Annotated in this window: 49 protein-coding genes and 1 pseudogene; 17 read left to right on the top strand and 33 right to left on the bottom strand. The window is 61.1% G+C overall.

The window, feature by feature from the left end; all coding sequences use genetic code 11:
- From MPJ51_RS07850 to MPJ51_RS07840, 3 genes are all read right to left on the bottom strand, one after another.
- On the bottom strand, positions 1–565 hold a 565-nt coding region (locus MPJ51_RS07850), incomplete at its 3' end, for a site-specific DNA-methyltransferase (protein ID WP_298384266.1).
- 105 nt (positions 566–670) lie between these two features.
- Positions 671–1,288, bottom strand: a complete 618-nt coding sequence (locus tag MPJ51_RS07845) for a ribonuclease HII (RefSeq protein WP_298384263.1) — start codon at positions 1,286–1,288, stop codon at positions 671–673.
- Positions 1,289–1,406: 118 nt separating this feature from the next.
- Positions 1,407–1,910: a hypothetical protein gene (locus MPJ51_RS07840; protein ID WP_298384260.1), complete on the bottom strand. Its 504-nt coding sequence runs from the start codon at positions 1,908–1,910 to the stop codon at positions 1,407–1,409.
- Positions 1,911–2,086: 176 nt separating this feature from the next.
- On the opposite strand from MPJ51_RS07840, the gene MPJ51_RS07835 reads away from it, so the two are divergent.
- The 3 genes from MPJ51_RS07835 to MPJ51_RS07825 all read left to right on the top strand — a co-directional run bounded on the left by MPJ51_RS07835 (position 2,087) and on the right by MPJ51_RS07825 (position 4,712).
- Positions 2,087–2,374, top strand: a complete 288-nt coding sequence (locus tag MPJ51_RS07835; protein WP_298384257.1) for a hypothetical protein — start codon at positions 2,087–2,089, stop codon at positions 2,372–2,374.
- Positions 2,346–3,047 (top strand): helix-turn-helix domain-containing protein, encoded by a 702-nt coding sequence (locus MPJ51_RS07830; protein ID WP_298384255.1) that lies wholly within the window; start codon positions 2,346–2,348, stop codon positions 3,045–3,047. Before MPJ51_RS07835 ends, MPJ51_RS07830 begins: the two co-directional genes overlap by 29 nt.
- 93 nt (positions 3,048–3,140) lie before the next feature.
- Positions 3,141–4,712, top strand: a complete 1,572-nt coding sequence (locus MPJ51_RS07825) for a DUF427 domain-containing protein (protein WP_298384252.1) — start codon at positions 3,141–3,143, stop codon at positions 4,710–4,712.
- A gap of 119 nt (positions 4,713–4,831) precedes the next feature.
- Here the strand turns inward: MPJ51_RS07825 and MPJ51_RS07820 are convergent, their stop codons facing one another.
- The 6 genes from MPJ51_RS07820 to MPJ51_RS07795 form a co-directional block, all read right to left on the bottom strand.
- Positions 4,832–5,623 (bottom strand): DUF1217 domain-containing protein, encoded by a 792-nt coding sequence (locus tag MPJ51_RS07820; RefSeq protein WP_298384249.1) that lies wholly within the window; start codon positions 5,621–5,623, stop codon positions 4,832–4,834.
- On the bottom strand, positions 5,620–6,021 hold the full coding sequence (flbT, locus tag MPJ51_RS07815; RefSeq protein ID WP_298384244.1) for a flagellar biosynthesis repressor FlbT: 402 nt from the start codon (positions 6,019–6,021) through the stop codon (positions 5,620–5,622). Before flbT ends, MPJ51_RS07820 begins: the two co-directional genes overlap by 4 nt.
- The gene (gene flaF / locus MPJ51_RS07810; protein WP_298384241.1) at positions 6,021–6,395 is read right to left on the bottom strand and encodes a flagellar biosynthesis regulator FlaF; all 375 of its coding nucleotides are present in this window, start codon (positions 6,393–6,395) and stop codon (positions 6,021–6,023) included. Before flaF ends, flbT begins: the two co-directional genes overlap by 1 nt.
- A gap of 75 nt (positions 6,396–6,470) precedes the next feature.
- Positions 6,471–7,688, bottom strand: coding sequence for a flagellin (locus MPJ51_RS07805; protein ID WP_298384237.1), 1,218 nt, complete (start codon positions 7,686–7,688; stop codon positions 6,471–6,473).
- A gap of 210 nt (positions 7,689–7,898) precedes the next feature.
- Positions 7,899–8,246, bottom strand: a complete 348-nt coding sequence (locus MPJ51_RS07800) for a flagellar biosynthesis protein FlgN (protein WP_298384234.1) — start codon at positions 8,244–8,246, stop codon at positions 7,899–7,901.
- Positions 8,236–8,511 (bottom strand): rod-binding protein, encoded by a 276-nt coding sequence (locus MPJ51_RS07795; protein ID WP_298384231.1) that lies wholly within the window; start codon positions 8,509–8,511, stop codon positions 8,236–8,238. Before MPJ51_RS07795 ends, MPJ51_RS07800 begins: the two co-directional genes overlap by 11 nt.
- 111 nt (positions 8,512–8,622) lie before the next feature.
- Between MPJ51_RS07795 and MPJ51_RS07790 the strand changes: the two genes are divergently transcribed.
- Genes MPJ51_RS07790 through MPJ51_RS07780 form a run of 3 tightly spaced genes read left to right on the top strand, consistent with a single transcriptional unit; the run spans position 8,623 to position 11,426 of the window.
- On the top strand, positions 8,623–9,834 hold the full coding sequence (locus MPJ51_RS07790) for a flagellar hook-length control protein FliK (RefSeq protein ID WP_298384228.1): 1,212 nt from the start codon (positions 8,623–8,625) through the stop codon (positions 9,832–9,834).
- A 3-nt stretch (positions 9,835–9,837) separates the two neighbouring features.
- On the top strand, positions 9,838–10,503 hold the full coding sequence (locus tag MPJ51_RS07785) for a flagellar hook capping FlgD N-terminal domain-containing protein (RefSeq protein ID WP_298384226.1): 666 nt from the start codon (positions 9,838–9,840) through the stop codon (positions 10,501–10,503).
- A gap of 38 nt (positions 10,504–10,541) precedes the next feature.
- On the top strand, positions 10,542–11,426 hold the full coding sequence (locus MPJ51_RS07780) for an aminoglycoside phosphotransferase family protein (protein WP_337959810.1): 885 nt from the start codon (positions 10,542–10,544) through the stop codon (positions 11,424–11,426).
- Positions 11,427–11,440: 14 nt separating this feature from the next.
- On the opposite strand, the gene MPJ51_RS07775 is transcribed toward MPJ51_RS07780, so the two are convergent.
- The 5 genes from MPJ51_RS07775 to MPJ51_RS07755 form a co-directional block, all read right to left on the bottom strand.
- Entirely contained in the window at positions 11,441–12,742 is a 1,302-nt protein-coding gene (locus MPJ51_RS07775) for an FAD-binding oxidoreductase (protein ID WP_298384223.1), read from the bottom strand.
- Positions 12,739–13,557: an ABC transporter permease gene (locus MPJ51_RS07770; protein WP_298384219.1), complete on the bottom strand. Its 819-nt coding sequence runs from the start codon at positions 13,555–13,557 to the stop codon at positions 12,739–12,741. The genes MPJ51_RS07775 and MPJ51_RS07770 overlap by 4 nt, the downstream gene beginning before the upstream one ends.
- Positions 13,554–14,444, bottom strand: coding sequence for an ABC transporter permease subunit (locus MPJ51_RS07765; RefSeq protein ID WP_298384216.1), 891 nt, complete (start codon positions 14,442–14,444; stop codon positions 13,554–13,556). Before MPJ51_RS07765 ends, MPJ51_RS07770 begins: the two co-directional genes overlap by 4 nt.
- A complete protein-coding gene (locus tag MPJ51_RS07760) occupies positions 14,444–15,571 on the bottom strand; it encodes an ABC transporter ATP-binding protein (protein WP_298384213.1) in 1,128 nt (375 codons plus the stop codon). The genes MPJ51_RS07765 and MPJ51_RS07760 overlap by 1 nt, the downstream gene beginning before the upstream one ends.
- A gap of 69 nt (positions 15,572–15,640) precedes the next feature.
- Positions 15,641–16,726, bottom strand: coding sequence for a polyamine ABC transporter substrate-binding protein (locus MPJ51_RS07755; protein ID WP_298384210.1), 1,086 nt, complete (start codon positions 16,724–16,726; stop codon positions 15,641–15,643).
- Between the two features lie 152 nt (positions 16,727–16,878).
- On the opposite strand from MPJ51_RS07755, the gene MPJ51_RS07750 reads away from it, so the two are divergent.
- A complete protein-coding gene (locus MPJ51_RS07750) occupies positions 16,879–17,550 on the top strand; it encodes a GntR family transcriptional regulator (protein ID WP_298384207.1) in 672 nt (223 codons plus the stop codon).
- 75 nt (positions 17,551–17,625) lie between these two features.
- On the top strand, positions 17,626–19,023 hold the full coding sequence (locus MPJ51_RS07745) for an aspartate aminotransferase family protein (RefSeq protein ID WP_298384204.1): 1,398 nt from the start codon (positions 17,626–17,628) through the stop codon (positions 19,021–19,023).
- A gap of 68 nt (positions 19,024–19,091) precedes the next feature.
- Here MPJ51_RS07745 and MPJ51_RS07740 read toward each other — a convergent pair whose 3' ends face one another.
- Both MPJ51_RS07740 and MPJ51_RS07735 read right to left on the bottom strand, forming a co-directional pair.
- Entirely contained in the window at positions 19,092–20,390 is a 1,299-nt protein-coding gene (locus tag MPJ51_RS07740) for a lytic murein transglycosylase (RefSeq protein ID WP_298384200.1), read from the bottom strand.
- A 62-nt stretch (positions 20,391–20,452) separates the two neighbouring features.
- The gene (locus MPJ51_RS07735; protein ID WP_298384197.1) at positions 20,453–21,166 is read right to left on the bottom strand and encodes a YafY family protein; all 714 of its coding nucleotides are present in this window, start codon (positions 21,164–21,166) and stop codon (positions 20,453–20,455) included.
- 84 nt (positions 21,167–21,250) lie between these two features.
- Between MPJ51_RS07735 and MPJ51_RS07730 the strand changes: the two genes are divergently transcribed.
- Complete coding sequence (locus MPJ51_RS07730) at positions 21,251–21,949, top strand: glutathione S-transferase family protein (RefSeq protein ID WP_298384194.1); 699 nt, start codon at positions 21,251–21,253, stop codon at positions 21,947–21,949.
- Entirely contained in the window at positions 21,946–22,332 is a 387-nt protein-coding gene (locus MPJ51_RS07725) for a DUF1801 domain-containing protein (RefSeq protein ID WP_298384191.1), read from the top strand. The genes MPJ51_RS07730 and MPJ51_RS07725 overlap by 4 nt, the downstream gene beginning before the upstream one ends.
- Here MPJ51_RS07725 and rnr read toward each other — a convergent pair.
- From rnr to dapE, 3 genes are read right to left on the bottom strand one after another with little or no spacing between them, the layout of a single operon-like run.
- Entirely contained in the window at positions 22,323–24,581 is a 2,259-nt protein-coding gene (gene rnr / locus MPJ51_RS07720) for a ribonuclease R (RefSeq protein ID WP_298384188.1), read from the bottom strand. The genes MPJ51_RS07725 and rnr overlap by 10 nt on opposite strands.
- Positions 24,582–24,629: 48 nt before the next feature.
- Positions 24,630–25,205, bottom strand: a complete 576-nt coding sequence (locus tag MPJ51_RS07715) for a TIGR04282 family arsenosugar biosynthesis glycosyltransferase (RefSeq protein WP_298384186.1) — start codon at positions 25,203–25,205, stop codon at positions 24,630–24,632.
- 4 nt (positions 25,206–25,209) lie between these two features.
- Complete coding sequence (gene dapE / locus MPJ51_RS07710) at positions 25,210–26,349, bottom strand: succinyl-diaminopimelate desuccinylase (protein WP_298384183.1); 1,140 nt, start codon at positions 26,347–26,349, stop codon at positions 25,210–25,212.
- Between the two features lie 208 nt (positions 26,350–26,557).
- On the opposite strand from dapE, the gene MPJ51_RS07705 reads away from it, so the two are divergent.
- Positions 26,558–27,616: a transporter substrate-binding domain-containing protein gene (locus MPJ51_RS07705; RefSeq protein WP_298384181.1), complete on the top strand. Its 1,059-nt coding sequence runs from the start codon at positions 26,558–26,560 to the stop codon at positions 27,614–27,616.
- Here the strand turns inward: MPJ51_RS07705 and MPJ51_RS07700 are convergent.
- Entirely contained in the window at positions 27,613–27,957 is a 345-nt protein-coding gene (locus MPJ51_RS07700) for a hypothetical protein (RefSeq protein ID WP_170388822.1), read from the bottom strand. The genes MPJ51_RS07705 and MPJ51_RS07700 overlap by 4 nt on opposite strands.
- Before the next feature lie 265 nt (positions 27,958–28,222).
- Here MPJ51_RS07700 and MPJ51_RS07695 point away from each other — a divergent pair, with 265 nt between their 5' ends.
- Positions 28,223–28,711 (top strand): hypothetical protein, encoded by a 489-nt coding sequence (locus MPJ51_RS07695; protein ID WP_298384169.1) that lies wholly within the window; start codon positions 28,223–28,225, stop codon positions 28,709–28,711.
- Between the two features lie 129 nt (positions 28,712–28,840).
- On the opposite strand, the gene dapD is transcribed toward MPJ51_RS07695, so the two are convergent.
- The 3 genes from dapD to MPJ51_RS07680 all read right to left on the bottom strand — a co-directional run bounded on the left by dapD (position 28,841) and on the right by MPJ51_RS07680 (position 31,360).
- A complete protein-coding gene (gene dapD, locus MPJ51_RS07690; RefSeq protein WP_298384166.1) occupies positions 28,841–29,668 on the bottom strand; it encodes a 2,3,4,5-tetrahydropyridine-2,6-dicarboxylate N-succinyltransferase in 828 nt (275 codons plus the stop codon).
- 130 nt (positions 29,669–29,798) lie between these two features.
- Positions 29,799–30,398: a GntR family transcriptional regulator gene (locus MPJ51_RS07685; protein WP_298384164.1), complete on the bottom strand. Its 600-nt coding sequence runs from the start codon at positions 30,396–30,398 to the stop codon at positions 29,799–29,801.
- A gap of 44 nt (positions 30,399–30,442) precedes the next feature.
- Positions 30,443–31,360, bottom strand: coding sequence for a serine/threonine dehydratase (locus MPJ51_RS07680; RefSeq protein WP_298384161.1), 918 nt, complete (start codon positions 31,358–31,360; stop codon positions 30,443–30,445).
- An 80-nt stretch (positions 31,361–31,440) separates the two neighbouring features.
- Here MPJ51_RS07680 and MPJ51_RS07675 point away from each other — a divergent pair, with 80 nt between their 5' ends.
- Together MPJ51_RS07675 and MPJ51_RS07670 are read left to right on the top strand one after the other, a co-directional pair.
- Positions 31,441–32,283 carry a TIGR00730 family Rossman fold protein gene (locus MPJ51_RS07675; protein ID WP_298384158.1) on the top strand — a complete coding sequence of 281 codons (843 nt, stop codon included), beginning with the start codon at positions 31,441–31,443 and terminating at the stop codon, positions 32,281–32,283.
- A gap of 3 nt (positions 32,284–32,286) precedes the next feature.
- Entirely contained in the window at positions 32,287–33,384 is a 1,098-nt protein-coding gene (locus tag MPJ51_RS07670) for a cystathionine gamma-lyase (RefSeq protein ID WP_298384155.1), read from the top strand.
- On the opposite strand, the gene MPJ51_RS07665 is transcribed toward MPJ51_RS07670, so the two are convergent.
- Positions 33,385–33,768, bottom strand: coding sequence for a hypothetical protein (locus MPJ51_RS07665; RefSeq protein ID WP_298384153.1), 384 nt, complete (start codon positions 33,766–33,768; stop codon positions 33,385–33,387).
- A 157-nt stretch (positions 33,769–33,925) separates the two neighbouring features.
- Between MPJ51_RS07665 and MPJ51_RS07660 the strand changes: the two genes are divergently transcribed.
- Together MPJ51_RS07660 and MPJ51_RS07655 are read left to right on the top strand one after the other, a co-directional pair.
- Entirely contained in the window at positions 33,926–34,843 is a 918-nt protein-coding gene (locus MPJ51_RS07660) for a DnaJ C-terminal domain-containing protein (RefSeq protein WP_298384149.1), read from the top strand.
- Positions 34,840–35,178, top strand: coding sequence for a hypothetical protein (locus MPJ51_RS07655; protein ID WP_298384146.1), 339 nt, complete (start codon positions 34,840–34,842; stop codon positions 35,176–35,178). Before MPJ51_RS07660 ends, MPJ51_RS07655 begins: the two co-directional genes overlap by 4 nt.
- Positions 35,179–35,190: 12 nt before the next feature.
- On the opposite strand, the gene MPJ51_RS07650 is transcribed toward MPJ51_RS07655, so the two are convergent.
- The 4 genes from MPJ51_RS07650 to MPJ51_RS07635 all read right to left on the bottom strand — a co-directional run bounded on the left by MPJ51_RS07650 (position 35,191) and on the right by MPJ51_RS07635 (position 38,262).
- Positions 35,191–35,805 carry a cytochrome P460 family protein gene (locus MPJ51_RS07650; protein WP_298384143.1) on the bottom strand — a complete coding sequence of 205 codons (615 nt, stop codon included), beginning with the start codon at positions 35,803–35,805 and terminating at the stop codon, positions 35,191–35,193.
- Between the two features lie 228 nt (positions 35,806–36,033).
- Positions 36,034–37,218, bottom strand: a complete 1,185-nt coding sequence (gene rlmN / locus MPJ51_RS07645; protein WP_298384141.1) for a 23S rRNA (adenine(2503)-C(2))-methyltransferase RlmN — start codon at positions 37,216–37,218, stop codon at positions 36,034–36,036.
- A 72-nt stretch (positions 37,219–37,290) separates the two neighbouring features.
- Entirely contained in the window at positions 37,291–37,668 is a 378-nt protein-coding gene (locus MPJ51_RS07640) for a lysozyme inhibitor LprI family protein (RefSeq protein WP_298384136.1), read from the bottom strand.
- 60 nt (positions 37,669–37,728) lie between these two features.
- A complete protein-coding gene (locus MPJ51_RS07635; protein ID WP_298384133.1) occupies positions 37,729–38,262 on the bottom strand; it encodes an invasion associated locus B family protein in 534 nt (177 codons plus the stop codon).
- A 178-nt stretch (positions 38,263–38,440) separates the two neighbouring features.
- Between MPJ51_RS07635 and MPJ51_RS07630 the strand changes: the two genes are divergently transcribed.
- Positions 38,441–39,439, top strand: a complete 999-nt coding sequence (locus tag MPJ51_RS07630; RefSeq protein ID WP_298384130.1) for an asparaginase — start codon at positions 38,441–38,443, stop codon at positions 39,437–39,439.
- A 1-nt stretch (position 39,440) separates the two neighbouring features.
- On the opposite strand, the gene MPJ51_RS07625 is transcribed toward MPJ51_RS07630, so the two are convergent.
- The 5 genes and pseudogenes from MPJ51_RS07625 to MPJ51_RS07605 all read right to left on the bottom strand — a co-directional run.
- The gene (locus MPJ51_RS07625; protein ID WP_298384127.1) at positions 39,441–39,761 is read right to left on the bottom strand and encodes a YciI family protein; all 321 of its coding nucleotides are present in this window, start codon (positions 39,759–39,761) and stop codon (positions 39,441–39,443) included.
- 22 nt (positions 39,762–39,783) lie between these two features.
- Positions 39,784–40,212 carry an SRPBCC domain-containing protein gene (locus MPJ51_RS07620; RefSeq protein ID WP_298384125.1) on the bottom strand — a complete coding sequence of 143 codons (429 nt, stop codon included), beginning with the start codon at positions 40,210–40,212 and terminating at the stop codon, positions 39,784–39,786.
- Positions 40,200–40,529: a metalloregulator ArsR/SmtB family transcription factor gene (locus MPJ51_RS07615; protein ID WP_298384122.1), complete on the bottom strand. Its 330-nt coding sequence runs from the start codon at positions 40,527–40,529 to the stop codon at positions 40,200–40,202. The genes MPJ51_RS07620 and MPJ51_RS07615 overlap by 13 nt, the downstream gene beginning before the upstream one ends.
- Before the next feature lie 40 nt (positions 40,530–40,569).
- A complete protein-coding gene (serB, locus tag MPJ51_RS07610) occupies positions 40,570–41,448 on the bottom strand; it encodes a phosphoserine phosphatase SerB (RefSeq protein WP_298384119.1) in 879 nt (292 codons plus the stop codon).
- A gap of 67 nt (positions 41,449–41,515) precedes the next feature.
- Positions 41,516–41,860: pseudogene (locus MPJ51_RS07605) on the bottom strand (urocanate hydratase); the annotation flags it as partial.

Raw genomic sequence — 41,860 nt, 5'->3', positions numbered from 1 at the left:
TCAGACGTTCATGGCCGGTACAGATCGGCAGCACCCAGTCGCTGCGCATCTGCACACCTTCGTTCAGCGCCTTCAGAGCCTCATAGTTGAAGGTATATTTCGCCCCTTCGCGTTTGCTGGCCCAGATCATCGTCTCATGCGCGTTGGTAAACCGCTTGCCCCGGAAATTCGGCATCGGGTTCGACTTGCGCCAGACCACATCGTTCAGAATCCAGTATCCCGCATCCTGCAGGGCCGAGCCCACGCGGAAGATGTTATGATAGGACCCAATCACCCAGATCGCACCATTGGGTTTCAACAACCGATGCGCCGCCTTCAGCCAGTCGCGGGTGAACTGGTCATAGGCCCCAAAGCTGGAGAACTGATCCCAATGATCGTTGACCGCATCCACCTGAGAGTTATCCGGGCGATGCAACTGGCCTTTCAGCTGCAAATTATAGGGCGGGTCTGCAAAGATCAGGTCCACGGACGCCTCGGGCAGACTGTTCATCACCTCGATGCAGTCCCCGGACAGGATCGTGTTTAAAGGGAGCGCGGCTGCGCCCTTTGTCTTGATTGTGGTCATTATACTGCCTCAGTTCCACGGCGCTTTTGCGCTCATTTGGTTGAGACAAGGATGAGTCAAAGATGATTCGCCGTCAAATTCTTTTTTGAATCAGCAACTTACGATTTACTCTTGATACAAGATATTGTGGACCGTTTTAAACGAACGTCTATGGTGTGGGGTCACACCGAGATTTTGCAGCGCCTCGCGATGCTGTTTGGTCGGATAACCTGCGTTTCCCTCCCACCCATAGCCGGGATGCTGTTGCGCCAAATCCACCATCAACCGATCGCGCCAGTTTTTGGCAATGATCGAAGCAGCCGCGATTGACACCGAACGCCCGTCGCCCTTGACCACCGCCTGCGCCGGAATTTCCAGACCGCGCGGAATCATGTTCCCGTCGATCAGAAGGTAATCGGGCGCGGGGTCCAGCGCCTGAACCGCGCGGATCATCGCCAGATGCGAGGCGCGCAGGATGTTGTGTTCGTCAATCTCGGCAACCGAAGCCTCGGCCACCGCAATCTCAGCCCGGTCGCGCAAGGCGGCCTCTAACGCGGTGCGCCGTTTCAGCGACAGTTTCTTGGAATCATTCAGCCCCTCGGGGATATCCGCAGGGTTCAGGATCACCGCAGCGGCCACCACAGGCCCGGCCAGCGGCCCGCGCCCGACCTCATCCACGCCTGCGATCCTGACATGACCGCGCGCCATCAAAGCCTGTTCCAGTTCAAAATCCGGTTTTGTCATGCCCATGGCAAACCGCGTTTCGCCCCCTACCGCAAGACAAAAAGAGAGAGGGGGTGGCACACGGCACCCCCTCTCCGGCGCAGCGCTTCTGCTGGCGCTGCTCCTGCTCGACATCCGATTACTGGTAAACCACGCGGTATCCTTGCTGGCGCAGGCAGGCGGGTTCATAGGCCCGCTTGACCTTTTTGCCGTTCCAGAAACCGACCTTGCATTGATGGGGCAGGCTGTTGGCATGTTTGTAATGCTTCTTCAGGCATTTCGGCGCCAGCAGTTGGTGACGCGGGGAATAGGCGTCAAAGGTGCGCAGGCATTTATGCGGCAGGTTGTAGCGCGCCACATGCGGCGGCAGCGGACGGACATGCGGCTTATGACCGTGCGGTTGATACACATGCGGCTTGTGGGGGCGATGGGGTTTGGGCCGCGCATGGATATGATTCTGATGACGGGTCACACGATCCTTGCGCTTTTCCTTGTTATAATGATTGACCGCCGCGCCAATGATCGCAATCGCAGCCAGCCCGCCCAGAATATCCCCGGTATCCGCCGCACGGGCCTGTGTGGTCGAGATGCCGGTTACGGCGACGGCGGTGGCAACGATCAGGGCAATGAATTTCCGGTGCATGAGGTTTGTCCTTTCCTATGGAGCGGCGATCCAGCGAGGAACCGCAAAAGTGATGCCCTCAACCTGGGGCCACCCCCCTCAGACAAGCAATAACGCGCCCTTGTTATCGAATATCAGGTGGCCCGGACCCCTTAAGTTATTGAATATCGGCGCCAGCCATGCGCAGGATGCGGCCTATGAAACAGATCCTCTCTTCTCTGGCCATTGCGGGCCTGATATCGGTCAGCTCGGCCGCGTCGGCAGCGGATTGCTATGCCGATTACAAGGCCAAGCAGGACAACCCGCTGCGCCTGCATTACGGCGTCATGCAGGTGTCGAACTGCAATAAGGGGGCGGCCAGCCAAGAGGTCGCCCAGCGCCTGCGGGCCTCGGGCTGGACCTTGCTGAACGTGATGTCCGTGTTCGGACCGGAAGGGTTGGGTAAAAGGAAGGCCAATGCCGGAAAATTCTATCTCCGTTTCTGAAGCCCGCCGGTCCGGGGTGCGACTGGTCGGTGCGGGGATCGCCGTGATTGTGGCCATTCTGGTCACCGCCGCTGCCTTTCTGTTCTGGACCCTGCCCGACGCCAACGCTTTCAACGCCCGGGTCGAGCGGCTGTTTGTCGAGGCTGACCTGACCTCGCAAACCGAAATCCGCCTGTTGGAGATTCTGGCCCAGTCCGGCACCGCCTTTGCCGACACGCTGTCCAGCTATCGCATGGTCATCTTCGTGCTGCTGGTTTTTGCCAGCGCCATGCTGGTCGCCGCGCTGGTGTTTTTGGTGATGCTGGTGATGTTGAACCGCCGTATGGCGCAGATTGAGCGGACGGGGATTCAGGTGACCTCGCTGCTGATCAGCCGCGAGGAGAATACCGTTTACCTCAACAACATGGATTTCAAACTGACCCCGGCGGCGATTGAAACCCTGTCGATTCTGGCCGAATCCCGTCTGGATGACGAGGTGCTGTCGGGCGCGCAGATCGAGGCGATGATTTCCGGCCGCGACGCCGCCGATTGTGACGAGGCCGCCGGAGCAACGCGGATCAAACGCCTGCGGGACGCTTTGGGCAACCAGATGGTCAGCGAGCTGTTGGTCAAGAACATCGCCAAAAAGGGTTATATGCTGTCCATCGAAAAAGACGTGATTCAGATGATCTGACCCGCACCCTCGCGCAATTTTGCGCGGCGGGGGGCTTGGAAAATTTCCCATCAGGGCCCATCCTATAAGGACCCTTGGCACGGGAGGCGGCCCATGAATATCCATGCCACACCTGATCTGAAAGGCTACGGAATCTCGGTCGAGCGGCTGACAGGCCGCATCGCGATCTTTCGTGGCGACATCCTGCTGGCGGAAAGCGAAAACGCCAAGGTCATGTATGAGACGCGCCTGCCGCCCACGATCTACGTGCCGCGCGCGGATGTTTGCGTTGATCTTGGCCCCGAAACGGATTTGCAGACCTTCTGCCCCTTCAAGGGCACGGCCACCTATCACGACATCGACCTGCCCGGCGAACGGCTGGCCAATTCGATCTGGGCCTATCAGGACGCCCTGCCCGAAAGCGCCGCCATTCAGGGTCATATCGGGTTCATGCCCGGCGCCTTCACCCATACCGATCTGGGTGACAATCAACTGCGCGATCCCGATGACGGCAATATCAGCGGCCCTCTGATCGACTGGTTGATGCGCGGCGCCTCGGACTCTCAGACGCCCGAAGCGTTCACCAAGGCGCTGGCGGAAAAGATGCTGGAACACGGCATCGCCATTCAGCGCCTCAGCATTCTGGCCTGGTCGCTGCATCCTTTGATCGCGGGCAAGCATTACATCTGGGAAAAGGGCGCTGCCGAGATTTCGACCCACGCGCCAACCTATGAAATCTACGACCACCCGGCCTTTATCAACAGCCCGCTGCGCCATGTCTCAAACGGGCTGGGCGGCGTGCGGCAACGGCTGAACGACGACAACCCTCATAACAGCTTTCCCATCATGGGGGAGTTGCGGGCCAAAGGCGCCACCGACTACGTCGCCATGCCGCTGCGGTTCTCAGATGGGCGCACCAACGTTTTGACGCTGACCTGTGATCACCCCGATGGATTCACCACAGAAAATCTGGGATTGGTCTTTGAATGTTCCGCCGTGATCGCCCGGTTCTATGAGGTCTTCATGCAGCGCGAAAACGCGCAGGTTTTGCTAGAGACCTACGTTGGCAAACGTTCCGGCGCACGCGTTCTGGGCGGTGAGATCCGACGCGGCGATGGGGACGATATTGATGCCGCGATCATGTTCTGCGATCTGCGCAATTCAACCGCGTTAGAGGAACAACTGGGTCGCGGAGAATACATCAACGTCCTGAACGCCTTTTTCGAAACGGTGTCGGGCATCGTCCATGACAATGACGGAGAGGTTCTGAAATTCATCGGCGACGCTGTTCTGGCGGTCTTTCCGGCCGGTGATGACGCCACAAAGGCCCGCTGGAACGCGCAACGCACTGCGATTGAGATTGTCGAGCGTCTGGCCGAGCTGCGCCAGTCCGGGCTGGATCACCACTGCGATTGCTCGATCGGGCTGGCCTATGGCCGGGTGACCTATGGCAATGTCGGCTCGCGTGAGCGGCTGGATTTCACGGTGATCGGACAGGCCGCCAATATCGCGGCGCGTCTGGGGGAATACAGCAAATCCACCGGGTATCGGATCGCCGTGTCCGAAGATATCGAACCGGCCTGCGAAAACACTGTGCCGTTAGGTCCTGTCAAACTGCGCAACGTCTCCAACCCGCTGACATGCTTCGCACTGCGGACAGCGGCGGATGCAGCCCTGGACGCCTGAGCCGGTCTGGAACCTTTGACCCGGTTCTGGCGAGGTTCCGGCGCAGGCCATATCCTTGGCCCGGTTGAACCATGGGGAAGCATCGCTAAAGACATCAACCAGACCGCCGCACAACGCGGTTACCCGCCCAGCAGGATCAATGCTGTCTGCGCAGGGGAGATCGTGCTCTGAAGCTGATTGATCTGGTCGCGGGCCAAATATCGATCCGTCAAATCCGCGACCGCTTCCGGGTCGGTGAACTGTGAAAGATCACCCGAGCCGGTCGCGCGGGACAGCTTGTCCTTGAAAACCTCCAACTGTTTGTCGATATCCAGTTGGGCAAAGGATGAAGGCAGACCCAGTGCTGTTTCCATCATACTGCGCAGCGGTGGCAGGCTCATCAGCTCAAACCACTTGGCATCCTCAGTCCCGTCCCCTGCCGCAAGTTCGCTCAGCGTATGTTGGGTATAAAGAGCAATGCGCATGGAGTCGTCGCTTTCGCCCACGGCGATTTCAAACCCGGCAACAAGGTTGTCCTGCACGATCTTCTCCATTTCGGCAGACGATCCGGTTTTGGGCGTATCCCCCGGACCGAATCCAAACGCATCCGCGAAGGCGCTATACCGGCTGTCGGCCAACCGGTTGGCCAGCGCATCGTCAGCCTGGGTTCCGTCAGACAGTATCTTTTGGATGAAGTAGCGGTTGTTGATATCCTCCTCCAGACCAAAGGCCCCCAACGCAACCTGCAAGAGCCGCCTGTCCGAGACCAGATCCTCGGCACTGTCCACCTTGCCAATATTGTCCAGAAAATACTGCGTTTCCCGTTGATTGACATTGGACGTGGAAAAGCTTTCCAACTGGGTGTCATAAGTGCGCTGCAAGAACCGCCAGCCAGCCACCCCGCCGGTTGGTATGACCGGCTGATAGGTCATTGCCGATACGCCATCAGACGTTCCTCACGCGGCAACAAGGATCGCAGGGATTTGAGGCATTTGTAATACTGTTCAGCCACCAGAGCTTCGGTTGCTTCAGTCAGAACACGTCGGCTGTCAGGATCGGTGAAGACCTGACTCAGTTCCTCAACCCGGCGCAGCAACTGCTGACGTGCATTGTCTGGATCGGTATCGCCTGACAACACCAACTGAGCGGCATAACAGACACGGCGAACCGGGGTATTGACTTCTTCCGGATGGATCGCGTCACGCAGGCGTAACACGTTGGCTTCTGGTGTCATGATTGAAAACCGGCTGCGGCGATCTCCGTTTTCGATCACCACGCCGTTGATCAGCACCCGCTCCTTGGGTGCAAGTTTCAGAACCAAGCCGCTCATCAGGTGGCCCTCATCTGGCGCAAACCGCGCAGAACCGCCGTGTTGATATCGAGCAGGGGCTCAACTGTGGCGTTGTTGCCAAGAACCTGACTGCTGTGCAATTCGGTGAATTCCGCCAGATAGAAAATCCGCGCCCGCAATTCATTCGGCAACGCGTTATCCGAATCCGTCACACCGGTTGCCAGCACGCTCCACAAGCGCCGGTTTTCATGCAAAGCCTGAACAAACGCCGCAAAATCCGTGGATTTCCGGGCCGCCGCCGCCTTGAGACGGCGTGTAATTTTCGAGATCGCTTCGTATTCCGTGTCACGCGGAGTGCGGGTCGGCGCGGCGGTTTGCGCATAGGCGCGTTGGGCAAGCGTTTGCGGTGTCACTTGTAATCCTTCCAAGGTCGTCACTGGGCGGTCAGGACCGGGGCGCGAAAACCGCGCCCCGGTCGGGTTTCAGATTTACCGGAACAGCGACAGGATCGACTGCGGCGCCTGGTTGGCGATCGACAGCGACTGGGTGGCCAGCTGCTGCTGAACCTGCAGCGCCTGCAAACGGGCCGAGGTCTCTTCCATATCCGCATCCACCAGCGAGCCGATGCCGGATTTGAACGAGTCGGTCAGGTTCGAAATGAAATCCTTCTGGGTCTCAATCCGGCCCTGCGCCGAACCAAAGGCAGCCGATGCGTCAATGGCGGTATCAATCAGCCCTTCGATGGCGCCAAGCGCAGCTGCGGCGCCCGCATCGGTCGAAACGTCAATCGACGCCAAGGCTCCCAAGCCACCAGAGTTCGCATTTGCGAACTGTCCGCTGATTTGCAGCGAGTCCGACCCTTCATTGGTAATGTCGAGCTGCGCAGCGTTTGTGCCCGGATCATAAACCACCGACACATTGGCATCCGAAGCCTCGATAGCGGTTTTCAAACCGGCGGCAATGATTTCTTCGGGCGCATTGCTACCGGCGATGTCTTCCGCTCGCACAGTGTACGACACCTCTTCGTCACCCAGCCGGATGCTGAAGGTATCGCCTGCAGCCAGAGTCCCCGGATCGGCAATCACAATACTTCCGACGTCATCGCTACCGCCATTCCCGTCGAGGGAGAAGCCAAACGCATCAGCAACGTCTGCCGTTACGCCGTCAGTACCCGTGAAAACATCTGCGGCAGTGTAACCACCGGTCGACAGGTTCTGGGCCGATACGTTGATGGAGGATGCAGTCACGTTCCCGTTGTTGTCACGATCCAGTGACGACAGAACGGTTGCCCCAGAGCCACCATTGACCAGATTGAGACCGTTGAACTGCGCTGCACCTACAACCGATTCAATCTGGTCCTTCAGCGCGCTTACATCGTCATTGATCTTACCCCGATCAACGTTGTCTTCCTGCGCGGCAACGATTTTTTCTTTCATCTGAGTCAGCAGGTCAGTCACGGTCTCGGACGCGTTCCGCGCCACCGCAACCGTCGATTCACCCAGTGCCAGGCTGTCCTTGATGGCGTTGAACCCCTGCACATCGGATTCCATCACCTTGGAAATCGCCCAAACGGCCGAATTGTCCTTGGCCGTGGCGACGTCCTTACCAGTCGAGATCGCGTTCTGGGTCATCTCGAGGTTTTTGTTGACCGATTTCAGGGTCTGCAGCGCAACCATTGCGCCATTGTTTGTCAGAATGCTGGACATTTATGTCATCCTTCTTGAGTTCGGGCGCGTTTGACGCCCATGTTGGTCCCGCCCGACGGACAGGCATTCTGTCGTTCTGACATCTGCGTTGTACCTGACGGTCAGCGCGCCACCCGTTTTCCAAGTGCAGGGCTACCTTTGACCGCCATCTCCTAACGGAGTGCTAAGACGCCCCAACCGGAAAGATCGCATTTGATTCAACCGGCGACATCAGGCGCGTTTTTCCAGCTTGGCCTTGCCGCGCACCGCAAACCCGTTTCGCTGACCGGCAGCGTCATAGGTGCTGAATTCCTGCCGAACGCGGCGCAGTTCGGACATGCGGTTAGCCACCGCGCGAATCCCGTCGGCTGCGCTGTTGAGCAGGGTCTGATTGCGCTCGACCTTCTGCTGCACCCGGATCAGGTCCTGACTGTCCAGCACCTGAAGTTCGTTGATCGCACCGATCAGTTTTTCCTTTTCCGGCGCGGTATTGCCAAGGCGATCCAGATCACCTTCGACCAGCGCTGCGCGTTCCAGATCCAGAACCTCTTCCAGCGCTTTGATCAGATCATTCTGCATGGGTTTTCTCCGTCATTGCAGTAAACAGGGTTTCGGACAGGCCGATGCCGCCGGATTGCGCAAGCTGCCGCGCCTGATGCTGCACCAGAATCGAGGCGAACTGATCTTCACCCGCGCCACCCCCAAAGGAATTGCGCGCCTTGCCCAGCCCGGCGGATTTCAGCATTTCGGCCAGAAACGTCGCCTCAAGCTCGACCGCGGCGGCTTTCAGTTGTGTATCTGCCGAGGACAGAGGGGCGGTGGGTGTGGTGGCGGAAATCTTCATCGGGTTCTCCGAAAATTGCTTCGAACTTTCATGATCAAAGAGGAAAGCAGTTAAAATAAACGTAACTTCCTGCGGGCAGATTTCGGGTCAGACAAACGGAGCCGGAGCAAAATGCCCAACCCGCTGATACTGACAACTGCCGCGCCGCAGGCAGAAGCAAAGCCCGAGAAACAGCCGCGCCATGCGCAGGACCCCGAAGGAGGGGCGACCTTTGAAGATATCCTGAAGGGCGCGATCCCTGAGAAGACAGAGGAGCCCGCCGCAGTCGATGCAACCGTGGCTCTGGATGTCAAAACCGATTCGGTCGAACCGGAATCTGAGGTGGCTCAGCCGACACTGCCGACGATTGAGAACACGCCTCCGAAAGATCGAGAACCATCTGTCGAATTGATTGCCACTAACCCTGAGACACCTAGACAAGTGTCGCAGCCGGATAGGGTCACGCTAGGGGAAAAAGCGCTGGCACAGCCGATGGTTGGCGATAAAACGACGCCTTCCTTGCCGGATGCAAAGCCACTTCTGCGGATGGATATTCAGGCACAGCCGGAAACGGCACGAGACCAACCCGCCAGAACACCGCAACATGCGCCTGCAAGCCAGATCGCCGAGCAGGCGATCATCATGCGGGCCTCTGTCGCCGCGCCGGAAAAGACGGTCGAGCAAACGGTCAAACCTTCCCAAACGCATGCCGAGCCAACCACGGTGTCCGCAGTGGTCGAGAAGGCTCCGATTACTGTTCCGAAGACCGAGGTGAAACGCGCGCCATTGGTGGTTAATCAACCTCAACCCGCCGGGCCGGTTGAGGTGAACCCTGCTGATCTTGCGCCCGAATCATTGGAGGAAGGCGAAGGGATCACAGTCACCAAGACTGACTCGACTTTCGGCACGGTAAGGGAAGGGGCAGCCCCTCAGACAACCGGGCCTGCTCGGGCGGACATCGCCCGCGCCGTCGCCGGGCAGATGGCTGCTGTCATTGCCGCAAAGCCGGGCTCTGGTGGGGTGGAAATCGCGCTGAGCCCCGAAGAACTGGGCCGCGTGTCGATCACCCTGAACGGCCGCGAGGACGGGTTGCACCTGACCATCGCCGCCGAACGACCCGAAACGCTGGACCTTATGCGACGGCATATCGCGGTGTTGACCGAAGAATTCCAGAAACTTGGCTATGGTGATCTGTCCTTTGACCTCGGGACATCGGCAGATACGCCGCAGGACCGTGAAAACGACAACCCTCAAACGGCTTATGACGTCGACGACCCGCAGCCCGAACCCGCCGCTCATCCCATTCCAACCGGCCTTGTTCAGGGCCTTGATATGAGGCTTTGACCCATGATCTCTGCAATCAGTTCCACGCCCCAGACCAGTGCAACGACCCAATCCGACAGCGGCTCTGGCACCGCTGCGCTGACCTCGGATTTCGAAACTTTCCTGCTGCTGCTCACGACACAGGCTCAGAATCAGGACCCGTTGGAGCCGATCGATTCTTCGGAATATGCGGCCCAGCTGGCACAGTTCTCGATGGTCGAACAGCAGGTACAGACCAATGATCTGCTGTCCGAACTGACCGCCGCATTTGGTGGCAGCAATCTGGATCAACTGGCCAGTTGGGTTGGTATGGACGTCCAGACCACCGCCGCGTTCCAGTTCGACAGCACGCCGGTCACGCTTTCGGCCAATGGCGATCCGAATGCGGACAGTGCGGTGATGGTCATCCGAAACGCCAATGGCGAGGTTGTCGACCGGATTTCGGTATCGGTCGGTACGAATGAGTTCACCTGGGCCGGGGTGGATGATGCAGGCAACCCGATGCCCGCCGGGGCGTATTCGGCCAGTTTGGAAAGCTATCAGGGGGAAGAACTGGTGTCCCAGACACCGGCCTCGACCTATAGCACGGTGGTCGAGGCTCAGATCAACGGCGGCGCAATTGTTCTGACACTGGATAGCGGGGCCGAGATTCTGACCGATGATGTCAGCGGGGTCCGCGCAGGAGCTTGATCTGACAGGCCGCGCGGTCCAAAGCTTGGCCAACCGCGATTCGCCTGAAGATACTGGGTGCCCCTCTGACCGATCACGCCCCGCCACCATTCGATCTTGTCGCCCAACTGGGTGAACAGGGGCTTGTTGAACCGGGTGCCCGGTTCGAGACCCTGTATGGAGGGCGCACGAACCAGGTCTGGAAAGTGCAGGGAGGCCACTGCGATTCGGTGCTGAAACTGTATCGCACGACGCTGAGGAACCCGCTTTTCGGCAATGATGCAGGGCATGAGGCGGCATGTCTGCGTGCCCTGCAAAGCACCGGATTTGTGCCCAACCTGCGGGCAACGGGGGCATTCGAAGGGGATCGCTGGGTACTCTACGACCACGCGCCCGGTGCGCCGTGGCGGCAGGGGGCGGACAAGGTCGGGCGGCTTCTGCGCAAACTGCATGGCGTTCCCGCCGAGGTTTCGGTGCCTCCCGGGTGTAATGGCAGCGCCGATCTGGCCCGACATGGCGCGCGTATTCTGGCCGGGTGCCAGTCCGACAGGCGCGACGCCTTGGCGGCGATGCAGCCCCAAAGTACCGTCGCACCGTCATCAAAGACCTGTCTTGTGCACGGCGATCCGGTGCCGGGCAATATTCTTGAGGACGAAACGGGCCTGACGTTGATCGACTGGCAATGTCCGGTCATGGGAGACCCGTGCGAAGATCTTGCCATGTTCCTGTCCCCCGCCATGCAGCATCTGTACCGCTCGGAACCGTTGTCCACGGATGAAGAGGCCGCATTTCTGGTGGCCTATGATGATGCAGACACCGTCGACCGGTATCAGATGCTGAAACCCTGGTATGCGTGGCGTATGGCAGCCTATTGCCTTTGGCGCGCCGAAAACGGGTCCCCGGACTATCTGACCGGGTTGGAATTGGAACTCGCCGCGCTTTAATCTGGTAACGGGCCTTACAGATCAGCCAATGCCAAAAGGGCATAGGCCGGGGGCATCACCACCCGGCGCCATCGACCCAAGGGAAACCGGTTGGGCTCGCTGGAGATCGGCAGCGGCAGGCCCGACGACTGGCCCAGCGCCATCCGCGCCAGCGCCCGACCGCAATAGCTCCCCATCGCGACGCCGTTGCCGTGATAGGCAAAGCCCGCGAACATGCCCGGCTGGGCGGGCACCGGACCAGCGAACGGCGTCAACCCTCGGGACAGACACACCATTCCCGACCAGATATGGGTGATCTCAACACCACCCCAAGCCGGGAACATGCGGTGAAAATCCCGGACCAGCTTGCGCCGTATTTTGGCCTCAGCCGAGGCGGACGCAAACAATCCCCCGCGCATACCGAACAGGAACCGTCGATCCGGCATCAGGCGGAAGTAATGCAGCAAATTGCGCGTGTCGTAAGACATCTGATCGGTCGTCCAGCCTTGCGCCTGTAGCTCGGCATCACGCAGAGGACGCGTGACCATGACGGTGGATTGCGCGGGCATATAGCGGGCGGCCATCCAATCGGGCAGGTCCTCGCTGGAATAGCCATTGGTACAGATCAGAACCTGCGCGGCGCAGATGCGACCCCGTTGGGTTTTCACATCAAACCCGGAACCGGACTTCGTCACATCCCTGACCGCGCTTTGCTGGAACAACTGCACGCCAAGGGACTGCGCGGCGGATGCCAGACCAAACAGGTATTTGCGCGGGTTCAGGCCAAAACCAACCGGCTGTGTATAACCGCCATGAAAGGCCCCTCCGAACCCGAGGGCGGGTAGATCGTCGGGCTCGTGCAATGTCCCGTGCGCATCTGCCGCCCGCCGCAAACGCTCCATCGCGCGGGGGGTATGGGCCAGTTGGGTTTCGCCTTTGGAGTGGGTGTCCGCACTGATTTCATACCGGGTCAGCAGATCAGCAACCAGCGCCACCGCGTCCCCTTCCGCCTGGTCATAAGCCTGCGCAGCATCGCTGCCAAACCGGCGGGTCAGGGCCGCGGTGCTTAGCTTTGATCCGCCGAGGCAACAGAACCCGCCATTGCGACCCGAAGCGCCCCAACCGGGTGTCTCGCCCTCAAGCACCGCGACCGAGGCGCCGCCCTGTGCCAGATGCAGCGCCGCCGACATTCCGGTAAAGCCGCCGCCGATGATGGCAACGTCAACATTGTGATCGCCGATCAGAACCGGCCAGTCCGGGGCCGCAATGGTCTCATCCCACCAGCACCCGGCTCGTGGTTCGGGGCCATAGGCGTAGGCGGGGAAAATCCGCCTCATTCCGCGCGCGCGGCGGCCATTTCATCCTGTTTCTGCCGCATCATTGCCCGTTTGGTGACCAGCGACGCGGTGATGACCCCCACTGTGACAACCGCAATCATCAGCGTGGACAAGGCGTTGATCTCCGGGCTGACACCCAACCGCACCGCCGAGAATATCTTGATCGGCAAGGTCGTGGCCGACGGCCCCGAGGTGAAGGATGCGATCACCAGATCGTCCAGTGACAGGGTGAAGGCCAGCAACCAACCCGAAATCACCGCAGGCGCGATGATCGGCAGGGTCACCAGCCGGAACGCCTGCGCCGCCGAACAGCCGAGGTCCAGCGCCGCCTCCTCCAACGACCGGTCGAAAGTCACGAGGCGCGAGGATACAACGACCGAGACGAAGCACATCGAAAAGGTCGTATGTGCCAGCACGATGGTCAGGATGCCCCGGTCCAGTCCGATGCCGATGAACAACAGCAGCAGCGACAGGCCGGTGATCACCTCGGGCATCACCAAGGGTGCATAGATCATCCCCGAAAACAGCGTCCGGCCAAAGAACCGCCCACCACGCACCAGCACATAGGCCGCAGCGGTGCCCAGAATGGTCGCCAGCGTTGACGAGAACACGGCAACCCGCACCGTCACCCAGGCCGCATCCAGAAACGCCTCATTTTGGAGCAGTTCGCCGTACCACTTGGTGGAAAACCCGGCCCAAACGGTGACCAGCTTGCTTTCATTAAAGCTGAAAATGATCAGGATGATCATCGGTATGTAGAGAAACGCAAACCCCAGCGTCAGCGACACCGCGTTGAACCAGCTGAGCCTGTTCATTGCTCGGCCTCCGTCTGTTTTTGCTGGTTGCGCTGGAACAGCACGATCGGGATGACAAGGATCAGCAGCAAAACCACCGCCACGGCGCTGGCCACCGGCCAGTCGCGGTTGGCAAAGAACTCCTCCCACAGCACCTTGCCGATCATCAGCGTGCCCGATCCGCCCAGAAGCGAGGGGATCACGAACTCACCAATCACCGGGATCATGACCAGAAAACAGCCCGCGATAATGCCCGGACGGGACAGTGGGATCGTCACCAGCCAGAACGCCTGCACCCGGGAACAGCCCAGATCTTCGGCCGCCTCGATCAGCGACTCGTCCATCCGTTCCAGCGCCGAATAGATCGGCAGGATCATGAAGGGCAGATAGGTGTAGACGATCCCGATATAGACCGCTTTTTGCGTGTTCAGAATGGTCAACGGTTCCGCAATGATACCGGTCCACAGCAGGAACTGGTTCAGAAACCCTTCGTTCGACAGGATGCCCATCCACGCATAGACCCGGATCAGGAACGAGGTCCAGAAGGGCAGGATCACCAGCATCATCAGCGTCGGGCGCCATTCCACCGGCGCGCGGGCCATGCCATAGGCAATCGGGTAGCCCACGATCAGCGTCAGAATGGTCGAGATCAGGGCGATCTTGACGCTGGACAGGTAGGCTTTCCAGTACAGCGCGTCCTCGGTCAGCCAGACAAAGTTCTCAAGGTCCAGCGCAGCAAAGAACTCCCTGATCCCCGCCCATCCCTGCGACAGGTCCAGCTTCGGCGCATAGGGGGGAATCGCAAGAACAGAATCCGACAGCGAGATTTTCAGGACGATGAAGAACGGCACCAGAAACAGCGCCAGCAGCCAGACATAGGGTACGGCAATCAGCAGGGCGCGGCGCATCAGTCGGCCAGCAGAACCGCAGCCGTCGCTGTCCAGGACAGCCAGACCGGGTCTTCCCATGTGAAGGACCGGCGCGAGATGCGGCGGGTGTTGGCCGTCTGCGCCTTGATGATGGTGCCGTTGGGCAGCTCGACATGATAGGTGGACAGGTTGCCCAGATAGGCGATGTCAAGCACCTTGCCCTGCACCGCGTTGATCGCATCCGCCGGGCGTTCGGCGGAAATCGCCACTTTCTCGGGCCGGATCGCAAGGTGGCAGGTCTGACCGGTGGAAATCCCGCTGGCCGAGGTCGCCGTCAGCGGCGCCTGCCCTTCGGCCCAGTCGATCTGAAAGGTTTCGCCGCCATTTGCGGTCGCCCGCCCCTGAATGATGTTCACATCCCCGATAAAGTCGGCCACATAGACCGAGTTCGGGGTCTCATAAATCTTGTCCGGTGTTGCCACCTGCATCAGCTTGCCCTGATCCATCACGGCAACACGGCTGGCGACGGTCATCGCCTCTTCCTGATCGTGGGTGACGATGACGAATGTGGTGCCGGTCTTTTCCTGAATGTCCATCAGTTCGAACTGGGTGTCCTGCCGCAGCTTCTTGTCCAGCGCGCCCAGCGGCTCGTCCAGCAACAGCAGTTTCGGCGCCTTGGCCAACGAGCGGGCCAAGGCCACGCGCTGACGCTGACCGCCCGAGATCTGATGCGGCTTGCGGCGGGCGAATTGTTCCAGCCGGGTCAGGCGCAACATCTCTTCGACCCGGGCCTCAAGATCGGGTTTCGGCATTTTGTCCCGACGCAGGCCAAAGGCGATATTCTCCCAGATGCTGAGATGGGGAAACAGGGCGTAGGACTGAAACATCATGTTCACCGCCCGCTTGTTGGGCGGGATCGGGTCGATATCCTGACCGCCCAGCAGAATATGCCCCTCGGTCGGGGTTTCGAACCCCGCCAGCATCCGCATCATGGTGGTCTTGCCACAGCCCGACGGCCCCAGCAGGGCAAAGAATTCCCGCTCGAAAATATCCAGCGACAGAGTGTCGATGGCCGTAAAGTCACCAAACCGCTTGGTGACATTCTGGAACTGGATCAAGGGTTTCGCCTGCGGGTCATCCCACGGCGCAAAGACGTCAGAGTTCAAAACGGCCCCCGTTCGGCTGTCTGGAAAAAGGTGCAAGGCGACCGGGCCGCCTTGCACAAATAAATCGGATCAGGTGCCCGATTTGATCTTGGTCCACATGCGCGTCACGACACGCTGAACCTTTTGCGGATAGGGGCCTTTGATATAGGTGTTCTCCATCGCCTCGGGCGACGGGTAGATCGCCGGATCGGTGATCACGTCTTCCTCAAGGAACTCTTGCGAGGCTTTGTTGCCGTTGGCGTAATACACATAGTTCGACGCGGCGGCCATGTTCTTGGCGTCCAGCATGAAGTTGATGAACTGATGCGCCCCGTCCGGGTTCGGCGCATCGACCGGCACGGCCATCTGGTCGAACCACATCTGCGAGCCTTCCTTGAAGGCGTTATAGGCGATCTCGACCCCGTTCTCGGCCTCATCCGCGCGGTCGCGCGCCTGCAGCACATCACCCGAGAACCCGACGGCCACGCAGATATCCCCGTTGGCCAGCGCGTTGATATATTCCGAGCTGTGGAACTTGTTCACATAGGGCCGGACGGCGGCGAACACTTCCTCGGCCTTGGCGATGTCGGCCTTGTCATGGGAATTTGGATCGACGCCCGCGTACACCAGCGCGGCCGGGACCATCTCATCCGGGGCGTCCAGGAAATACACGCCGCACGCGGCCAGCTTTTCCATGTTCTCGGGGTTGAAGATCAGTTCCATCGAATCGATCGGCGCGTCTTCGCCCAGAATTTCCGTGACCTTGCCAACATTCACGCCCAGCCCGGTCGTGCCCCACATATAGTTGACCGAATGCTTGTTGCCGGGGTCGAACCGCGCCACACGATCAGCGATGACATCCCAGGCATTGCCGATATTGGACAGTTTGGCCGCGTCCAGTTCCTGAAAGGCACCGGCCTCGATCTGGCGGCTCATGAAACTGCCGGTGGGCACGACGACGTCATAGCCCGAACCGCCCGCCAGCATCTTGGTCTCAAGAACCTCGTTGCTGTCGAACACGTCATAGATCAGGGTCAGGCCCGTCTCTTCCTCGAATTTGGACAGAAGCTCTTCGTCGATATAGTCGGACCAGTTGTAAACACGCACCTCTTCAGCAAAAGCCGCCGAAGTCCCCAATGCGATGGTCGCTGTGAGTGTCAGCGTTTTGAGTGACATTTTATTCTCCCTGCAAGTGTACGGGTATCTTCCCGATTTTCTGGATTTGATCAAGTTTTGCGTTTTCCCCCGATCCGCCGTATGGTTTCACGAGGTCTGACACAGGACAAGTCAGGCATACGCGAAAGAGGGTGAACCATTTGGATTTGATCATGGATAAGGCGTCGGGATCAGGGGAAGACGATCAAAAGCGCCCCGCGCATGAACTGGTGTACCAGACGCTGAGATCACAAATCCTGTATGGGGAACTGGTGCCGGGACAACCCGTCACGATACAGGGGCTGACCGATTCCCTGGGCGTGGGCATGACCCCGGTACGCGAGGCGATCCGACGCCTGATCTCGGACGGGGCGCTGGTGTTTCAAGGCAATCGCCGGGTCAGTGTACCGCTGCTGTCCGATGCGGATGTCGAACAGATGATTTTCGCCAGAATTTCAATTGAATCAGAACTTTCCAGACGCGCTACCACAAATATGACCGCTGATGAAGTTGATGATCTGGAGCGTATTGACCTGCGTCTGGACCAAACCATCGCCGACGGTGATGTCGGCGGGTATCTGCGTCTGAACCACAGGTTTCACAGAACTCTGTATACCAAGGCGGATGCACCGATCCTCGACGATATCGCGGAACGGCTGTGGCTCAAGTTCGGGCCATCCCTGCGTGTGGTCTGTGGCCGATTCGGCACCCAGAGCCTGCCTGACCGGCACAAGGACATCATTGACGGGCTGCGCCGTCAGGATGCCGAGCATGTGGCCAAGGCAACCGCGCAGGACATTGTGCAGGGTATGGAACTGATGGTTGGCGCCGCATCTGCCCCCTAAGGTGGTGTGATTCGATTGACAGCGAATAATTTGATCATATTCTGAGCCGCAATCGCGTTTGCAGGAGTATGCCAGATGTCCGTCATCACCAATCACATGCCCACCGCCGAATTGCAGGCGCTGGATGCAGCCCACCATATGCATCCGTTTTCCACCAATGCCGAACTGGAACAGGAAGGTGTGCGCGTCATCACCCGCGCCAACGGGATTTACCTGACCGACAGTGAGGGCGAGGATATCCTGGACGCCATGTCCGGGCTCTGGTGTACCAATATCGGCTATGGTCGGAATGAACTGGCCGAGGTCGCCGCCCGCCAGTTGCGCGAACTGCCCTATTACAACATCTTCTTCAAAACCACCCATGTGCCCGCCATCGCGCTGGCCGCCAAGATTGCCGAGCTTGCCCCAGGCGACCTGAACCACGTTTTCTTTGCTGCCGGCGGGTCCGAGGCGAACGACACCAATATCCGCATGGTGCGCACCTATTGGGCCGAAAAGGGCCAGCCGGACAAGAACATCATCATCAGCCGCAAGAACGCCTATCATGGTTCCTCTGTGGGGTCCGCGTCGCTGGGCGGGATGTCCGGTATGCACGCGCAGGGCGGTATTCCGATCCCGAACGTGCATCACATCAACCAGCCGGACTGGTGGTCCGAAGGCGGCGACATGTCGCCCGAGGATTTCGGCCTGGCCCGCGCGCGCGAGTTGGAAGAGGCCATTCAGGAACTAGGCGAAGACCGCGTCGCCGCCTTCATCGCTGAACCCGTTCAGGGCGCGGGCGGCGTGATCGTCGCCCCCGACAGCTATTGGCCCGAGATCCAGCGCATCTGCGACAAATACGATATCCTGCTGATCGCGGATGAGGTGATCTGCGGCTTTGGTCGCACCGGCAACTGGTTCGGCTCGCAAACCGTGGGGATCAAGCCGCATATCATGACCATCGCCAAGGGTCTCAGCTCGGGCTACGCGCCCATTGGCGGCTCGGTTGTCTGTGATGAGGTCGCCGAGGTCATCGGCAAGACCGAGTTCAACCACGGTTACACCTATTCCGGCCACCCGGTCGCCGCCGCCGTGGCGCTGGAGAATCTGCGCATCCTTGAAGAGGAACAGATCGTCGATCACGTCCGCGATGTCGCCGCCCCCTATCTGAAACAGAAATGGGAGGCTCTGGTCGATCACCCACTGGTGGGCGAAGCCAAGATCGCGGGCATGATGGCCTCTATCGCGCTGACGCCGGACAAGGCCAGCCGCGCCAAGTTCGCGTCCGAGGCCGGAACGGTCGGCTATATCGCCCGCGACCGCTGTTTTGCCAACAATCTGATCATGCGCCATGTGGGCGACCGTCTGATTATCGCGCCGCCGCTGGTCATGACCCCCGCCGAGATTGACGAAATGTTCGTGCGCATCCACAAATCTCTGGATGAGGCGCATGCCGAATTGATCGAAAAAGACCTGATGAAGGCGGCGGTATAGAAGTCCCGATCTCGGGTCCCGGAACGACAGGGGGCAGCTTTCTCAAGCTGCTCCCTTTTTTCGAGCGCTCACCGCATCCGTTGCAGCAGTTTCAGGCTGGCATACCCATCTGGCAACAACCCCTGCGCCAGTTGATAAGCCCGCACGGCGTTGATCGTGTTGGGGCCGATGCGGCCGTCGATGCTCTGCGTATCGAACCCGGCCTGGGTCAGGCGGGTTTGCAATTCCTTGCGTTCAGTGAAGCTCAACGCGCGGTCGTCGCGGGGCCAATCCGCTGTGAACGGGCCGCGCCCGGCCAGACGGTCGGACAAGTGACCGATGCCGATCACATAGGCATCGGCACCGTTATAGGCCTCGATCACCTTGAAATTGTCAAAGATCATCAGCGCAACGCCCTGCCCACCCGCAGGCAGCAGGATCGCGGCGGGACCATGATCGGGCACCGGCGTACCGGACGCGGAAACCACCCCGCGCGCGGCCCAGTCCGATGGCATCAGAGTGACATCGCGCTTGGCCGTGGCATAATCGAACCCCTCGGGCAGGCGCACTTCCACGCCCCAGGGCTGCCCCTTGGTCCAGCCGTGCCGCGCCAGATAAGACGCCGCCGAGGCCAGCGCATCGGTCGGATCATCCGACCAGATATCGCGCCGCCCGTCGCCGTCGAAATCCACCGCGTGTTCCAGATACGAGGTCGGCATGAATTGCGTATGCCCCATCGCCCCGGCCCAACTGCCGGTCATGTTACCGGCGCTCACATCCCCTGCCTGAATGATCTGCAGCGCGGCAATCAGCTGGCCTTCAAAGAACTGCGCCCGGCGCGCATCAAAGGCCAGCGTCGCCAGCGACTGAATGGTCCGGTCATCGCCCCGGAACGTCCCGAACGCGGTTTCCAGACCCCAGATCGCGGTCACGACCTCTTTCTCGACGCCATACTGCGCCTCGATCCGGGTCAGCACATCGCGATGTTGTTCCAGCCCGGCAAGGCCATTCGCGACCCGCGCGTCCGAGACGGCAGCATCCAGATACTCCCAAATGGGTTTCGAGAACTCGGCCTGATTGCGATCCCGCGCGATGACCTCAGTGTCATAGGTCAGACCCGCCAGCGCCTGATCCAATGTTTCGGCAGCGATACCCTGCTGCACCGCCCGTTCGCGGAACGCCCCCAGCCACGCCTGAAACCGCGCATTTCCTTCGCTCGACACCCGAGACTCCTTGGTTTCCAGTCGCAAGGCAGACCGGATGAACACGGTCACATCAGCCGAAGCCTGCTGTATGATCCGCGATCCGTCCTGTGTGTTGGTGGCCTCTGCCTGCACAATATATATCCATAATGCAGCAGTCACGACGCCAACTATGCATCTGCGCATTCCGTTTTTCCTGATGTCTGCTCGGCCACAGAATAGCGTAATTTCGGCCTGCCATAAAGCTTTCAGGCTTCGGCTTCACGCTCTTTTGCCGCTCGCTCGGCCCGGATACGGGCCAGCGCCTCGCGCAGCAAGGGCACGCGGTTGGGGCGAAAGCTGTCCCCGGTGACCTCCATGTCGCGCATCCGGTCCAGGCGGAAAACGCGGAAATCCTGACGCAGATGGCACCAGGACAGCAGCACGCTGGCGCGGTCCACATAAACGATGCTCAGCGGGTTGACCCGCCGTGTCGTGTTGTCGCCCTTGGCATCGGTATAGGCAAACTCGACGGCGTATTCGTCCCATGTGGCCCGGCGCAGATCCGCCACGTCGATCGAGGGCCGCGCCGGGCGGTCAAAGCGGGTGGCGGTCAGCACCGCGTGGCTCAGGCGATGGGACTGGCGCTGCGGCAGCCGCCCCTGCAGCTTGCGCAGCGCCGCACTGGCGGCGTCCGACAGTCCGGGATCGCCAATTGCCTGAACCTCGCGCAGGCCCAGCACCAGTGCCTCAAGCTCATCATCGGTAAAGCCCAAAGGTGGCAAGGTGGCGTCCTCGATCAGGGTAAAGCCGAACCCGGCCTCTCCGTCGATCACCGCACCCAGCTCTCGTAGCGAGTCGATGTCGCGATGGACCGTGCGAGGGGACACACCCAGATCCTGCGCCAACTCGCCGGATGTCTTCGGCGAGGGACCAGAGCGCAGGGCTTGCATCATTTGGAACAGGCGGGCGGTACGGGACATAGTGCAGCCTAGCTTAAACCTGATGACAATTTCTGTCATCAGGCCACAGTATCCATAGGCCATCTCAATCCCTCGGAGGCCCCGATGCTGACCCTTCTGACCTTCCCGTCCGCCTTTGGCCTGTTCAGCGCCAGCCCGTTTTGCGTCAAATCCGCCCTGATGCTGCAACAGGCAGGTCAACGCTGGCAGCGGTCCGATCTGCTGAACCCTGGCAAGATGCCCCATCAGAAACTGCCGGTCCTGCGCACGCCGGAACGCCTTGTCCCCGACAGCGACCTGATCCGCGACTGGCTTGAGGCGCAGGGGGCAGATTTCGACAAGGGCCTCAGCGATGTGCAAAAGGCCCAATCCCGCGCCCTGATCCGCATGGCCGAGGAACATATCTATCATCACGTCGTTCTGGATCGCTGGGGCAATGATGATGTCTGGCCGATCCTGCGCGAGATGTTCTTTGCTGAAGTCCCCGCCCTAATCCGTGGCCCGGTGACACGCGCTGTTCGCAAATCGGTGGTGAAGCGGCTGGACGGGCAAGGCGTATCACGGTTCTCCGAAACCGAACGGCGCGACCGGCTGGAATGCGATCTTGAGGCGATCTCGGCCTATCTATGGCAATCCCCGTTCCTGCTGGGCGACCGGCCCACAGCGGCGGATATGAGCGTCGGCCCCATTCTTGCCGCCATGCGCGCGACACCTGCGGAAACCCGGCTGACCCGGCGGATCAAACAGGATAACCTGCTCAACAGCTATGTAGACCGGATGGAACAAGCGATACCCGTGGCATGAAACCGTTTGAGGACCCAACCGTTGCCGCCGCGTTCAAGGCGCTACCCCCGGGCACCCGCGCCGGGGCGCTGGCCCTGCGGGCGTTGATTTATGACACCGCCGCCACCCTGCCCCGTGCCCAACCAATGCAGGAGGCGCTGCGCTGGGGTCAACCCGCCTATCTGGCACCCAAGGGATCGACCATTCGGCTGGGCGGGCACAGATCGGCACCCTTCGCCCTGTTCGTGCATTGTCAGAGCCGCTTGATGGGCGATTTCACCTCGGCCTTTCCGGGCGAGGATCGGATCGACGGCAACCGGGCCGTGCTGTTCGATAGCCCGGATCAGATCGACGCAACCCGCCATGGCTGGCTGATTGCGCGCGCCCTAACCTATCACTTCTGACGGCGTTTGCGTTCGACCTTGCGCTTGATCTTGTCCTTCTTGCGCTTGGTGCTGACAGCCTTGCGCCGCGCGCCCCGTTTGGCGGGTCCGCGCCCGCGCGGAAGGGCTTGATCGTCGATGGAGAGCAGCTCCAGCTCCAGCCCGCCAGTGACGGGTGTGGCTTCGGTCAGGCGCACGGTGACACGCTGGCCGATGGCGATGATCAGCCCGGTGTCTGATCCCATCAGCGTCCCCGCCTCGCGGTCGAAATGGAAGAACTCACGCCCCAGCGAGCGCACGGGCACCAGCCCATCCGCGCCGGTTTCATCCATCTTCACGAAAGCCCCGAAGCGAGCAATGCCGCTGATGCGGCCTGAGAACTCATTGCCCACCCGTTCGCTGAGATAGGCGGCCAGATAGCGATCCGTCGTGTCACGCTCCGCCATCATCGAGCGGCGCTCGGTGTCCGAGATATGGGTGGCTGTTTCGTCGAGCCGCGCAATTTCATCCTCGGTCAGCCCGTCCTTACCCCAGCCATGGGCCGAGATCAGCGCGCGATGCACGATCAGGTCGGCATAGCGGCGAATGGGTGAGGTGAAATGCGCGTAGTTCCGCAGCGCCAGCCCGAAATGGCCAAAATTCTCGGGGTTGTAATAGGCCTGCGCCATCGACCGCAGGGTCGTCAGGTTGATCAGTTCCGCATCCTCGGTGCCTGCGGCGGCGTTCAGCAATGCATTCAGATGCCGGGTTTGCAACACCTGTCCCTTGGCGAGGTTCAGCCCTGCCGCCTGCGCCGTCTCCCGCAGACTTTCCAGCTTCTCGGGCGCGGGTTCTTCATGCACCCGGAACAACAGCGGGCGGCGTTTGGCGATTAGAGTCTCGGCGGCGGCGACATTGGCGAGGATCATGAACTCCTCGATCAATTTATGCGCGTCCAACCGGTCGCGGAAGGCGACGCTGGTCACTTCGCCCGCATCGCTGAGGACGATCTTACGTTCCGGCAAGTCCAGTTCCAGCGGCTGCCGCGCGGCGCGTGCCGTTTTCAGCGCAGCGTAGGCGGCATAGAGCGGTTTCAGCACCGTCTCCAACAGCGGCCCGGTGCGGTCGTTTGGCGTGCCGTCGATGGCCTCTTGCACCTCGGCATAGTTCAGCGACGCTGCCGAGCGCATCAGGCCACGCACGAAGCGGTGCCCGATCTTGTTGCCGTCCGCGTCGATCTGCATGCGCACGGCGATACAGGCCCGCGGGACGCCTTCGTGCAGGGAACACAGGTCTCCTGACAGCCGATCCGGCAGCATCGGCACCACCCGGTCAGGGAAATAGCTGGAATTACCCCGCTTGCGCGCCTCACGATCCAGCGCGGTGCCGGGCTGCACGTAGGCGGCCACATCGGCAATCGCCACCCAGATCACATGGCCGCCGGGGTTCTTGGGGTCGTCATCGGCATGGGCATAGCAAGCATCATCATGATCCCGCGCATCCGAGGGGTCGATGGTCAGCAGCGGCATGTCCCGTAGATCCTCGCGCCCTTTCAGGCCGGCGGGTTTGGCCTTGTCGGCCTCGTCAATCACCTTGTCCGGGAAATCATCCGGGATGCCATGCTGATGGATGGCGATGAGTGACACCGCCTTGGGCGCAGAAGGATCGCCCAGTCGTTCGACAATCCGCGCACGCGGCAGGCCCATGCGGTTCTTTGGACCGGCCTGTTCGGCCTCGACCAGTTCTCCGTCCTTAGCCCCCAACACCGCGCCATCCGCAACCAGCCATTCGGTCTGGCCGGTCTTGTCGATGGGCACGATCCGCCCGCCCTCGGCCCCTTTGCGAAAGATGCCGACGATCTTGCGCGGGTTTGTTCCGATGCGGCGGATCAGGCGGGCCTCGTAATTGTGGTCTTCCTCATGCACCACGGTCAGGCGGGCCAGAATGCGGTCGCCTTCGCCAAGCGCCGGGTCACTGGCGCGCGCGACGATCAGGACGACGGGTTCGACCCCTTCGCCATGCCACTCCAGCGGACGCGCGAACAGGTCGCCATCGGAGTTCGGCGCCTTCACCTGCAACACACTGACCGGCGGCAAACGATCCGGGTCGCGATAGCTGCGTTTGCGCTTTTCCAGATGGCCCTCGGCCTCAAGCTCTTTGAGGATACGCTTCAGATCAATCCTATCCGCGCCCTTGATGCCAAAGGCCTTGGCGATGTCACGTTTCGAGGTCAGGGTGGGGTTCGCCGAGATCCAGTCCAGGACCTCCTGCTTGGAGGGGATGCGAGTCATATCTTCGGCCTATCACGGGCGTGCGACCGCGTCATGACCAAAAAGGGATCAGGGTTTCAGATCAGCCACCGTGTCCACATCGCGCAACTGATCCAGCATCGCCACCCGGCATCCGGGGGCCGAGGCCAGCGTGTCCGCCAACGCATGCTCGGTCGACCAGCGCACATCATTGAACAGGCCCGCTGGCAACGCGCCATAGCGCTGCGCCCCAACCAGCCAGTACCCTCCGTCCGGCGCAGGGCCGAACACCACTTGCGCACGCCCCAGCACCCGGAACGCATCCGCGATATGACCGCGCGTGATCCCCGGAATATCCGCCCCGATCAGGCAGACTGGCCCTTTCGGCATGTCCCGCAGCATCCGCCCCATCCGATCACCCAGATCGCCACGCCCTTGCGCCGCGCGTGGCAGATCGGCAGGCCAGATGCGGCTGCGCATCCCCTCACGATCCGGCGACACGGCCAGTAAGATCTGCCAGCGCGGATCGCGCAGCCGACGGATCAGCGTCCGGGTCTGATGGCGAAACCACCACGCCGCCCCAACCATGCCCATATCGCGCCCCAGCCGGGTTTTGACACGCCCCGGGCGGGGTTCCTTGACCATGATGACGAGGGTCCGCTGCATGGCGTCAGGCGAAATAGTCTCGCAGGATGCGCGCATAGATGGCCTTGAGCTGCTCGATCTGCGCCACCTCAACGCATTCATCCACCTGATGCATGGTGCGCCCGACAAGGCCGAATTCGACCACGGGGCAATGCGACTTGATGAACCGCGCGTCCGAGGTGCCGCCGGTTGTGGACAGCTCAGGTTGAACACCGGTTTCAGCCTCAACCGCTTGCGCCACCAGATTGGACAAATCACCGGGCGGAGTCAGAAAGCTTTCGCCCGAGATCTTGATCCGAATATCGACCTCGACACCGAATTCTTCGGCCACACGAGCGGCCTCGGCCCGCAGCCAGTCACTGAGGCTGGCGCCGGAGTGCTGGTCGTTGAACCGGATATTCACCGTCCCGCTGCATTGGGCCGGGATCACATTGGTGGCGGGATTGCCTGTGTCCATCGTCACCACGGCCAGCGTGGAGGCGTCGAAGTGATCGGTGCCCCGGTCCAACTCATGACTGGCCAGCCGATCCATCAGACGCGCCATCGCGGGCAAAGGGTTCTTGGCCCGGTGCGGATAGGCGGAATGCCCCTGCACCCCGGTCACCGTGAACCATGCGGTCATCGAGCCGCGGCGACCGATCTTGATCATCTCACCCATCCGGTTCGGACAGGTGGGTTCGCCGACCAGACAGGCGCTCATGCGCTCGCCAGCCTGATCCATGTAATCCAGCAAGGCGGTGGTGCCGTCCAGCGCGTCAGCCTCTTCATCCCCGGTGATGGTCAGGATGATGGCCCCATCTGGCGGCGTGTCGCAGACGAAATCCACAGCGGCGGCGGCAAATGCGGCAACACCAGATTTCATGTCGGTCGCGCCGCGCCCGTACATCACCCCGTCGCGGATTTCAGCCCCGAAGGGCGGCATGGTCCAGGCGGCCTCATCCCCGACCGGGACCACATCCGTATGGCCGTTGAACCCAAAGCTGCGGGCATGGCCCTTTTCCCCCCAGCGGGCAAACAGGTTGGCGATGCCGCCACGATCCACGCGGGTGCAGTCGAACCCGGCACCGGACAACAGACGTTCCAGCAGGACCAGCGCGCCGCCCTCCTCGGGTGTGACCGATGGGCAACGGATCAGGTCCGCCGTCAACTGGATTGGATCGGTCATCAGATGCCTCACGCATGGGGTCCCGTCTGGGTTCGCGCACAGATTCAACGAATTGGCCGAATTGCCAACCCCAATCCGGCAAAAATTTGCCCATTTCGACCCGGCCTTTCACCATGAGACCCCAATAAAACATGCAAGGTGACCCTGCGACCACCTTGCTGCCCGACGCACAATTGCGTTACAGGGCCGCGAAACAGGTAAATTCACCATGATGCGCGCGCTCTTCGCCCTGATCTGCCTGACTTTCACGGTTCTTGCCCAGCAAAGCCAGGCCCAGTCCCTTACGGTCACCACTGTGACCCGCCCTCCGTTTTCCTATGTCGAAGACGGGGCCGAAACCGGTTTTTCCATGGATCTGCTGGCTGCGCTGGCCGAGGCGTTGGGCTGGGACTACACCGTCAACCGGACCGATGCCTTTGGCGACATGCTGGGCGCAGTGCAGGACGGCACCGCCGATCTGGCAATCGCCAACATCTCGATCACCGCATCGCGTGAAACCCGGATGGATTTCAGCCAGCCGATCTTCGAGGCCGGGCTACAGATCATGGTCCCGTCCGAGGCCGCACGCCAGCCGTCGCTGTTGCAGGCCCTGCTGTCGCGCGAACTGTTCATCGCCATCGGGCTGGCCTTTGCCATCCTGCTGGGTGGCGGCATGCTGATGTGGGGGTTCGAACGCCGCGCGCAGCCCTATTTCGACCGCAAGCTCAACGAGGCCTGGTTCCCGTCTTTCTGGTGGGCGCTCAACCTGGTGGTCAATGGCGGGTTCGAGGAACGCATGCCGCGCACCCCCTTCGGGCGTCTGCTGGGCGTGGTGCTGGTGGTTTCCTCGCTGTTCATCGTGTCGGTCTTTACCGCCCGCATCACATCGGTCATGACGGTGGACGCGATCACCGGCAATGTGAACTCGATCAATGATCTTTACGGCAAACAGGTCGGCACCATCGCGGATTCGACCTCGGCAAGCTTCCTGATCCGGCGCGAGATCGAGTTCTCGGGCTATGAGGATCTGGATACGCTGCTGGCCGCCTTCACCGCCGAGGATCTGGACGCCGTGGTCTTTGACGCGCCCATCCTGTCCTATTTCGCATCCCATGAAGGCCGCCGGATCGCATCCATGACCGGCGGGGTTTTCATGCGCGAAAACTACGGTATTGCCTTCCCCACCGGCTCACCCCTGGTGGAAGAGGTCAATCAGGCCCTGCTGGCCCTGCGTGAGGACGGCACCTATGACGAAATTTACCGCAAGTGGTTCGGCAACCGGAACTAGGCCGGTTCCTCATCCCCGAAAAACGGCGTCATCTGCGCGACGATCACCGCGTTTTCATCCAGCGCACGCTGCATCAGGGCGCGTTCATCCGGATCAATGTCATGACCCTGCGCCTCGCGCTCGGCCAATGTGCCATAGCCGGTGACATCCAGCGGTGCCGTGTCAGCCTGTTTCAGGATGGCCACGGTTTCGCGCACCGCCTCGGCCTCGTCCACGCCGCTGGCAAAACACATCAACGCCGCCCCGGTCGCCCCTTCGGGCAGCCCGTCACCGTCCTTGCGACCGATCTGAACCAGCAAGGTATAGACCTGCTGGCGCGAGGGTTTTTTCTGCTTTTCCATGCCGCCTGCATTTACGTGCGCACCTTGTGGGGGTCAACTCATTCCGCGATCTCGCGCCGCATGCGGGGATTTCCCTCAAAAATTGAGGTCAGATGAAACTGGATTCCGGTTGATTGAAAACGGCAGGAATTGGCCGATACCGCGCGCGACAATGCGCTGAATCTGGCTCATCCAATTGTGGCCCGACGAGGCTGATACGGGTCGAATTCAACAAAAACTACAATACAGGGACTATTGTTTCGTTTTTTGAAAAAGGTGAAGTCAGATGAGTATTATGTCTAAATTCCTGACCGTCATGGCAAGTTTGATCGCGCTGGCGCTGGCACCGGCCACAGCCGCGCTCTCGGTTCTTTGGGCCAATTCTGCTTATGCCCAAGAAGGTGGTGGCGACGGCGAAGCCGAGTCCGAAGGTGAACGCGAAGGTGAGTCCGAAGGCGAGGGCGAATCTGAAAGCGAAGGTGAATCCGAGGGCGGTGGTGAGTCCGAAGGCGGAGGCGAGTCCGAAGGCGAGTCTGAGGGTGAAAGCGAGTCTGAGGGCGAGAGCGAGGGCGAGTCCGAAGGCGAAAGCGAATCCGAAGGTGAAAACGAGAGTGAGTCCGAAGGCGAGAACGAAGGCCGCTCCGAATCCGAAGGTGAACCGAAGGGCGAAGGCCGTTCCGGTGACGAAGAAGAGCAAACCGAAGGCGAAGAAGAGGAAAGTGAAGAACCTTCGGAGCCCAGAAAAGAAGTCGAGCGGCCCGGCGAGGATCGCTAACCCAACACAGGTTTTAGTCCTGACGAGGCGATCAGATCAGAGCTTATTACGTTCGATATCTGAAGCCTCTTGCGAAAACAAAAAAGGCCGGGGCAGCACACCCCGGCCTTTCCAATTCTGTCTAATTGATCAGTCGCGCAGCAGCTCGTTGATCCCGGTTTTCGAACGGGTCTTTTCATCCACCCGCTTCACGATCACCGCGCAATACAGGCTGATGTTGTTCTTCGATGGCATCGAGCCCGAAACAACCACCGAATAGGGCGGAACCTCGCCATAGGTGACCTCACCCGTTTCGCGGTCGACGATCTTGGTGGATTTGCCGATATAGACGCCCATGCCCAGAACCGAGCCCTCGCGGACGATGCAGCCCTCGACCACTTCGGAACGCGCACCGATAAAGCAGTTGTCTTCGATGATGGTCGGACCAGCCTGCATCGGTTCCAGCACACCGCCGATACCGACGCCACCGGACAGGTGTACGTTCTTGCCGATCTGCGCGCAGGAACCCACGGTGGCCCAGGTGTCGACCATGGTGCCTTCGTCCACATAGGCGCCCAGGTTCACGAAGGACGGCATCAGCACCACGCCTGGCGCGATAAAGGCGGATTTGCGGACCACGCAGTTCGGCACCGCACGGAAGCCAGCGGCACGCCACTGGTTTTCGCCCCAACCGGCGAACTTGCTGTCCACCTTGTCCCACCAGCCGCCATCCTGTGGGCCACCGGACTGGATTTCCATATCCTTGATGCGAAAGCCCAGCAGAACCGCCTTTTTGGCCCATTGGTTCACATGCCAGTCACCGCTTTCCAGCTTTTCAGCCACGCGCAGCTTGCCGCTGTCCAGCGCGTTCAACGTATCTTCGATGGCTTCGCGTTGCTCACCGGTGGTGGCGGGGGTGATGGTGTCGCGCGCCTCCCAGGCGGCTTCGATGGCGGCTTCCAGTTGCGCGTTGGACATGTGAGGGCTCCCTGCTGACTCGGTTTGCGTTGGTGTGGCCTATACGCAAGCCGAACCCAAGGCGCAATGCGACGTGAAGGGCCCCGTTTACGGCAATCCCGGCTCGGAACGTATCAGCAGGGGTATGGGCCTAGTTTGACCGGCGAATATGGCGTACCAGAATCGCGCTGGCCGAGGTCACATCCCGGGTCTTCAACGCCTGTATGATGGCCGCATGATCGGTATCGACACGCTGCACCCATTTCGGACGCCATTGGACAAACAGATGGCGGGCGCTGGCGATGTGCAGGTCGTCAATCGTGTGCAACAGGCGCGGTAGACCGCAGGGGGTCAGGATGGCGCGGTGAAAGGCGCGGTTGCGGGCCTCCCACGCAGGCATGTTGTCTGCTGCGTCACAGGCCAGCCGGGCGTCATCGGCCAGTTTCAGCGCCGCAGGTGTCATGTTCTGCACCGAATGCTGCAGCGCCAGCGTTTCCAGCGCCACGCGCATCTCGATCACCTCGCGCACTTCGGCGGGGTCCAGGGCCGTCACGCGCATGCCCCGGCGCGGCTCGCTTTTGGCCAGCCCGTGCGCCTCAAGCCGCAGCAAGGCTTCGCGCACCGGCACATGGCTGGTCTCGAACGAGCGGGCGATGTGATCCTGGCGCAGCTTCTCTCCGGCCAGCAGATCACCTGTGATGATTTGCTGGCTGAGTTCCTGATAGATCGTGTCGGCGATGGTCGCGGTCATGGATTATAGATAAAAATCACAACCCATTTCCACAAGCGGATTTTTCACCCCGACAGCGGGTCCGGGGCGATATTTCCACCGCAGATCAGAACCGCAACCTTTTCGCCCGGCGCGGGCGTGTAGGCCCCGCTGGTCAGTGCCGCCAAAGCTGCGGCCCCTGCCGGTTCGACCAGAATGCGATGGGCCTGCCACAACGCGCTTTGCGCAGCGGCGATAGCCTCGTCCGAGACCAGAACCGAGGTCATCCCCTGCGCCAGTTCGAAACATATCCCGCCGATCCGCCGCGCGCCCAGCGCGTTGGCGGCGATCCCGGACACTGAGACATCCACCGGCGCACCGGCCTGCAACGCGGCGTTCAGCGCGCAGGAGGTTTCGGGTTCAACCGCCACAACCTTGCGCGCGCCCTGAAACCACGCCAACGCGCCCGCGATCAGACCTCCGCCACCAACGGCCACCAGAACCGTGTCAGCCTGCAAACCCTGCGCGTCCCATTCGGCAAAGCACGTGCCCTGCCCGGCCACCGTGGCGGGGGCATCATAGGCATGGATCTGCATCGCACCGGTGGCCGTCTCATGGTCTTGGGCCATGGATAAGGCGTTGGCGTATTCGCCGGGCACCACGCTCAGGTCAGCACCGATCCGTTCGATCAGAGCAATCTTGGACGGGCCCGCCATTTCCGGCACGAAAATCTTGGCCGGATGGCCCAGCGCCCGCGCCGCATAGGCCGCTGCAGCCCCATGATTGCCCCCCGACGCGGCCACCACGCCCGCCTGCGGCACATCCGTGCCCAGCAGCGTGTTGAACGCCCCGCGCGCCTTGAAACTGCCGGTATGCTGCAAATGCTCCAGCTTCATCGCCACCGGATAGCCCAGGCCAAAGGCGTGGCTGTCCATCACCGGCGTCACCTGCGCGTGGCCATCGATGCGATCCCGCGCCGTGGATATTTCAGTCTTCCTATCCATTATTGTCTTTCCGTGACTGGCACTTCATCCGCGAACCCTATAGCTGTTTGTCATTCAGGCAAGCTTGGGACACAAAAATTATGAGAGAAGATCGCCTCAGCCCCTTCCGTGACGCACAGACCGACCGTTCGACCGCAAGCGAAGTGCCGGACACGCCGCAGACCCGCTCACCCGCTTATCGCCTTGCCTTTGCTGACGATGATTTCCTATGCCGGGACGAACTGCGCCCGGTGCGGCTGCAACTGGAACTGCTCAAGCCCGAGATGCTGATGAGCGAGCGTCAGATCACCTCGACCATCGTGATGTTCGGCGGCGCGCGCATCCCCGAGCCGTCGCAGAAACACACCGCGCGGACGCAAACGCTGGCGGACCTGTCGGAGTATTACGACGAAGCCCGCGAGTTCGCCCGGCTGATGACCGAGAAATCCAACGCCTCGGGCTGCCGCGAGAACGTGATCGTCACCGGCGGCGGACCGGGTGTGATGGAGGCCGGAAATCGTGGCGCGCAAGATGCGGGCGGCTGTTCCATCGGGCTGAACATCGTGTTGCCGCACGAGCAGGCGCCGAATGAGTATGTGACGCCCGACCTCAGCTTCAACTTCCACTATTTCGCCATCCGCAAGATGCATTTCCTGATGCGCGCCCGCGCCATCACCATCTTCCCCGGCGGGTTCGGCACCATGGATGAGCTGTTCGAATCCCTGACCCTGATCCAGACCGGGCGGATGGAACGCGTACCCTTCCTGCTGTTCGGTCGCGCATTCTGGGAAAAAGTCATCAACTGGGCGGCGCTGGCCGATGCGGGCACGATCTCGGACGAAGACCTCGACCTGTTCCGCTTTGTCGATACCGCGCAAGAGGCGGTTGATATCATCGAAAACTGGGAACCCGCCCCGCCCCGCAGCGAAATCCCGGGGCGGTAAGCAATGGCACCCAAGACCGGAGAGATGCTGCACCTGCGCGGCAATGCGTTGAACCCGGGTGAGCCGATTGCGCTGCCCCTGACCCAAAGCAGCATGTACCATCTGCCCGGCGCGCCGGACGGGTTACCCACCTATGGCCGCGTGGACAACGCCACATGGGAGCATCTGGAGCACCTTCTGGCCCATCTTGAGGGTGCCCCCTGCCTGACCTTCCCATCCGGCATGGGTGCAATTTCGGCGGCCCTGTTTGCGACAGTGAAGGCCGGAACCCGCCTGTTGATCCCGTCCGACGGGTACTATGTGACCCGCGTGCTGGCCGACCGGTTCCTGTCCGGGCTGGGCGTCTCGGTCACGGAACGTCCGACCACGGCCTTTGACGAAGGCGGGTTTGACGGCTTCGATGTGGTCTTTCTGGAAAGCCCGTCCAACCCCGGGCTGGACATGATGGACCTGCCCGCCATCGCCTCTGCCGTGCGCGCCGCAGGCGGTCTTACTATCGCTGACAACACGACCATGACGCCGCTGGGCCAGCGCCCGCTGGATCTGGGTGTCGATGTGGTCGTGTCGTCGGACACCAAGGCCATGGGCGGACATTCCGACCTGCTGATGGGCCATGTCACCAGCCGCAACGCGCAGATCATGGATCGGGTCGAGGAATGGCGGCGCGTCTCGGGCGCGATCCCCGGCCCGCATGAGGCATGGTTGCTGCATCGCGGGTTGGAAACGCTGGACGTCCGCTTTGACCGCATGTGTTCGTCGGCGCAGATTATCGCCGAACGGCTGGCCGATCATGCGACGGTGCGGACCATCCGCTATCCCGGCCTGCCCGGCGATCCGTCGCACGCATTGGCGCAGGCTCAGACCGCCCGGTTCGGGTTCCTTCTGTCAATCACACTGGACAGCGAAGCCAAGGCCGAAGCCTTCATCAACAGCTGCCCGATGCTGCGGCCCGCGACCTCATTCGGCGGCGTCCACAGCTCGGCCGAGCGGCGTGCGCGCTGGGGTGACGATGTCGATCCCGCCTTTATCCGCATCTCTGTCGGGTGCGAGCCGGTGGAGGAGCTATGGCAGGCGCTTGAGGCCAGCCTGAACGCGCTGTAGCTATTTTTTCGGCTCACGCAGTTCCTTGAACACATAGATCGGCAGCACAACGCTGGCGATCAGCGCACCCAGCCAGACAAGCAGCGTCGCCGCCAACAGGTTCGAAAGGCCACCAACGGTCAGCCCGGCGGTGATCAGATCGGTCACCAGCAACCCCACGAAGGTCACGATCAGCGCGATCCCGCCTTTCAGCGCGGGCGCTTTCTTTTCCCCAAGCTTCAGGATCAACGGCTCGGCCACCACCTGCACCACGGTGAAGACAAGCACGACAACGATGAACGAGATCGGCCTGATCGCAAACCCGGACAGCAGCAGCGCCGCCAGCAGCAATCCGATGGCATTCCCGGCCAAAAGGGCCAAAGCGGATTTGATTCTGCGCGTCATGGGGGGCTCCGTCAGCAAATACCTCTGAATATGCATATGTTAACAGACCTGCGGGATTTTGCGAGCGGTTTCAAATGCCTCTTCCTTTTGAGGCATTGAAACCGCATGATAAAACACATTCATCACGATCAGACCTGCCACATCCGCGAGAGGTGAGATGAGCGACGATCCCTATTCCGTTCTGGGCGTTTCGAAAGACGCCAGCGCCGCCGATATCAAGAAAGCCTATCGGCGCATCGCCAAGGACTGCCACCCGGACCTCAAGCCCGGCGATGCCGAGGCTGAGGCGAAATTCAAGGCCGCAGCCGCCGCCTATGATCTGCTGAAAGATCCCGACACCCGCGCGCGTTATGACAGCGGAGAGATTGACGCCTCGGGTCAGGAACGGCCTCAGCAGCAATACTATCGCGACTATGCCGAGGCCGCCGGGAACCCCTATCGCGGGCGGGCCGAGGACACGGAGGACATGTCCGACATCTTCGCCGAATTCATGCGGGGCCGTGCCGGATACGGGCAGCGCACACATGAATTCCACGCGCCGGGGCATAATCTGAACTATGCCCTGCAGATCAGCTTTCTGGATGCGGTGTTCGGGGCCAGCCAGAAACTGACCCTGCCCGATGGCGACCGGATCGAGGTCAAGATACCGCCCGGCATCACCGACGGCCAGACCATCCGCCTGCGCGGCAAAGGCGCGCCGGGTTATGGCGAGGGGCCTCCAGGGGATGCTTTGGTCACCGTCTCGGTCGCCAAACACCCGCTGTTCGACCGGCAGGGCGACGACATCCACATCACTCTGCCGATCTCGATTGATGAGGCCATTCTGGGCGGAAAGGTCCCGGCCCCCACCATCGATGGCGGCGTGAATGTCACCGTTCCAGCAGGCACCAGCAGCGGCAAGACCCTGCGGCTGCGCGGCAAGGGCGTCAGGAAACGCGGCTCAGGCGAGCGGGGCGATCAGTTGATCGAACTGACCGTCACGCTGCCCGACCAGATCGACGACGAGATGAAGCACTTCATGGAAACATGGCGCGACACCCACCGCTATGACCCGCGCAAAGGAATGCCGTCATGACCCTGACCGAAGAGGAACTGATCCAAGCCATCGCCCGGCTGACCTCGGACCGGTTGACCGAGTATCTGGCCGCCGAAATCGTGATCCCCGAACACTCCGATCAGGGGCTGGTCTATCACAGCATCGACGTGGCGCGGCTGGAACTGGCCTGCGAGCTGCATGACCAATACGACATGGAGGCCGATGCGCTGTCGATGATGATCTCGCTGATCGACCAGATGCACGGGCTGCGCGCCGAGCTGCGCGAGGTTCTGACCGCCGTCGAGGCGCAACCCGAACCCGTGCGCCAGCAATTGATCGAGGTGATCGGCACCGCGCGGTTCCGGCGCAGCTAACGGGTCCGGGGGCTACTGCGAAACGCGGAATTCCTCGGGTACGTAAAAGGTATAGTCGCGATCCGCGACGGCCTCGTGGCAGTCATGGCAATAGGCCACGGCCCCTGCACGGTTGCCCATCGTGTCACCAAACAGCGACCCATCCGGCAACACCATGATATAGCGCCAATCGGCGGTATCCGGGCTGGCACCCTTGGGCAGTTTCTCCATCACGAACATGGCGCCGGGGTGGATATTGCCCTCATCCGTTACGGTCATGCTGTCCTTGGCCAGAACCGAGCCCACCGGCAATTCCTCACCTTCGGCCATCGTGCCGTAATTGTGCGCCATACGGTTGGCATAGCTGTTCACGAAACGCTGCCCATGCGTGGCCGAGATATAGGGGGCGTCGTTGAACAGCGGCCAGTTCTGATAGTTGCGGATCAAATCCAGCTGCGCCGCCGCGTACCCCCGCGCCATGCGCTTGGTCAGCCCGCGATAGTGCTGCCGCGCCTCATCCTTGGTCAGATCGGCTGGGTTCTCGATGGCGATATGCGCATCCTGATCATTCGTCTGCGCGATGGTGCCAGACACTCCGACCAGTAACACGGCCAAAGCCGCCATAATCTGCGTGCGTTTTGCATTCATTGCTGTGGCCCATCCGTCTTGAATACGGTTTTGCCTGAACACCGCCCCTGCTCACCCACCTTTCACGATAGCGGTTCTGAGGGATCTTTCTATGACCCGGTTCACAACCTCACCGCCTTGTGCGCGAAGTTGAACCGCCTAAGTGTGGTCACATATTAGCAAATCGGAAGATGAATAGACAGGCCGCGCAGGATATTTCACCTGCGCACTGTGCGTTTTTGGGGGCTTTCAGCCCAGACCGGCCTCGGATTCGATCTGTTTGCGCGACTTGCGGGCGCGTTCGGTGGCCGATTTCAGCTGACCACAGGCGGCCATGATATCCTCGCCCCGCGTCTTGCGGATGGGTGAGGCATAGCCCGCCTGATAGATGATATTCGCAAAGGCCCGGATACGGTTGTTCGAGCTGCGCTTGTACGGCGCGCCGGGCCATTCGTTGAACGGGATCAGGTTGATCTTGGCCGGGATATTGTGGCGTTTGATGTGTTCGATCAGGCGATGCGCATCCGCGTCGCTGTCATTCACGCCGTCCAGCATCACATATTCAAATGTAATCCGCTCAGAATTCGAGGCATTGGGGTAGCTGGCCAGTGCCTGCAGCAGTTCCTCGATATTCCAGCGCTTGTTGATGGGCACCAGCACGTCGCGGGTCTCATCCGTGGTCGCATGGAACGAGATCGCCAGCAGACAGCCGATTTCCTCGGCCGTGCGCGCGATTTCAGGCACCACACCCGAGGTCGAGAGCGTAATCCGGCGACGCGACAGAGAAATCCCTTCGGGGTCCATCGCGATCTTCATCGCATCGCGGACGTTGTCGAAGTTATAGAGCGGCTCACCCATGCCCATCAGAACGATGTTCGACAGCAGACGGGTTTCGTCCTTGGGCGCACCGGGGGTGGGCCATTCCTCAAGATCATCGCGGGCCATCATCACCTGCCCGACAATCTCGGCCGCCGTCAGGTTGCGCACCAGTTTCTGCGTGCCGGTATGGCAGAAGGAACAGGTCAGCGTGCAGCCGACCTGAGACGAGATACACAGCGTGCCGCGATCCTCTTCGGGGATATAGACGACCTCGACCTCATGCCCGCCTGCGATGCGGCACAGGTACTTGCGGGTGCCATCCTCGGACACTTGCCGCGTCACGACCTCGGGGATTTCGATGACGAAATGCTCAGCCAGTTGCGCGCGATAGGCTTTGGCCAGATTGGTCATCTGCGCAAAGTCGCGCACGCCCCATTGATAGATCCACTGCCAGATCTGCCCGGTGCGCATCTTGGCCTGCTTTTCCGGCGTGCCATGTTCGATCAGCGCCGCACGCAGCTGGTCGCGGGTCAGACCGACGAGGTTCACCTTCCCCTCGGGCAGTTTGCGGGGGATGGTCATGACGTCCTGGGTGATCGGCGCTTTGGGCGACATTTGCTTGTCTCAACGGATTCTGGCTTGGGATGCGCCTCTATATAGGAACGCGCGCAAAGATCAAAAGGAATCTCAGTTGGCAAAGCGCAGCAATTCATCGACGCGGGCGCGGCCCAGTTGCACGCGGCAGGCGGTGATGCCGATCCCGGTGCCCGATCCGCCCCCGAATGAGGCCCCAACCGCCTCGCACTGCGCATCGCGATAGGCGGTCCATGCGGTTTGCGAGGCCTCAAGCGCTGGTATGGCTGCTGCGCGCCCGGTGACCTCATCCGACTCGCGCGCGGCGTCGGTGGCAAAGCCATAGGCAGATTGCAGGGCGATCTCCACTCGGGCTTCCATATCGGCCACACAAGCGCCGATCTCGACCTGAGACGGCGCGTCCGTGCATTCCAGCGTCGGATCGGCAAAACCCGCTATTGGGGCAAGGCAGAGAGGCAGAACGTAGCGCATCGCGAGGACTCCTTGATCTGGACAAGACCAAGCCTACCCGATTTGCGCGGCGATTGTCTGTCAGTTCGTGCAGCGTGTCTCGGCGTCTTCCAGCGCGGCGGTGAAGCCCAGCAGAGAGAACGTGTCTTTGGTCTGCGTGCCGCGCTCGGACCGGGCGGTCAGCACGGCCTCGGTCCCGCGCTTCATGGCTGCTATTACATTGGGTTCTTGACCTTTCGTCGAAGGCCAGGCCCATTCACCGTCCGTAATGAATTCGAACTCCTGATCGTCGATTCGCACATTGACCGTTGATCCTGCCGCAAACGGGTATCCGCCTGTAAATGAAACTTGTCCATTTGCGTCTTCACTCGGACGAAAAACTATGAACAACAAAATGTCACTGCGCCGAACGGAAACCACACGACCACCACGGGTATTAACGGTTTCATCCGGTGTGGCAACGCTCCAGCACTCGGTGGGATCATCGTCGACGAAAACGCTCCAGTCCGTATTCACAGACACGCGATTTGTACTGTCCGCCTGCTGCGCGATTGCGGTTGTGGCCATTCCGGCCATGCACAGGCCCGCGATCACGCGGACGAGTTTTGATCCCATCTGTCCAGCCTCCTAGCTCGACCCATACCTCATAGCCATCGGATTTGACTGCGAACCCTGCCAGTTCGTCTGTGATATTGCGCATTCCGATGATTGCCGACATACACACACTAACGCAGGTTTCGCCACAGGCGAAAGGGCGATTGGCAGAATTTTGCGCATTAACCCGGAGGTCGAGATGACGCAGCCCGTACCGATGACAGAACTGTGGCGCGGCCCCCTGCTGGAAAGCCTGCATCTGGGTCACGCGGTAATCTGCGATGACAGCGGCCAGATCGTGCGCAGCTGGGGTGATCCCAACGCGGTGATCTATCCGCGATCCTCGGCCAAGATGATCCAGGCGCTGCCGTTGATCACATCCGGCGCCGCGGCGAAATACGGGCTGAATTCCGAGCATCTGGCGCTGGCCTGCGCGTCCCATTCCGGGGCGCATATCCACACCGACCGCGTGTCGGCCTGGCTGGATCATCTGGGGCTGGCCGAACCCGACCTGCGCTGCGGCCCGCAAGAGCCGCAGGACATGGCCGCCCGCGACGGGCTGATCCTTGCGGACGACACGCCGTGCCAGATCCACAACAATTGCTCGGGCAAGCATTGCGGGTTCCTGACCGTGGCGCAGCATATGGGCGCCGGGCCGGAATATCTTGAGATCGACCACCCGGTTCAGCAAGCCTGCCTGTCCGCTTTGGAAGAGACCACAGGCGAAACCAGCCCCTGTTATGGCATCGACGGCTGCTCGGCCCCGAACTTTGCCACCTCGCTGGTGGGGCTGGCGCGGTCGATGGCATGGTTCGCCTCCGCCGCTGTCCGGTCGGATCGGGCCAGCGATGCGGCGCAGCAACTGACCGCCGCGATGATGAAACACCCCGAACTGGTCGCTGGCGAAAACCGCGCCTGTACCGAATTGATGCGCGCCATGGACGGGCGCGTGGCAATCAAGACCGGAGCCGAGGCCGTTTTCGTGGCCATCGTCCCGGAAAAGCGGATGGGGATCGCGCTGAAGATCACCGACGGCACCACCCGCGCCAGTGAATGCGCCATCGCCGCGCTATTGGTCAGTGTGGGCGTGCTGGAGGCCGATCACCCGGCCACAAGCAAATTCATGAACGCCACGCAATACAGCCGTCGCGGGCTGGAGACCGGCGTGATCAAACCCGCACCGGGCTTCCCGGGCTAAGTTACATCTCGATCTCGTGCACCTCGGCCACCTCGACCGAGCCTGATCCGTTCACGACCATCGGACAACCCTTGGCCATCTCGGTCGCAGCGTCGATGCTGTCGGCCTTGATGACCGTAAAGCCCGAGGCCGGATTGGCGCCGCCATTGTCAACAACGCTGCCATTGCTGACGGTATAGGACTGACCCACCGGATTGCCGGGGATTTCCAGCGCATCGCCCATGCCCTGAAACCATGCGCCCCAGGCGGCCATGGTTGCTTCGATTTCCGCCGGATCGGTCGGGGTGTGACCGCCGTGATAGACAAACAAATATTGGGGCATATTGCTCCTCCCTGATTGAAATCTACTTGCAGCGCGCTTCGAGCTTGCGCAGCGACGATGTCCAGCCCTGATTGTGGTTGGCAGCGGCCTCGGCATCAGCCAGTTCGCGGTGATCCAGCGTCAGGCGAGACCCGGTTTCGGTGGCGCTGACTGAAAAGGTCACATGGCTTTCCGCGCCGCGCTGATCCTGATCGTCATGCCAGCCCCACGTGAATCCCACCGAGTTGGGCCGGTCGACATGGGTTACGTGACCCGAAACCTTGAATTGCTGGCCCTCGCTGTTCTGCATTACTGAATACCATGGACCGGTGCGCGAGAAATCCAGATTGTGTTCCGGCACATGCATCCCTTCCGGGCCCCACCATTGCAACAGCTTCGCGCCGTCACTGATCCAGGCAAACAGATCCTCGGGGCTGACGGGAAAGTCCCGCTCCAGTTTCAGGTCGGCCATGATGTCTCCCTTTCAATAATGTCATCCAGACGGTCGAGGCTGGCCTCCCAGAATTGCCGCTTCGAGATGGTCCATTCGGCAATCGCCCGTAGCCCCTCGGGCTGGATCGAATACATCCGTTGCGTGCCTTGGACGCGTTGCTGCACCAGCCCCGCCGACCGCAGCACTTTCAAATGGCGCGAGATCGCGGCGCCGGACATGCCGCGACCCTCGATCAGGTCACCGGCGGGCAGTTCGCCCTGTTCCATCAACTGCTCGACAATCGAAAAGCGGGTGGCGTCGGACAAGGCGGAGAATGTGGCCAGAAGTGTGTTCATGGCCATTATTTAACACATGTGTTAAATTAAGGAAAGCCCCTTAGGGCAAAACGAATTCGGACCGGCTATACCCCTGCAGATACAGCAGCGCGGTCAGATCACCGAAATTGACACGCACATCGCACTTTTCTGCGACCGAGGGCTTGGCGTGCAGCGCAACGCCTGTCCCCGCCCGGCCCAGCATGCCCAAATCATTGGCCCCGTCGCCCACGGCGATCACATCTCCCTCGGCGATGCCCAGACGTGCGGTGATCTGTTCCAGCGCTTCAATCTTGGCCTGCCGCCCGAGGATCGGGCGCAGGACGTCCCCAGTCAGCTTGCCGTCTTCGGCCAGCAGGGTGTTGGCGCGGTTTTCGTCAAAGCCCAGCGTCTCGGCCACCCGAGCAGTAAACGCGGTGAACCCGCCCGAGACCAGCGCGGCATAGGCTCCGTGCGCGCGCATCGTAGCCAACAGCTCCCGACCGCCGGGCATCAGGGTGATCCGTTCCGCCAGCACCTTGCCGATCACGGCCTCGTCCAGACCTTTCAGCAACCCAACTCGTTCGATCAGCGCGCCTTCGAAATCCAGCTCGCCATTCATGGCGCGGGCGGTGATGTCCTTGACGCGGTCGCCGACACCGGCCTCATCCGCCAGTTCGTCGATGCATTCCTGCTGGATCATGGTGCTGTCCATATCGGCCAGCAGCATCTTTTTGCGCCGCCCCTCGGCGGGTTGCACGATCAGGTCAACACCCATCTGTTGCAACTCAGCCCAGCTGTCCCAGCGGTTACCGGGGATGTCCGACAGCGGGAACTCTGCCGCCTCGTCCGGGGCAAGCCATTGGATGTCGCCGCCACCCCATGCGTTGCGCAAAGCCTCGACCAGCGCCGGGTCCAGCGCGGGCGCGGCGGGGTTGGTGAGCAAGGTGGCAATGTACATCTTCGACCTCCGGCAAGTTCACCTGCGCATATCGCAGGTGCAGCATTTTCGCCAGAGCCGTTTCGCCCTATCCCAGAATTCCCGGCAACCGAAGCCCATGTTCACGGGCGCAATCCTTAGCGATGTCATAGCCCGCATCCGCATGACGCCACACGCCCGAGGCCGGGTCGTTCCACAACACCCGCTCCAACCGTCGCGCGGCGTCCTCGGTCCCGTCGGCGCAGATCACCACGCCTGCGTGCTGGCTGAAACCCATGCCAACCCCGCCACCGTGATGCAGCGACACCCAGGTCGCGCCGCTGGCGGTGTTGATCAACGCATTCAACAGCGGCCAGTCCGACACGGCGTCCGAACCATCCAGCATCGCCTCGGTCTCGCGGTTGGGCGAGGCGACCGAGCCCGAATCCAGATG

Source organism: Ruegeria sp. (assembly GCF_028066395.1).
Taxonomy (GTDB): Bacteria; Pseudomonadota; Alphaproteobacteria; order Rhodobacterales; family Rhodobacteraceae; genus Ruegeria.
This window is presented reverse-complemented; position numbering and strand designations above follow the sequence as displayed.

Coding starts and splice junctions, on each gene's coding strand:
- MPJ51_RS07660 (WP_298384149.1), top strand. CDS start 33,926: ATGAGCGACGATCCCTATTCCGTTCTGGGCGTTTCGAAAGACGCCAGC.
- MPJ51_RS07775 (WP_298384223.1), bottom strand. CDS start 12,742: ATGAGGCGGATTTTCCCCGCCTACGCCTATGGCCCCGAACCACGAGCC.
- MPJ51_RS07750 (WP_298384207.1), top strand. CDS start 16,879: ATGGATAAGGCGTCGGGATCAGGGGAAGACGATCAAAAGCGCCCCGCG.
- MPJ51_RS07640 (WP_298384136.1), bottom strand. CDS start 37,668: ATGCGCTACGTTCTGCCTCTCTGCCTTGCCCCAATAGCGGGTTTTGCC.
- MPJ51_RS07840 (WP_298384260.1), bottom strand. CDS start 1,910: ATGCACCGGAAATTCATTGCCCTGATCGTTGCCACCGCCGTCGCCGTA.
- rlmN (WP_298384141.1), bottom strand. CDS start 37,218: ATGTCGCCCAAAGCGCCGATCACCCAGGACGTCATGACCATCCCCCGC.
- MPJ51_RS07655 (WP_298384146.1), top strand. CDS start 34,840: ATGACCCTGACCGAAGAGGAACTGATCCAAGCCATCGCCCGGCTGACC.
- MPJ51_RS07730 (WP_298384194.1), top strand. CDS start 21,251: ATGCTGACCCTTCTGACCTTCCCGTCCGCCTTTGGCCTGTTCAGCGCC.
- MPJ51_RS07700 (WP_170388822.1), bottom strand. CDS start 27,957: ATGGAAAAGCAGAAAAAACCCTCGCGCCAGCAGGTCTATACCTTGCTG.
- MPJ51_RS07620 (WP_298384125.1), bottom strand. CDS start 40,212: ATGGCCGACCTGAAACTGGAGCGGGACTTTCCCGTCAGCCCCGAGGAT.
- rnr (WP_298384188.1), bottom strand. CDS start 24,581: ATGACTCGCATCCCCTCCAAGCAGGAGGTCCTGGACTGGATCTCGGCG.
- serB (WP_298384119.1), bottom strand. CDS start 41,448: ATGTACATTGCCACCTTGCTCACCAACCCCGCCGCGCCCGCGCTGGAC.
- MPJ51_RS07650 (WP_298384143.1), bottom strand. CDS start 35,805: ATGAATGCAAAACGCACGCAGATTATGGCGGCTTTGGCCGTGTTACTG.
- MPJ51_RS07715 (WP_298384186.1), bottom strand. CDS start 25,205: ATGCAGCGGACCCTCGTCATCATGGTCAAGGAACCCCGCCCGGGGCGT.
- MPJ51_RS07830 (WP_298384255.1), top strand. CDS start 2,346: ATGCCGGAAAATTCTATCTCCGTTTCTGAAGCCCGCCGGTCCGGGGTG.
- flbT (WP_298384244.1), bottom strand. CDS start 6,021: ATGAGCGGCTTGGTTCTGAAACTTGCACCCAAGGAGCGGGTGCTGATC.
- MPJ51_RS07695 (WP_298384169.1), top strand. CDS start 28,223: ATGAGTATTATGTCTAAATTCCTGACCGTCATGGCAAGTTTGATCGCG.
- MPJ51_RS07805 (WP_298384237.1), bottom strand. CDS start 7,688: ATGTCCAGCATTCTGACAAACAATGGCGCAATGGTTGCGCTGCAGACC.
- MPJ51_RS07665 (WP_298384153.1), bottom strand. CDS start 33,768: ATGACGCGCAGAATCAAATCCGCTTTGGCCCTTTTGGCCGGGAATGCC.
- MPJ51_RS07670 (WP_298384155.1), top strand. CDS start 32,287: ATGGCACCCAAGACCGGAGAGATGCTGCACCTGCGCGGCAATGCGTTG.
- MPJ51_RS07680 (WP_298384161.1), bottom strand. CDS start 31,360: ATGGATAGGAAGACTGAAATATCCACGGCGCGGGATCGCATCGATGGC.
- MPJ51_RS07725 (WP_298384191.1), top strand. CDS start 21,946: ATGAAACCGTTTGAGGACCCAACCGTTGCCGCCGCGTTCAAGGCGCTA.
- MPJ51_RS07755 (WP_298384210.1), bottom strand. CDS start 16,726: ATGTCACTCAAAACGCTGACACTCACAGCGACCATCGCATTGGGGACT.
- MPJ51_RS07745 (WP_298384204.1), top strand. CDS start 17,626: ATGTCCGTCATCACCAATCACATGCCCACCGCCGAATTGCAGGCGCTG.
- MPJ51_RS07635 (WP_298384133.1), bottom strand. CDS start 38,262: ATGGGATCAAAACTCGTCCGCGTGATCGCGGGCCTGTGCATGGCCGGA.
- MPJ51_RS07735 (WP_298384197.1), bottom strand. CDS start 21,166: ATGTCCCGTACCGCCCGCCTGTTCCAAATGATGCAAGCCCTGCGCTCT.
- MPJ51_RS07740 (WP_298384200.1), bottom strand. CDS start 20,390: ATGCGCAGATGCATAGTTGGCGTCGTGACTGCTGCATTATGGATATAT.
- dapE (WP_298384183.1), bottom strand. CDS start 26,349: ATGACCGATCCAATCCAGTTGACGGCGGACCTGATCCGTTGCCCATCG.
- dapD (WP_298384166.1), bottom strand. CDS start 29,668: ATGTCCAACGCGCAACTGGAAGCCGCCATCGAAGCCGCCTGGGAGGCG.
- MPJ51_RS07675 (WP_298384158.1), top strand. CDS start 31,441: ATGAGAGAAGATCGCCTCAGCCCCTTCCGTGACGCACAGACCGACCGT.
- MPJ51_RS07630 (WP_298384130.1), top strand. CDS start 38,441: ATGACGCAGCCCGTACCGATGACAGAACTGTGGCGCGGCCCCCTGCTG.
- MPJ51_RS07765 (WP_298384216.1), bottom strand. CDS start 14,444: ATGCGCCGCGCCCTGCTGATTGCCGTACCCTATGTCTGGCTGCTGGCG.
- MPJ51_RS07790 (WP_298384228.1), top strand. CDS start 8,623: ATGCCCAACCCGCTGATACTGACAACTGCCGCGCCGCAGGCAGAAGCA.
- MPJ51_RS07800 (WP_298384234.1), bottom strand. CDS start 8,246: ATGCAGAATGATCTGATCAAAGCGCTGGAAGAGGTTCTGGATCTGGAA.
- MPJ51_RS07770 (WP_298384219.1), bottom strand. CDS start 13,557: ATGAACAGGCTCAGCTGGTTCAACGCGGTGTCGCTGACGCTGGGGTTT.
- MPJ51_RS07705 (WP_298384181.1), top strand. CDS start 26,558: ATGATGCGCGCGCTCTTCGCCCTGATCTGCCTGACTTTCACGGTTCTT.
- MPJ51_RS07785 (WP_298384226.1), top strand. CDS start 9,838: ATGATCTCTGCAATCAGTTCCACGCCCCAGACCAGTGCAACGACCCAA.
- MPJ51_RS07835 (WP_298384257.1), top strand. CDS start 2,087: ATGAAACAGATCCTCTCTTCTCTGGCCATTGCGGGCCTGATATCGGTC.
- MPJ51_RS07685 (WP_298384164.1), bottom strand. CDS start 30,398: ATGACCGCGACCATCGCCGACACGATCTATCAGGAACTCAGCCAGCAA.
- MPJ51_RS07615 (WP_298384122.1), bottom strand. CDS start 40,529: ATGAACACACTTCTGGCCACATTCTCCGCCTTGTCCGACGCCACCCGC.
- MPJ51_RS07625 (WP_298384127.1), bottom strand. CDS start 39,761: ATGCCCCAATATTTGTTTGTCTATCACGGCGGTCACACCCCGACCGAT.
- MPJ51_RS07795 (WP_298384231.1), bottom strand. CDS start 8,511: ATGAAGATTTCCGCCACCACACCCACCGCCCCTCTGTCCTCGGCAGAT.
- MPJ51_RS07845 (WP_298384263.1), bottom strand. CDS start 1,288: ATGACAAAACCGGATTTTGAACTGGAACAGGCTTTGATGGCGCGCGGT.
- MPJ51_RS07820 (WP_298384249.1), bottom strand. CDS start 5,623: ATGACCTATCAGCCGGTCATACCAACCGGCGGGGTGGCTGGCTGGCGG.
- MPJ51_RS07825 (WP_298384252.1), top strand. CDS start 3,141: ATGAATATCCATGCCACACCTGATCTGAAAGGCTACGGAATCTCGGTC.